Below are 57,671 nucleotides of genomic sequence, written 5' to 3' on the forward strand. Positions count from 1 at the left end.
ATCTCCGCTTATTTTCCTTTTGCTGGTTACTTGTTTAAGGACATCATATCTTATTTAAAAATAAGTGAAGTTTTTAGGAATGACGTTCTTTGGCAAAAATTGATTTGTCTTTGCGTTAGTTGAAGAACTGGTCATTTGATTATAAAAAAGCAGAGGATGCAAAAATAAGTAGTTCAGTTTTGAAGTACAAAAAGTGGAAATGTAAATGTAATTGGGTATCAAATTGCAATTCAATTTGATACCCGTTTTTTGTTGCTATATCAATGTTTAACGCAATTTTACTACTGTATTTGCATATAAAAATGGTTATAAATTTGCACACAAGAAATATTTATTGTAAAGGTTCAAATTGGGGTGTTAAAATGGTTGCGGATTGGACTACAAATTTTGGCTGAATTTAGTATGCGTTTTTTGTGACAATTCTTAGAAGGTATTACAACTTTTGTCGCCCATATAAATCGGCAGATAAAAAGTATTTAACACCAGCACAACGACTAGGGATTACAGATAAACAATTCAATTGGAACGATATTATCTATTTTAAATAATGCATTAAAAAAGAGCTTGGATTACAAGCTCTTTTTAAGGTTTGATTTCTTTATTATATTTATCAAAAAGATAAAGGTCAGCAAATAAACTACTGCTTATTCCTTGAGGTAAATTTTTCACAATTATAAAGTAGGTATCTTCAGGAACTTGAACCGAAAATTTCAATGAGTCGTTCTGTAATTCAGCTCGTATGGAGTGAATTTGTTTATCAGGATTTTCCCCAATTATGATACCATAATTGCCTTTATCCGTATTTACTCCATAATAGTTTGCAAAGTTTTTTTCATCATTCGTTCCATAATTGGTATTACGAATTTGCAGTTTTTTATTCGGACCTTCTTTCAATGTTGCCATCCCTAAATCACCAGTTTGATTTTCAAATAGGGCTACATAAGTATCCGACTTCCCTAAATGTTCTACTTTTATTAAAGTAGGATTTAGTTCCTCCCCGCGATTTTGCCAAATGGTTAGGTGTTGTTGTATATCCTTTGAATTGTTTGAGATTGGATATTTTGCGTTAACATTTTTAGTATGAACGACTTTTGATACACATCCTATAATAATAATTCCAACAATAAGAAATAAAAGAATAAGAATTGATTTACGCATTTAAATGACCCCCCCTCCGAAATTTGCTATTAAATTAATCTCATTGAACAAGAAATCGCTCTTTTTAAAATTATACCGCAAATTTACCAACTTTCATTCTAATTAACAATTTATTCTGAAATTAGCTGTACAAACTGTCTGATTTTTTATATGCAAATTATTATAAAAAAAGCAGTTAATTTTGGATTGTTTTTTAAAGTTTTGTACTCCAAAACTGAACTACTTAATGCAAAAACCTCTGCTTTTTTCTGTGTAATTTTATTATCTAAAAGTATGCGATTAGCTTGATATTGACCTTGTAAATTCAGTTTTTCTACTTCACAAACGAACTACTTAGCATTAGGCTTAGCTCCTTATTTTATTTAACTGATTTTATATTGTTAATCAGTTCTAATTTCCACTCTCCATTCTTAAAAATATATAAATACTTCATATTGAAGGAGATGGAAAGATGGAAATTGATGGTGTATTCTCTGGAGGTGGGATAAAAGGATTAGCATTAATAGGTGCATATGAGGAACTTGAAATGAAGGGTTATACGTTCAATCGAATTGCGGGTACAAGTGCAGGGGCTATTATTGCTGCACTAGTTGCTGCGGGATATTCGAGTGAAGAATTAAAGCGATTAGTTGCGGAAGTGGATCTTTCGCAATTTCTTGATACCCGTAGAACATGGCTGCCATTACCTTTTACAAAATGGTTATTTCTATATTGGAGATTAGGACTATATCGTGGTAAGGCTTTTGAAGATTGGTTATCAGTGAAATTAGCAGAAAAGGGAGTATATACTTTTGCAGATATGCCAAAGGAGAAGTTAAGAGTAGTAGCTTCAGATTTAACAAATGGGAGATTGCTAGTATTGCCAGATAACTTAATTGACCTTGGTGTTCCTATCGACAGCTTTCCGGTTGCAAAAGCAATCAGAATGAGCTGCAGCATCCCATATTTTTTTGAACCAGTCAAGCTCAGGTCAATAGATGGTACTAACATTATCGTAGATGGTGCTGTTTTAAGTAACTTTCCTATGTGGCTTTTTGTGGAGGAAGGAAATAAAAAAACACGGCCAGTCATTGGAATAACCTTGAGCTCAAAACTTAAAGAACATCGAAAACATCCAATAAAAAATGGTTTCCAACTATTTGGTGCGTTATTTGACACGATGAAGGATGCACATGATACAAAGTATATATCAAGACAAATAGAGAAGGATATTATTTTTATCCCGACAGATGATTTTACTTCAATCGAATTTGATTTAACCAAAGAAAAAAAAGACGCCCTAATTAATCTAGGACGTTTTCGAACAAAAGAATTTTTGAAAAAATGGTCATATTAATAAAAATTTAAAATATTGCCCGGTTTTTCTTCTTACCTTTTTTTCCCTCTATTACAGTAAGTTGAACATCTGATTTTTTCCTGATTGGCTTTTTGCGAATCTGTACAGTAGATTTTCCAGATACTATGGCCTGCCGTTTTTTTAGACGTCTTTTGGATTTTCGTGCCGCTTTTATAAAATTTTTCTGTTCCTTTGCATTAAGCTTGTTGCGGGTCCATATCCGGTATAGGAAAAAAACAGCTGCGATTACAAGAATAGCAAAAAATATTTGCTTAAATAGTGAAACTGGATTTGAAAATAATAATGTACCAAAGCCAATGACTGCCAAAAGAAAGATAACACCAACTAGACTATTTCTTAAATGCAATAAAGCCACCTCCATTTGAGCATCATAAGCATTGTTTCCTCAATATCATCCTTTTATACCAATTTTTCTATTCATTTGGAATGTATTTCATAACATAATGATTTCTATTTTTCTTCACATAGACATATTAGAGGAATCAGCTAATATGTCTTGCTCCTCTTTTTCCACTCTTAACAGTTCTTTAAACGACAAAATCGCAACTTCTACTTGGTCATCAGTCGGTTCCTTTGTTGTAAGGAGCTGTAGCCATAATCCAGGGTAACCGAGGTACCTTAAAACAGGAATATCCCGTAATTTATTCGTAAATTGCAAAACCTCAAATGAGATTCCCAATACTACAGGAATAAGCGCAATTCTATCAACAATTCTTAACCAAAGAGGGCTGGTAGGAACAAATAAGTAAATAATCACGCCAATAACAACTGTAAAAAGAATAAAGCTGCTTCCACATCTAAAATGCAATCTCGATTGTGATTGAACATTTTCTACCGTAAGCTCTAGATTATTTTCAAATGTATTAATTACTTTATGCTCTGCACCATGATATTGAAAAACACGCTTAATAAGAGGTGTTAAAGAAACAAAGTAAATGTAGCAAAGAAGCAGAATTAGCTTAAACAATCCCTCTAGCAAAACTTGGGCAACATCATTTGAAATGATTGGTTTAAACATCGCAGCAAGGAAAACAGGTACAAGCGTAAACACAAATTTGCCAAAAATAAAGGAAAGCACACCAAGAGTTGCAATCCCAATGACCATGGTAGTTTTGGAAGGCTTTTCTTCTTTTATTTTTTCATCATCCTGAGGATCAACATCAAATCTCTCACTAGCAAATTGTAAGTGTTGGGATCCAGTTGCACTCGCTTCTATGATGGCAATAATTCCTCTTAGAAAAGGTATTTTCTTTAGCATTTGTAATGCAGGTCTCGTTTTACGAGGTAAATAAAAATATTCTATGGAAGAATCCTTCCTTCGAACTGCTGTAACGGTTTGATGTTTTCCTCCAAACATTACACCTTCAATGACTGCTTGCCCACCATATGATGGGTTTTTTTGATTTTCCATTATTGTCACCAGCCTATTTATCTAAATGAAGAATCGTATAAGTACGATATCTCACTCTTTTTGTACGAAATAAGAAGCATATATAATTCATACATAAGAAGTTATCTTCATTTTACTAAAAAAATCGAAAAACGACTAGCTGTATCAGATATGGTTATTCTACTAATAGAAAGCTTGATACAACTTGTACATTGCTTATCAAAAAATGGAGGTATAAGAATGGACTCGCAGCATGAAAAAACTGAGTTTTATGAAGTTGGTTCTTTTATGAAAATGGTTGTCATTACTGGATTTATTGGAGGGTTATTTTGGAGTGCAATTGGATATTTTACATACTATTTACATTTTATTAAAGTGGAGCCTAACATTATTTTAGAACCTTTTACGGTTGGAACATGGAGAGAAAGCTGGATTGGAATTGTGACATCTATTTTAACCTATGGGATTATATCAATAGGTGTAGCATTTGTTTACTATGCAATCTTAAAGAAATTAAAGTCGATGTGGGTAGGGGCTGCATATGGAATCGCATTATTTTTACTTGTATTTCTCGTATTAAACCCCATTTTTCCAGGTATGAAACCATTTTTCAAACTAGATTTAAATACAATTATCACCAGTGTATGTTTATACATACTTTACGGAGTATTTATTGGGTACTCTATATCTTATGAGCAAAATGAAAGAACTCATTATCATGATAAAAATAAAGAAATGAAAAGTTAATAGAATTTTTACGGATGTTATATATAGTTTCCGTTATATTTTTTATGATAGAATGATTATGATTTACATTCTTACATAAAGGTGTAGAAAATGAATAAAATTCTTGTACTAAATGGACCAAATTTGAATTTACTTGGTAAAAGGGAACCAAATATTTATGGAAACAATACCCTTGATTATTTACATGAGCATCTTAAGAAAATTGCTCCTACTTATGGTGCGGAAATTGAAACCTTCCAGTCTAATCATGAAGGAGATTTGATTGATCGAATTCACCAAGCTGGAGAAGAAAACGATACCGGGATTATTTTGAACCCGGGAGCTTTTACTCACTATAGTTATGCGATTCGTGATGCTATTGCTTCCGTTTATGTGCCTGTTATAGAAGTACATATTTCAAATGTACATGCCCGGGAATCATTTAGAAGAGAATCGGTTATAGCACCTGTTACGGCAGGACAAATCGTCGGTTTGGGTTTTTTTGGCTATGAATTAGCATTAAAAGCATTGACAGAATACATAAAAAGGGGAGAATAAATAATGCAAAAACTAGAAAAATTACGTGAAGAATTTCATGGTAATGGGATTGATGGAATCCTAATTACAAGTAACTATAATCGTAGATATATTTCCAACTTTACAGGAACTGCCGGAGCTGTTTTGATATCTGCGGATAAAGCATTGTTTATTACAGATTTCCGTTACGTAGAGCAGGCTTCAAAACAGGCTGAAGGGTTTACAATAGTCCAGCATAAAGGACTCATTCACGACGAAATTGCTAGTCAAGTCAAACAGCTAGGTATTAAAAAATTGGGATTTGAGAAGGATTATGTAACATATTCCGCTTTCCAAACATATGCACAAACGATAAAAGCAGAATTAGTCCCAGTAGCAAATCTCATTGAAAATTTACGCTTGATTAAGACGGATTCAGAGATTAAGATATTAAAGGAAGCTGCCGACATAGCGGATGCGGCATTCAAGCATATTATAGAATATATTAAACCGGGATTGACAGAGCTTGAAGTTTCGAATGAACTAGAGTTTTTTATGAGAAAATGTGGCGCAATCTCTTCATCTTTCAATACAATCGTAGCATCTGGAATTCGTTCAGCATTACCACATGGAGTTGCAAGTGACAAAGTTATTGAAAAAGGAGACTTTGTTACATTGGATTTTGGAGCACTTCATAAAGGCTATGTGTCGGATATTACTCGGACGTTGGCAGTTGGAGAACCTTCTGAAAAGCTAAAAGAAATTTACAACATTGTATTAGAATCGCAATTACTTTCGGTTGAAAAAATGAAACCAGGTATGACAGGTATTGAAGCAGATGCCATTGCTCGTGATTATATCACAAGTCATGGTTATGGAGAATATTTCGGACATTCCTTAGGTCATGGAATAGGGCTTGAAGTTCACGAAGGACCGTCTTTATCTGTTCGTTCTGATATCATTCTGAAACCAGGAATGGTTGTTACTATTGAGCCAGGTATTTATGTTCCTGGACTAGGCGGAGTAAGAATAGAAGATGATACATTAATCACTGAAGACTCAAACGAAACTATCACACATTCAACTAAAGATTTAATAATTCTTTAGAATGTTACCCAAGTTAATGATCAACACCTAAGAATTATCGTAAAAATGAGGAGGAATAATAGATTATGATTTCTGTAAATGATTTTCGTACAGGTTTAACGATCGAGGTTGATGGAGGAATTTGGCGTGTAATGGATTTCCAACACGTAAAACCTGGTAAGGGTGCGGCTTTTGTCCGTTCAAAGCTGCGCAACTTACGAACTGGTGCTGTTCAAGAGAAAACATTCCGTGCTGGCGAAAAAGTAGAGAAGGCTCAAATTGATAACCGTAGAATGCAATACTTATATGCAAACGGTGATTCTCATGTATTTATGGACAATGAATCATATGAGCAAATTGAACTTCCTACAGCTGCAATTGAATATGAGTTGAAATTTTTAAAGGAAAATATGGAAGTACAGATTATGATGTATCAAACTGAAACACTTGGAGTGGAACTTCCGAACACTGTTGAGTTAACAGTAACGGAAACAGAACCAGGCATTAAAGGAGATACTGCTTCAGGTGGTTCAAAACCAGCAACAGTTGAAACTGGTCTAGTTGTTCAAGTTCCTTTCTTTGTGAATGAAGGAGACAAACTAATAATCAATACGACTGATGGATCTTACGTATCAAGAGCATAAATTATATAAATAGAAAGAAATCGAATATCATGTTCGATTTCTTTTTTTTATGCATATTTTTCAGGAGTCATAATTTTGATCGTTTCGAATACATTTAGTATCGGGAGGCATAGTGAAATTGATACCCGAAATTTCACTCGTACAAAAGGAGGAATTATCAATGGAAAACATTTTAGCCATATTGCCAAAAACAATTTCCGAAAAAATTCAAGCATTACCGACTCCCATCCAAAATTCAATAGAAGAAATTCGTATTCGAATTAGTCGTCCTTTAGAAGTTATCACGAAGAATAAACCTTTTTTCCTTCCATATACAGTAGTGGAAGAGGATGCTTTGCAATTCATTAATAGAATAGCAAATCATTCATTTTATACATTAGATGAAGAACTAAAAAAAGGTTATATTACAATAGCCGGAGGACATCGGGTTGGTCTGGCGGGTAAAGTTATCCTTGAAAATGGGTATGTAAAAGCGATCAGAGATTTTTCATCCTTCAATATAAGAATTGCGAAGGAAAAAATAGGAGTTGCTGACCCCTTTATTCCCTATCTCTATTATAACCGGTGGCAACATACGATGATTATTGGACCTCCGCAAACTGGTAAAACTACCTATTTACGTGATATTGCAAGATTGATTTCCAGCGGTTCTGTGGACAAGCATATACCTGCTATGAAGGTAGGCATTGTGGATGAAAGATCTGAAATCGCAGGCTGTGTAAGAGGTGTTCCACAATTACAATTTGGTCCAAGAGTGGATATATTGGATGCCTGTCCAAAGGCAGAGGGCATGATGATGATGATACGCTCCATGAGTCCAGATGTATTGATTGTGGATGAGATTGGTCGTGAGGAAGATAGTGCGGCGATTATGGAAGCTATAAATGCCGGTATTACATTGGTGATGACTACACACGGCAATTCATTTGAAGAAATTCAAAAGAGACCTATATTAAAAGAGATTTTACAGCTGCAGGTTTTCGAAAGGTTTATAGAATTATCACGGTCAAATGGTCCAGGGACAATAAAAAAAATAAGAGATGGTCATGGAAGAGAAATGACCAATAAAGCAGGTGTTTCAACATGATAAAAATCATAGGTGCACTCTTTATTATCGTATCAACAACATGGACAGGTTATGAGATATCAAGACAATTAAGTGATAGACCGAAGCAATTACGTTGGTTCAAATCAGCATTACAATCTCTTGAAGCGGAGATTATGTATGGCCATACTCCTCTCCATGAAGCTGCAAGAAAACTATCGAGTCAATTCCCGAAACCACTTTCAATTTTTTTTTCTTCCTTTTCGAGTAAACTCCTGTCAGTTGAAACGTCTGTGAAAAATGCATGGGAATCAAGTTTACAGGAAATTTGGAAGATGACATCACTAAAGCAAAATGAATATGAAATATTAATTCAATTTGGAGAAAATTTAGGAAAGCACGATCGCTTGACCGAACAAAAACAAATTAATCTGACAATTACTCATTTGGAAAGAGAAGAAGCTGATGCACATGAAAAGCAACAACGCTATGAAAAAATGGTGAAGAGTATGGGGCTTTTATTTGGAATATTAATTGTCATTTTATTGATGTAGTGGAAATGGAGGAGAAATAGTGGGAATTGATGTTGATATAATCTTTAAAATAGCTGGAGTTGGAATTGTTGTAGCATTTCTGCATACAATTTTGGATCAAGTCGGAAAAAAGGAGTACGCCCAATGGGTAACACTATTTGGCTTCATATATATCTTGTTTATGGTTGCTTCTATCGTCGGTGATTTATTTGGAAAAATAAAATCTGTCTTTCTATTTCAATAAGGTTCTTTTTTAAAACTTTGTAGCTCTTTTAAACGAAAATATTAGGTAACAACCTTATTTGAGTTAATAATGAATATTTTTTTAAGAAAAGATGCTCGAAGCCAAGCCTACTTAAGATTTATAACAAATGACGAAAAGCAACAATCAATGCGAAAACGGTCTCAATAGAAATAATAGAAAACTATTCTAAATCGAGAAGAGGGAGGGATTAAGGATTGAAATCATTCAAATAGTGGGATTATCCCTCATTACAACCTTTTTGGCCTTAATCATTAAGGAACAAAAGCCTAATTTTGCTTTTCTATTAGTTTTGTTTGTCGGCTGTGCTATATTTCTGTTTCTTGTCGATCAATTAAGGGAGATTATTAATATGGTACAAAAAATAGCATCAAATGCAAATGTGAATACAATCTATATCGAAACCATATTAAAAATAATCGGGGTTGCATATATAGCTGAATTTGCTTCCCATATTTCTAAGGATGCAGGGCAAGGGGCGTTGGCTGCGAAAGTAGAATTGGCAGGAAAAATAATAATACTAGCAATGTCTATTCCTATATTAAGTGTACTAATCGAGACTGTTATTCATCTTATTCCAAATGGATAAAAACAGGCATTGTAGTAAAGAGGTGAACGAAATTTGCGGCAATGGATGCAGTTGATAATTGTAATTATCCTACTTTTTATCGGGCAAAACACTGTAATGGCAGCAACAAATGAAAATGATGGTGGAACATTGCAAGATGAACTTGTAGATAAACAGATGAATGATCTAGGAATAGATGATTTAACAGGATATTGGCAAAAGATTGTAGATGAATACGGAGGTTTTTTACCAGACACTCAAAAGGGAAGTCTAATCGATTTTATAAAAGGGGATAAGAATTTTTCCTTGAATCAATGGTTTCGTGGCATCCTTAAGTTTATGTTCCAAGAAATTGTGATGAATGGTAAGCTACTGGGATCTTTGCTTATTTTAACGATATTTAGTTTATTTCTCCAATCACTTCATAGTGCTTTTGAACAGGGAACCATTAGTAAGGTAGCCTATTCGATAGTATTTATGGTACTGATTATCATCGCTCTCAATAGCTTTCATGTTGCGATTAATTATACAAAAGATGCAATAAGTATGATGATCAATTTTATTTTGGCGCTTATACCATTACTCCTTGCTTTAATTTCCACATCAGGAGGTATAGCATCTGCTGCATTTTTCCACCCTGTGATTATTTTCCTCATGAATACAAGCGGCATCTTAGTTCAATATGTTGTTCTACCACTTCTATTATTGTCTACTTTGTTAAGCATTGTAAGCACCCTCTCTGAACAGTATAAAGCAACACAATTAGCACAACTGCTTCGAAATTGTAGCATTGGGTTACTAGGAATATTTATGACGATATTCTTGGGTGTCATTTCTGTACAAGGTACAGCTACAGCAATTACAGATGGTATTACGATTAGAACAGCAAAATTTGTAACTGGAAATTTCATACCCGTGATAGGGAGAATGTTTACAGATGCTGCTGATACCGTGATTAGTGCATCTGCCCTATTAAAAAATACTTTAGGGATTGCAGGTGTTGCAATTGTATTAATAATTGCAGCATTTCCTGCAATGAAAATCCTCGCATTAGCTTTCATGTTTAAATTTACTGCTGCTATTCTTCAGCCAGTAGGGAATGGTCCTGTTATAGCATGTCTCGATATCATTAGTAAAAATATGATCTATGTGTTTGCAGCATTAGCCATCGTGGCGATCATGTTTTTTCTCTGTATCACCATTATTATCACAGCCGGCAATATTACGATGATGATGAGGTGAATACAAACTAGTTGCTGCAGCAATACGGAAAATAAAGTTTGAACCTCTTAATAGTTATATAAAAGTTATTTTAAAGAGAATGGAGGGAACTCCATGAATTTTTTAACAGAATGGATAATGAATATCATAGTTTTTATCTTACTCGCGATGATTGTGGACATGCTGCTACCGAGCTCTGCGATGAAAAAATATACAAAATTAGTCACTGGGTTATTATTAATCGCTATTATTTTGACACCCATCATGAAAATTTTTTCACAGGATTTTGATACGTTAATATCTCAAGTATCAGCTAAATCAATTGTAAACAAAAATAAAGTAGAAAATTTGATAGAAATGAAAAAAACAGAAATACAAGCATCTCAAGATGCATATAAATTAAAACAAGTGGCTGTCCAAATGAAAAAAGAAGTAAATAAGGAGTTGATAGACCGTTTTGGAAAAAGCATAGATGGTGATATCTCCATAACGATGAAAGACCATGAAAAGGCATCTGTAGACAATATTGATAAAATTACCCTTTATTTAACAGATGTAAAGGATGAAAAAGTGGTAGCAGCTATTGAACCTATCAAAATTGATACACAAAAACCAGTTGATAATCAAAATTCCGCAGAAACGAAAAGCATTATTACGTTCTTGACTAATCAATGGAACTTAACGAATCAATCGATAGAGCTACATTTTGAAAGGGGGAGCAAGTAGCTAAATGAGCGATAATAAAGGGCCCTTCGACTGGATAAAAGATAAGCTCTTTTCATCACAAGAAAATCAAGGAAGCGGAAAAAAAAATAATAAGTTTCAATATTTTTTAATTCTGCTACTCTTTGGCATTGCCATCATGCTTATCAGTAGCATATGGAGTAAAAACCAAAACGATAACTCTACACCTGTCATTAGTCAGTCTAGTGAAGAAAAAGATGTTGCCACATTTGGATCTAGTTCAGCAAATAAACAAGCAAAAACAATGAAGGATTATGAGGAGCAGTATGAAAACGAATTAAAAGATGCACTAGAACAAATTGATGGTGTTGGCAAAGTAAAGGTAGTCGTAAATGTCGGTTCCACGGAAAGCAAAGTGTATGAAAAAAACACGACCACACAAAATCAAACTACAACCGAAACAGACCGAAATGGCGGTGAACGAAAGGTAGACGACCTTTCACAGGATGAGAAGCTAGTCATCATCCGAAATGGGGAAAATGAGACTCCGATTGTGACTGAAACAAAGAAACCAAGTATCGTTGGTGTTCTTGTTATAGCAGAAGGGGCAAATAATATGACTATTAAAAGATGGATCAAGGAAGCAGTAGCTAGAACATTTGATGTTCCAGATTATAAGGTTACGGTTTTAGTGAAAAAAAATTAAGGGGGATTTAAAAATGTTGCTTAAAAAACAAACAGTTTGGTTATTGACAATGCTTAGTCTTGTCGTAGTTCTAACAGTCTATTATATTTCACAGGATCCAAAAACAAATAATGATTTGGCGACGTTGGATAAAAATAGTAAAGTCACGAGTGAAAAAGCGACTAATTCAACTGCTAAGAATGATGGAAAAGTCAATATTGCCACACAAGCAGCAGATGATCAAACATTTGAAGCAATGCGCATGTCAAGAGATGATGAAAGAAGTAAATTACAAGAACAATTAACAGATCAATTAGCCACTACTAATATATCTCCTGATCAAAAAAGCAAAATAAAAGACGAAATGGATAAATTAACGGATACTGCACAGCAGGAACAAGTATTAGAAACATTAATCAAATCACATGGATACAAAGATGCATTAGTTCGATCTGATGGCACTAACATTAGTATTACAGTAAAATCCAAAGAGCAAAACACGGCTGCTGCTAACGAAATCATCCGATTAGTAGAGCAACAAATCGGAAACTCACCACAAGTAGCAGTTGAATTTCAGAAATAATAAACAAAAGCGTAAGCGCCGCTAGCAGATATTTTCCAATGCTAGATGTATACAATTTTTATTAAAAATTATTCAAAGTATGAAATCTTATAAATTCCTATAACATAAGGAAAGGGAAATGATTAATCATTTCCCTCTTTCTTTTGTTACATAGTAATTTATATTACACTTATTCTAGATGGTTGAATTTTTACTCAAAGTTATCGTATGATATTATTAGTTAGTCCTAAAATATATTTTTGTACCAATATTATTAAATAGGAAATATTTAATAATATGAATCAAGGTGACGGCTACATAAAAATAAGCATGGAAATACTATATTTAACATGCCGGATAAATTTTAGAAGAGGTGTAATATGTTTAAAATTCAAGAAATACGCGAAATTATTAAACTTGTTGATGGTTCAAGCATTGATGAATTTGAATTTGAAGGTGATGGCGCTACATTAAAGTTAAAAAAACGTTCTGATGTAGCTGTTGTTGAATCGCATGTAATAGCACAACCAATACAGAAGCAAGTAGTTCAAAGTGCACCACAAGTAGAAGTTGTTGCACCATTGGAAAATGCGATTACGAATCGAGTTGAAAGTAAAGTAGAGCAAGCTCCAGTACAAGATGCTAATTTACATAAGATTGTTTCTCCGATGGTAGGAACTTTTTATCAATCACCATCACCAGATAAAGATGTATATGTAAAAGCAGGATCTCAAATAAAAAGTGATTCCATTGTATGTATTGTTGAAGCTATGAAGCTATTTAATGAGATTGAAGCAGAAGTAGATGGCGAAATTGTGGAAATCCTTGTTAAAGACGGACAACTTGTAGAATATGGACAACCACTATTTTTGGTAAAGACGAAGTAAGGAGCGATCATCAGTGATAAAGAAAATCTTAATTGCCAATCGAGGAGAGATCGCTGTTCGAATTATTCGTGCATGCCGTGATTTAGGAATAGAGGCTGTATCCGTTTATTCTGAAGCAGATAAAGATGCTCTTCATGTTCAAATGGCAGATGAAGCATATTGTATTGGACCGAAAGCTTCGAAAGACAGTTATTTGAATTTTACAAATATCATCAGCGTAGCGAAATTAACCGGATGTGATGCTATTCATCCTGGTTATGGATTTCTTGCTGAGAATGCCGATTTTGCTGAACTTTGCAGAGCGTGCAATATTACCTTTATAGGTCCAAGCCCTGAGGCAATTTCCAAAATGGGTACGAAAGATGTTGCAAGGGAAACAATGAAAGCTGCTGGAGTTCCAATTGTCCCAGGTTCTCAAGGGATTATTGAGAGTATCGAGGATGCAATTGAATTAACAAATACTATGGGCTATCCGGTGATTATAAAAGCTACTGCCGGTGGTGGCGGAAAAGGTATTCGTGTTGCTAGAACAGAAGAAGAACTCATTAAGGGAATTAGTATTACCCAACAGGAAGCGGCAACTGCATTTGGAAATCCAGGTGTGTACATTGAAAAGTACATTGAGGATTTCCGTCATGTTGAAATTCAAATTATGGCTGACAAACATGGAAATGTTATTCACTTAGGTGAAAGGGATTGTTCTATCCAAAGACGTTTACAAAAGTTATTGGAAGAAACACCATCACCAGCGCTGACAAGTGATATTCGTGAGGAAATGGGTGAAGCAGCTGTTAAAGCTGCAAAAGCGGTTGATTATTCTGGTGCAGGTACAGTAGAATTTATATATGATCACCGAAATCAGAAGTTTTATTTTATGGAAATGAACACCCGTATTCAAGTCGAACATCCCGTTACGGAACTTGTTACTGGTGTAGATTTAATTAAAGAGATGATTTTTGTAGCATCTGGAAAACCATTATCGCTTCAGCAAGAAGATGTTACTTTTAATGGATGGGCAATTGAGTGCCGCATTAATGCAGAAAATCCTGAGAAAAACTTTATGCCATCAGCAGGAAAGATTCAAATGTATTTACCACCTGGTGGGTTAGGAGTTCGTGTCGATTCTGCTGCATATCCTGGGTATACAATACCACCATATTATGACTCTATGATTGCAAAAGTAATTTCTTATGGAGCAACAAGAGAGGAAGCAATTGCTCGAATGAAGCGAGCATTAGGTGAATTTGCCATTGAAGGTGTTCACACAACTATTCCTTTTCATTTAAAATTATTGGAACATGAAGTTTTCGTTTCTGGAGACTTTAATACGAAGTTTTTAGAGAAATATGATGTAATGAAATAATGCTCTACGGAGGTGTTTGACATGGTAGAAACAAATCCAATGCTAGAGATGGAAACAGCAGGTAATGATCTTGGTAAGGTTGAAATCGCACCTGAGGTTATCGAAGTAATAGCAGGAATTGCGGCATCTGAAGTAGAAGGTGTTGCACAAATGCGTGGAAATTTTGCAAGTGGTGTGGCAGAACGCCTCGGCCGAAAAAATCATGGCAAAGGTGTAAAAGTTGAGTTAGCGGATGATGGAATTAAAGTTGACGTATATTGTACTATGAATTTTGGAGTATCTATTCCTACAGTTGCTGGGAAGATTCAAGACAATATTCGTCAGGCATTATTAAATATGACTGCTTTAGTTGCTGATGAAGTAAATATTCATATTGTAGGAATTCAATTTGAAAATCAAAAGCATGAAAGTGATTTAGATTTAGAGCTTTCATAAATTAAAATAGCCAAGGGTGCATTACCTTTGGCTATTTATTTGATTGTCTAGCTACTGGTGAAATTTGCACTACAATTTCAATAGCGTCTATCGGATTTCTACTTCTTCTCCCTACGATAAGTCAACATCAGGTGAAATTGAGAGTACAAATTTCACTCGGTAAAATAAAACTACAAACTTCACTCATCCGTACGCTTGAGCAGCGGCGCTTTTACTTTTCTTAATTGATTTTATCAAAACATGCGTATGTACTCCTTTTTATGGTATTATCTTTTATGAAAATAAATTAATTGTAATTAAATAATTTTAGGATAAAGATGTTAATCATATATCTTATACATTTTTTTAAAAAAGGAGTAATACATAATGATGAAAAGAAGAACAGCTAGAGAAAAGGCTCTTCAGGCATTATTTCAAATAGATATAAACGAAGCAAGTCCTGCAGAAGCGATGGAAAACATATTACAGGGGGCACCAGTTGACCCGTATCTTGCAGAACTTGTTAATGGAACAGCTAACCATTTAAAAGAAATAGATGAAATGATTTCTAGCCACTTAGAAAACTGGTCTGTTAATCGACTTGCAAAGGTGGAATTAAATATTTTACGGTTAGCGGTATATGAATTAAAGTATGTTCAAGATGTTCCACCTAATGTAGCAATTAATGAGGCATTAGAAATATCGAAGCGTTTTGGAGATGAAAGATCTAGCAAATTTATTAATGGTGTCCTCGCTAAAATAAAAGAAAAAATTATTCAATAAAATTCTTCTGTGATTAACTCGCTATGTGGTAATATACATCATTTTATATGATGAAATAAGGGGATGGATCTTAATGTCAGCGAAAATCATTGATGGCAAACAAATTGCAACCATTATTCGTAAAGAAATAAAGGTAAAGGTAGAGGAGTTAACAAGAAATGGAGTCGTTCCAGGTCTCGCTGTTATTTTAGTTGGAAATAATCCTGCTTCCAGAACTTACGTAACGAATAAGCAAAAAAGCTGTCAGGCACTAGGCATGAAATCACTGCTCATCGAATTAAGCGAAACAATCACAGAGAATGAATTATTAGAAAAAATCGTAGAGCTGAACAATAATCAATCTATACATGGTATTCTTGTTCAATTGCCTTTGCCGAAACAAATCAATGAAAAAAAGGTGATTGAAACCATAAATCCCGAAAAAGATGTTGATGGCTTCCATCCGATTAATATTGGGAAAATGATGACTGGGCAGGATACATTTTTACCATGCACACCTTTTGGGATAATGGAAATGATCAAACATGAAGGGATTAGTGTCGAGGGTAAACATGTTGTGGTAATTGGAAGAAGTAATATTGTTGGGAAGCCTTCTGGCCAATTATTCTTAAATGAAAATGCTACGATCACATATTGTCATTCTAAAACAAAAAACCTTCCCTATTATACAAAACAGGCTGATATACTTGTTGCAGCAATAGGGAAAGCGAAATTTGTAACAGACGATATGGTTAAAACGGGTGCTGTAGTTATTGATGTCGGAATGAATAAAGATGAAAGTGGAAAATTATGTGGTGATGTTGATTTCGAACATGTAAAAAATATAGCTTCCTACATAACCCCAGTGCCTGGCGGTGTTGGACCAATGACGATTACAATGCTTCTTTCCAACACACTAAAATCAGCACAGAATGATTATAAGCATCGCAAACATATAGAAAAAAGTGTATAATGAAAAGAAAAAGCTGTCTTCCAATAAAATGCAGGAAGCAGCTTTTCTTCATACATAATTGAAGGTGTTAAAATGTCTAATACAAAATACTTAAGTGTACATGCTTTAACTAAATACATAAAAAGAAAATTTGATGTAGATCCATATTTAACGGACATTTATGTCAAAGGGGAAATTTCGAATCTTAAACGTCATTCAAGTGGTCATCTTTACTTTACTCTGAAAGATGCAAAAGCAAGAATATTGTCCGTTATGTTTTCATCAGCAGTGAAAGGATTAGTATTCGACCCGGAAAATGGACTGAATGTGTTAATTAGGGGATCGATTTCCGTTTACGAATCAAGTGGTCAATATCAAATATATGTGAAAGAAATGCAACCTGACGGGGTAGGTGGGCTCTTTTTAGCTTACGAGCAGCTTAAAGAACGACTTGAAAAGGAAGGACTGTTTACTCCTGATAGGAAAAGGAAAATCCCTGCTTTTCCTAAAGTTATAGGGGTAATTACATCTCCTACTGGTGCTGCAGTTAGGGATATTATTACGACAATAAAAAGGCGCTATCCAATTGGGGCTATTAACTTGTTTCCAGCACTTGTTCAAGGTGAAAATGCTGCAAAATCAATTGTTAAAGCCATAGAGAAAGCAAATGAACAGAATCTTGCAGATGTATTAATTATTGGTCGTGGTGGTGGCTCAATTGAAGAATTATGTGCTTTTAATGAAGAAATAGTCGCCAGAGCTATTTTTTCTTCAAATATCCCAGTAATATCTGCGGTTGGACATGAAACAGACTTTACAATTGCTGATTTTGTTGCTGATCTTAGGGCGCCGACTCCAACAGGCGCTGCTGAACTTGCAGTTCCTCATATTGAAGAATTAATGGAACGATTATTAAATAGAAAAATGCGTTTAATCCGTGGGATATCTGAAATATATCGTCATGAAAAAAAGCGTCTGGATTATATAAACCGTTCCTATATTTTTAAAAACCCTCACCTTTTGTATCAACAAAAAATGGAACATATTGACCGTTTGACTGAACAGTTAAACAAGGAAAATCAACGGCTGTATGAACGTTCAAAATCAGAGCTTCAATACTTAAAACAAAGATTATACCGTAACCGTCCTTCTGAACAACTAAAGCGGGAACAGGAAGCCTATGAACGGCTATCAAAAGGTCTTCAAAAAAATGTACAAATCATTGTGAATAATAAACAAAAGGATTTTTCACAAATGGTAAGCACATTGCAGGCATTAAGCCCATTAAAAATCATGGACAGAGGCTATAGTGTTACCTATACAGCTGACAAAACCTTACTGAAAAACATTTCACAAGCGAGTATTGGTGATTCCGTTATAGTTAGAGTTTCAGATGGTACGTTGAATTGTACTGTAAAAGAGATAGAGAGGAGTTCGGAACATGAGTGAAAAAATGACATTTGAAGAGGCAATGGAAAAATTAGAAATAATTGTACAGAGGCTAGAAGAAGGGGATGTTCCGTTGGAGGAAGCATTAAACATCTATAAACAAGGCATGGAGCTGTCAAAGATTTGTCATGATAAATTAAAAAATGTAGAAGAACAATTGGCGAAAGTAATTACAGATGATGGGGAAGAGGAGTTTATCATCAAGGAGGATGAGTAAATTGAGTGCAACAGAGCTGAATGTATTTATGAAACAATACATTGTTCAAATTGAAAAGGAACTATCACAGTATATTGCTTTATTAAATGCTCCTCCTATCATTAAAGAAGCTATGGATTATTCTTTACAAGCAGGAGGAAAAAGAATCCGTCCAATATTACTGTTATCTACGTTACACGCTTTACAACAAGATATTAATATTGGTATGTCTTGCGCATGCGCTGTGGAAATGATACACACATATTCACTCATTCACGATGACCTTCCTGCAATGGATAATGATGACTTAAGAAGAGGCAAGCCAACCAATCATAAAGTTTATGGTGACGCGATCGCTATTCTTGCTGGAGATGGTTTGCTTACATATAGCTTTCAACTCATTGCCGAAGATGAACGTCTTACAGCAAATGATAAAATCGAATTGATTAAGCTTCTATCTAAGGCTGCTGGAGCAGAGGGTATGGTTGGTGGACAAGTCGCAGATATGCAAGGGGAGAATTCCACATTGTCCATTGATCAATTAGAAAATATTCATGCGAATAAAACAGGAAAGCTAATGACGTTTTGTATTATGGCAGGAGCTTTAATTGGCGGGGCAACTTCCAAACAAAAGGAATTATTTGCGGGTTATGCTAACCATATTGGAATCGCCTTTCAGATAAGAGACGATGTATTAGATATAGAGGGCAATCAAGATGTCATTGGGAAACCTGTTGGAAGTGATGTAACAAACCATAAAAGCACATATCCTTCCCTATTATCTTTAGAAGGTGCAAAGGAACGGCTACAATATCATATTGAACAAGCTAGAGAAATTTTGAAACAAACGGGTTTACAAACGGAACTTCTTTCCCAAGTGACGGATTTGATTGCGGATAGAAATCACTGAAGCAATAGTTGTTGTAATATGCATGAATTGAGTGTAAAAGAATATTATGTTATACTATATTTACTAAAATTCAATTGTACATAAGCCCTGATGAATCATTTTTTGTGTGGAATGAATGGCCGTTATCACATTAGTGTTAGCGGCTCTTTTCTTAAACATTGCTGTTTTTATAATCGTAAAACGCATACATTTTTACAATCATTATTAGGTGGGTAAGCCTTTTAAGAAAAGATGCCCCGAAACTATATCTTATTAGAAGTTTAATCGAAGTACGAAAAGCAACAATTTATACGAAAACAGACTTACAATAAATAATCTAGCCTTTTCTTGTAGAAAATTATTATTATAATAATGATAGGAATAAATTAACGAAAGTGAGTGATCCATATTGGATCTATTATCAATTAAAGACCCTTCTTTTTTAAAGGATATGAATACTGAACAGTTAAAAGATTTGAGCGAAGATATAAGACGCTTTCTTATTGAAAAAATATCCAGAACTGGGGGACATATCGGTCCGAATTTAGGTGTTGTAGAACTGACACTCGCATTGCACAAATGCTTTGATAGCCCAAAAGACAAAATTTTATGGGATGTTGGTCATCAGTCTTATGTTCATAAAATTTTAACGGGCCGTGCAGACCAGTTTGATACACTAAGACAGTTTAAAGGTCTTTGTGGTTTCCCAAAAATGGTAGAAAGTGAACATGATGTTTGGGAAACTGGTCATAGTTCTACATCTTTATCAGCGGCAATGGGAATGGCAATTGCAAGGGATATAAAAGGGGAAAAATCATTTATCGTCCCTGTTATTGGAGACGGTGCATTAACAGGTGGAATGGCACTAGAGGCACTGAATCATATCGGACATGAACAAAAGGATTTAATCGTTGTATTAAATGACAACGAAATGTCCATTGCCCCGAATGTTGGTGCACTTCATAATGTGTTAGGAAGACTCCGAACAGCTGGAAAGTACCGCTGGGCCAAAGATGAATTGGAAAGTTTTATCAAAAAAATTCCTGCTGTCGGTGGAAAACTAGCAGCTACAGCTGAAAGAATAAAAGACAGTTTAAAATATTTAGTTGTGTCAGGAATATTTTTTGAAGAATTAGGTTTTACCTATTTAGGGCCTGTTGATGGTCATAATTTTGATGCCCTATTTGAAAATCTTCAATATGCGAAAAAAACGAAAGGCCCTATTCTATTGCATGTCATTACGAAAAAAGGAAAAGGGTATAAACCTGCGGAAAATGATACCATCGGGACATGGCACGGAACAGGTCAATATAAAATTGAAACAGGAGATTTAATCAAGCCTGTTAACGCTCCTCCGGCATGGAGTAAGTTAGTGAGTGATACGGTATTAAAATTAGCTAAAAAAGATAAACGTATTGTTGCTATTACTCCTGCGATGCCTGTTGGTTCAAAGCTTGAGAAATTTGCAGAGACTCTGCCAGATCGAATGTATGATGTTGGAATCGCTGAACAACATGCAGCTACTGTAGCAGCGGGCTTAGCAACACAAAAAATGAAACCATTTCTCGCAATTTACTCGACCTTCTTGCAACGTGCATATGACCAGGTTGTTCATGATATTTGCCGTCAAAATTTAAATGTTTTTATTGGGATTGATCGTGCAGGTCTAGTTGGGGCTGATGGTGAAACACATCAAGGTGTATTCGATATTGCCTTTTTACGTCATATACCTAATATGGTTATCATGATGCCAAAAGATGAAAATGAAGGTCAGCACATGGTAAATACTGCGATTAAATATGATGATGGTCCAATTGCCATGAGATTTCCTCGAGGAAATGGGATTGGAGTGCCAATGGATGAAGATCTTAGACAAATTCCGATTGGTTCATGGGAAGTATTAAGAGAAGGAACGGATGCCGCAATTTTAACCTTCGGAACCACTATTCCTATGGCAATGGAAGCAGCAAATTTATTACAAAAACAAGGGCATTCTATAAAAGTAGTGAATGCTAGGTTTATTAAACCTTTAGATGAAAAAATGTTGCAAGGTATTTTGGAAACAAATATGCCTATCTTAACGATCGAAGAGGCAGTATTACAAGGCGGATTTGGAAGCTCTGTGGTTGAATATGCACATGATCACGGATTTTACCATAGTGTTATTGATAGAATGGGGATTCCAGATCAATTTATTGAGCATGGTAATGTAGACGAATTATTGGAGGAGATAGGGTTTACTACCGAAAATGCAGTGAAAAAAATTATCTCCATTTCTCCAAAAAAACAAAAAAGGGCATAACGATGAAGATGAAAAAGCAGCGACTAGACATACTTCTTGTAGAAAGAGGGCTTATCGAAACGAGAGAAAAAGCAAAGCGAGCAATAATGGCTGGCATTGTTTTTTCTAATGAAATCCGTTTTGATAAACCGGGAGAAAAGGTATCTGAAGATATACCATTAATCATAAAAGGAAATGTTATACCATATGTAAGTAGAGGCGGATTAAAGCTTGAAAAAGCCTTAAAAGTTTTCAAGGTTGAAATACGAGAAAAAGTATTATTAGATATAGGTGCATCGACTGGGGGATTTACAGATTGTGCATTGCAAAATGGTGCAAAAATGTCATATGCACTCGATGTCGGATATAATCAACTTGCATGGAAGCTACGTCAGGATGATCGAGTAGTCGTAATGGAAAGAACAAATTTCAGGTATGTGACCCCAGCCGACCTTACAAGGGAAATGCCGAATTTTGCAACTATCGATGTATCCTTTATTTCTCTTTCACTGATTTTACCAGTGTTAAGAACTTTATTAGTTCCGAATAGTGATGTCATTGCACTTATCAAACCACAATTCGAAGCTGGTAAAGAGCAAGTAGGGAAGAAAGGAATTGTTCGTGATAAAAAGGTACATGAACAAGTGATTGACAAAATAGTTAATTTGGCAGTCGAATTAGGTTACAACACAGAAAATATTTCGTATTCACCTATAACAGGAGGAGAAGGAAATATTGAGTTTCTAATTCATTTAAAATGGTGTGGAGAGGAAAATGGACAAAACTTAATACCATTGACGATTAAAGAACTTGTTGAAGAAGCACATATGCAATTATCAAAAGGAGCATCGCATTGATTGCTTCTTTTTCTTTTCCTAACTACTGTCTAGCTCCATCACCAATCGGCTAGCCGATGAGCAAGGCACTTCCACTTTTCTTTTTAGTGTACATTTATTTTAAAATAAGCTAACATGATGATAAAGATATAGTGACATTTAAATGTCATGCATGAGGTGTTTTGGATGAGTAAGGGACAACGTCTAATAAAAATAAGAGAAATTATAACCACATATGATATTGAAACCCAAGATGAATTAGTAGACCGCTTAAAAAATGCGGGATTTAATGTGACGCAAGCGACGATTTCACGTGATATTAAAGAATTACATCTAGTTAAGATTCCTTTAAACGATGGACGATATAAATATAGCTTGCCTGCTGATCAAAGATTCAATCCATTGCAAAAATTAAAAAGAAATTTGACAGATGCTTTTATAAGCATTGATTATGCAGGGAACTTAATTGTATTAAAAACATTACCTGGAAACGCTCATTCCATTGGTGCTTTAATTGATATCCTCGATTGGGAAGAAATTGTAGGAACGCTTTGTGGTGATGACACATGCCTAATAATTTGCCGGGATGAGCAAAAATCAAAGATAATATCAGAAAAAATATTGGACATGCTTTAATAAATGAGGTGAACTAGCCTTGCTGCAAGAATTAACAATTAGAAATTTTGCGATTATTGATGAAATCAACTTATCGTTTGATAAAGGATTAACTGCATTAACAGGAGAAACTGGTGCTGGGAAATCCATTATTATTGATGCCATTCATTTACTTGTTGGTGGAAGAGGATCAGTTGAATTTATTCGTCATGGGGAAAAAAAAGCCGAAATCGAAGGGTTATTTTCAATTCAAAGTAATGAGCATCCATGTGTGGAACGGGCTCGTGAGTTCGGAATAGAGCTGGAAGATGGCATGATTGTTCTTCACCGAGATATTTCTACCAATGGGAAAAATGTTTGCCGCATAAATGGGAAACTCGTGACAATATCTGTTTTACGAGAAATTGGCAGCACATTGGTTGATATTCATGGTCAACATGAACATCAAGAATTAATGAATGATGTTTTACATTTACAGTTACTTGATCAATTCGGAAAGCCGGATATTGAAAAGGCTTCCCAAAACTATAGTGAGATTTTCAAACATTACGAACAAACATTAACACGTTTGCGTAAGCTTAGTGAAAACGAACAACAAATGGCTCATCGCTTAGATCTCATTCAGTTCCAATTACAAGAAATACAAAATGCAAACCTTAAGTTAGATGAAGATGAAGAGTTAATGGAAGAAAAAAGGAAGTTAATGAATTTTGAAAGGTTATTTGACGCATTAAAAACGAGTTTCGATGCCCTTCAAGGAGAACATAGAGGACTAGATTGGATTAGCTTATTAATGAGTCAAATGGAAACGGCAGCTGAGCTTAATAAAGATTATGAACCGATGCTGGACTCTATTTCGAACTGTTTCTATACCCTTGAGGATCTAACGAGGAGTATTAGCGACGAATTGGATCAACTTGAATTTCAACCAGATCGTTTAAATGAAATTGAAACGAGACTAAACGAAATTAATCAATTGAAGCGAAAATATGGACAATCAATACAGGGAATACTAGAGTATAGTGCGAAAATTGAAGAAGAAATTGAAACGATTACGAACCGTGAAAGTCATATTGAACAGTTACAAAAAAAGTTAACAACCTTAAAAAAGGATTTGTTTCTCGAAGGTAAGCAATTAAGTGATCTGCGACAAATTTGGGCTAAGAGACTAAAGGATGCCATCTCAAATGAATTAAAACAGCTTTATATGGATAAAACCATCTTTGAGGTTAGATTCCACCAAAGGGCTGAAAATTATGTAGATATGCAAGATATTCCTTTTAGGAAGGAAGGACTAGATATAGCTGAATTTTATATCTCTACAAATCCTGGAGAGCCATTAAAGCCACTAGCGAAAGTTGCTTCAGGAGGAGAACTATCCAGAATGATGCTTGCATTAAAAACGATCTTCTCTAAACATCAAGGTATAACATCTATTATTTTTGACGAAGTGGATACTGGAGTGAGCGGTCGTGTAGCCCAGGCAATCGCTGAAAAAATACATCAAGTTTCTGCCGATTCTCAAGTTTTTTGTATTTCACATTTACCTCAAGTAGCTGCAATGGCTGATACTCATTTATTTATTATGAAGGAAATGATAGATGGCAGAACGAGAACTACTGTGAAGCACTTATCACATGAAGAAAAAATTAACGAAATTGGCCGCATGATATCTGGAGTGGAAATCACAGATGTTACAAAGGAACATGCTAAAGAATTAATTGAATTAGCCTATACGATTAAAGGTACTTGAAAAGCTATCCATAATGGGTAGCTTTTTTTCATAAGCTTTTGTTATATTTCGAGCGTTTCAAGGCTAAATTAAAACTGTAGCAATTAAAAAGAAAGAAGTTTATTTCTGCTACAGAGCCAAATACAGATAATGTAATATGTGTGTGGACTAGAAGCGAGGAGAGTGAAAAGTTTGAAATGGGAACTTCTTAGAAAAATGTTAGGTGGATTTCTCCTTGTTTCACTTTGTTTTATAGGGTTTTCAAAACCTTTTCAAGAATATCTCCACATTCCAAAAAGTGTCACAATATTCAAAGGTGATGAAATAAATTACGCAAAAGCGGCTGAAGTGTCAACGAAAATTAATAACTCCAGGGACAATGTAAATGTTCAGAATGAGAAACATTCGTTTACTATTATGGGAAAAAAGGCTGGGAAAGATGAATTTTTTCTTGAGTTAGCAGGTCTACCAATCAAAAAAGTAGATGTGAATGTATTAAAAAACTTCCGAGTTATACCTGGGGGACAATCAATTGGTGTTAAATTAAATTCAAAGGGTGTGCTTGTAGTAGGACATCACTTAGTTGATACGAAAAACGGTAAGGTATCACCAGGAGATCAAGCTGGGATAAAAGTCGGAGACATTATAACAAAATTGAATGGACATACGATAGAACAAATGTCCGATGTAGCGCCATTTGTTCAAGAAGCTGGAGAAAGCGGTACAGCTCTTCAAGTAACGATTCAACGGGACTCAGGAAAATTTAATACACAAATTGAACCTCAAAAGGATAAAACGGAAAATATTTATAAGTTAGGATTGTATATTAGGGATTCGGCAGCGGGCATTGGAACAATGACGTTCATTGATCCAAAATCGAAAAAATATGGAGCATTGGGACATGTAATTTCCGACATGGATACAAAAAAACCAATTGTTGTAGAAAACGGACAAATTGTAAAATCAACCGTTACATCTATTGAAAAAGGAAGTAATGGAAATCCTGGTGAAAAACTAGCGCGTTTTTCATCTGATCGTGAAGTAATCGGTGATATACAACAAAACAGTCCATTTGGGATATTCGGTAATTTACACAAAATGATTCAGAATGGTAAATATGATAAACCATTACCAATTGCATTATCTGACCAAGTAAAAGAAGGACCAGCAAAAATATTAACTGTAGTAGATGGAGATAAAGTCGAAGCGTTTGACATTGAAGTGGTTAGCGCCGTCCCGCAAAAATTTCCTGCTACAAAAGGGATGATTATTAAGGTCACAGACCCAAAACTCCTTGAGAAGACAGGGGGAATTGTACAGGGAATGAGTGGCAGCCCGATTATCCAAAATGGAAAATTGATTGGAGCTGTAACGCATGTTTTCGTGAATGACCCAACATCTGGATATGGAGTTCATATTGAGTGGATGTTAAATAAAGCTGGTATAAACATTTATAACAATAAAGAAAAAGCAAGCTGAAAGAGTCATTCTTCAGCTTGCTTTTTCTTTAATTATTGTTTTAACCATAGAGATGCTTAATTAAATATGATATGATGAAAATAAAGATTTTTCGACAAATGTATTTTGTTATAGCGAAATCGGTCGAAAACAAGAGAAAATTAGAGAAAACGAGAGAAAAACTTATTTTTTTTAGAAATTTCAAATAAATAGAAGGATTTTAAATCCAATTGTCGAAAATGTTTATAGTACAAAATGTTAAGGGATAAAAACCGAGGAGGAAACTGCTAGTGAAGAAAATTAAAGTATTTGTTGTAGATGATAACCGTGATCTAGTCTTACTATTGGAAGAGTTTATTTCTTCTCAAGAAGATATGGAATTATCTGGTGCAGCATATAATGGCCAAGAATGCTTAGAATTAATTGAAGAGACTGCTCCAGATGTACTTATATTAGACATAATAATGCCTCATTTGGATGGACTTGGTGTGTTAGAAAAACTGAAAGAATTAAATCTGTCTTCAATGCCTAACGTAATTATGCTGACGGCTTTTGGTCAAGAAGATGTTACGAAAAAAGCAGTTGAACTAGGCGCATCTTATTTTATATTAAAGCCATTTGATATGGAAAACTTAGCAAATCAAATACGCCAAGTGAGTGGTAAAGCAAGTTCTGTCATTAAAAGATCATCATCCTCCATAAGAACCCATAGTGAAACAAAGACAAAGAATTTAGATGCCAGTATTACAAGTATCATTCATGAAATTGGTGTACCAGCACACATTAAAGGTTATTTATATTTAAGAGAAGCAATATCTATGGTCTATAATGACATTGAATTATTAGGTTCCATTACAAAAGTACTATATCCTGATATTGCTAAGAAATACAATACTACTGCCAGTCGTGTGGAAAGAGCTATTCGTCATGCGATAGAAGTTGCTTGGAGTCGTGGTAATATTGATTCCATTTCTTCCTTATTCGGTTATACAGTAAGTATGTCTAAAGCAAAACCAACGAACTCAGAATTTATTGCGATGGTTGCTGATAAACTGCGTTTGGAGCACAAAGCAAGTTAATAAAAAGTCTTTGTTAAATAATATTGTTGCCGCTCATACAGCCTTATGTGTACACGTTCACTAAAGTTATTCGTACCGAATAAAAGTCATTCACGTGTACACATAAGGCTGAAAATCAACAATAATTATTAACAAAGCCAATAAAAAAACAGACTCGAAAAGAGTCTGTTTTTCTTTTTTAAAATTAAGCTTTTTGAACGTTAGCAGCTTGAGGGCCACGTGCACCTTGCTCAATTTCAAATGTTACTTTTTGACCTTCGTCAAGTGATTTATAACCTTCGCCTTGAATCGCTGAGAAGTGAACGAATACATCGTCTCCGCCTTCAACTTCGATGAAACCGAAGCCTTTTTCGCTGTTAAACCATTTAACTGTACCTTGTGTCATTTTGTTTCCTCCTACTGTGTTACACACATGTATTACTATCCTTGCTCAAGTGATATTAGGCGATAAGTTTTAAATACTTTCTACTCCTTACATACCGAACAAAAATAATTCCTCTTAAGAATACCAGTTTTTTTAATATTAAGCAAGTAACTTCATTTTTATTTCCTTATTTCGGAATGTTAGAATAAAATGAAAGATAATAAATAATAATTTCACTTATATTTTGGGAATTCTTAATATTTATCTCGGCAAGCTTTAGATAAAATATTCAATAAGGAATCAAAAATGATAAAGGATGTGACAGCATGACCCTCATTTTTGCTCACCGTGGTGCAGCCGGTACATATCCAGAAAATACGATGGATGCATTTATAGCAGCGGAAAAAAGTGGTGCTGATGGGATTGAACTTGATGTTCAGTTAACTAAAGATGGTGAAATTATCGTTATTCATGACGAAACAGTGGACCGAACAACAAATGGTAAAGGATTCGTGAAAGATTTTTACTTGAAAGATTTACAAAAATTAAATGCCAGCTATCATTCCAAATCTCTCAAAACTTTTTTTAAGGCACCGCATATTCCTACCTTAAGAGAAGTTTTTGACTGGATGAAAGGGAATAATCTCCTATGTAATATTGAATTAAAAACAGCGAAAATTGAATATCCGCTAATAGAAGAAAAGGTTATCCAATTGATCCGTGACTATCATTATGAAGAGAGAGTAATAATTTCTTCTTTTAATCATTATTCTATCATTCATTGCTATCGTTTAGCACCGGAAATAGAAATCGCTCCATTGTACTCAGATGGATTGTTTATGCCTTGGATATATGCATCATCCTTACATGCTACAGCGATTCATCCAAATTATAAAATTGCATCGGATGACATTATTATATCTGCAATGGAATATGGGATCCAAGTTCGTCCCTACACAGTAAATAAAAAAAAGGATATAAAAAGGCTGTTAAATCTTTCTTGCTCTGCGATCATAACTGATTTTCCAAAACAGGCTATACAAATAAGGGAAGATTATCGAAAACATAAATAGAAAAAAATCTGCATGGATTGATATGCAGATTTTTTTTCGTCAATAAATTAAACTCTTTTACTAAAACGTTTCTGTACTTTATTACGTTTACGGTCACGATAAAAGATAAACCCAGTAACAAAGCCCAATCCTCCGATAAAGAAAATAAATCCTACTAAAAATTGAAGCCATAAATAAGGGAAAGGATGTTGTATTATTCCAAACAGCATGTCTCTCATTAATTTTATTCCTATCGCAGCAAAAATACCTGGTATTACTAAGATGAGCAATGCGATCAATCTTATCATCATAAAAACTCCTTACTGTTTTAAACTGGGCTGCTTTCGTATAGATTATTGTTTTTTGTAATTTGTTTTAAATCCTGAATTAGCCCTAGTTTCGGGGCATCTATTCTTAAAAGGCTACCCTATTTAAGTCGAATACGGATGGCTAGAATCTTTTTTCATAAAATTTGTAACGAAGTTTAAGAAATGAGCCTTACCTAAGAAAATGATATAATACACAATAAATTTGTCAAGTGAACACTTTTTCCTTACAATATAGGTATGAAAAATATTGCAATTTCAGGAGGAAAAAAATTGCAAAATGTTTTAGTAGTTGGTGGTGGAAAAGGCGGGAAAGCCATCCTGAAAATATTAAAGGATAGCCATGTCTTCAATGTAGTCGCCGTAACGGATCCAAATGAAAATGCTATTGGAATTAAATACGCAAGAGATTATGGAATCACAGTTGGAAAAGAATGGAGAAACTTTATTGATGATACCATTGATCTTATTGTGGAAGTAACGGGTAATGAACAAGTATATCGAGATATACTGAGCAATTGTAAGAAGGAAACGGTGCTTATTCCTGGAAGTATAGCCTATCTAGTTGCGAAATTATTAGAGGAGAAAGAAGATTTAATTCAGCAGCTTAAAGATGAAACCTATAAACATCAATTGATATTAAATTCTACAGATGAGGCAATGGTAGTTATCGATAAGGAAGGAACCATAATTTTCTTTAATCGCAGTGCTGAACGAATGACAGAAGCGCCGATAACCAAAGCTGTTGGGAGTCATATTCTTGAAGTTATTCCTAATAGCAAATTATTAAGAATAATTCAAACGAGAAGAATCGAAACAAATCAAGAAGCAGAATTAAAGAATGGCAAGAAAATTATTACAACAAGAATTCCGATGATTAATGATAATAATGAGGTTATCGGTGCCATTGCTGTTTTTAAAGATGTATCTGAAGTAGTAGCCCTTGCAGAAGAAATTACAAATTTAAAAGAAATTCAAACAATGCTTGAGGCAATTATTCAATCTAGCGATGACGCTATTTCCGTAGTGGATGAATATGGTCGCGGTATCTTAATTAATCCTGCGTACACACGAATTACAGGTTTATCAGAAGAACAAGTAATTGGACAACCTGCAACTGCAGACATTTCAGAAGGGGAAAGTATGCATTTTAAGGTTCTGCAAACAAGAAGACCTGTTCGTGGCGCGAAAATGCGTGTAGGACCAATGAAAAAAGAAGTGATTGTAAATGTGGCACCTATAATTGTAAATGGGAAACTTAAAGGGAGTGTCGGTGTCATTCATGATGTGACAGAAATTCAGTCACTTACAAAGGAACTTCATTTAGCACGACAAATCATCCGTACCTTAGAGGCTAAATATACTTTTGCTGATATTATTAGTCATTCGGAGGAAATGAATATTTCTGTTGAACAAGCAAAATTAGCAGCAAAAACACCTGCAACCATTCTTCTAAGAGGAGAGTCAGGTACTGGCAAGGAACTGTTTGCACATGCAATACATAATGCAAGTGACAGGCGATACAATAAGTTTATTCGTGTAAATTGTGCTGCAATTTCAGAATCATTACTAGAAAGTGAATTATTTGGCTATGAAGAAGGGGCATTTTCTGGTGCGAAAAGAGGGGGAAAAAAAGGTTTATTCGAAGAGGCAAATAATGGCAGTATTTTTTTGGATGAAATTGGTGAGTTAAGTATTAATACTCAAGCTAAATTGTTACGTGTTTTACAAGAAAATGAGATAATTCGTGTTGGTGGCACAAAGCCGATTCCAATTAATGTTAGGGCGATTGCTGCGACCCATGTAAACTTGGAAAAAGCTATTGCAAGCGGTTCCTTCAGGGAAGACCTATATTATCGTCTAAATCGGATGCCCATACAAATACCGCCATTAAGAAACAGAAAGAAAGAAATTCCGTTTCTATGTGAACGACTAATTCAAAAAATTAATCGTGATTACGGAAGAAACATAGAAGGAGTTACACATAAGGCACTAAGTTTGTTAATGGACTATGATTGGCCAGGAAATGTTCGAGAATTAGAAAACATTTTAGGTCGCGCCATCATTTTTATGGACTACAGTGAAATTAATATTGATGTTACACATTTAGATTTTTTATCCCTTAATAAAGATCAAAAATCATATCCTTCTAATTTACCCGAAAAAGATAAAGATTTAACAAGAATGGTGGAAGATTTTGAAAGCCAAGTTATAAAAGAAACTCTAGCAAATAATAACGGGAACAAAACTGCCACTGCAAAAAAGTTAGGAATATCAGTAAGAAATCTATACTACAAATTAGAAAAATACAATCTTGCAAACGCTGACATGCAATAATTATCATAGTGTGAATAATTTTGCACGGTGTGTAAAAAAGATGTTGGATAATATTTATGGATATTTTTGCGGAGAAATACGTTCAGTTAAAGGTTTTTATGAAAAATGTTGTTAAAAATTTAAAGTTGGTACGATAATTGCATTATAATTAAAATGTTGATGAAAATGAATGAAAAGGGGTTGAAGCAACAAGAATGGATTTAGACGTATTAATCAATAGGGCAACCCAAATTGATGAGGCAACCGTTGCAGTTGCTGTCGCAGAAGATACCGAAGTACTTGAAGCAGTTTCATTAGCAGTTGAAAATAAACTAGCGAAATTTATCTTGTTTGGTAATTCTGATCAAATTCATTTATTATTAAGTGAACACACACCGCATCTTTTGGACAATAATGATATTTTGATTAAACATACTCATTCTTCGGTAGAGGCATGTACTCAGGCTGTCATGGCAGTCAAAAATCATGAAGCTACTGTTTTAATGAAAGGGAATGTTGCGACATCAACGATTTTAAAGGAAGTCTTAAATAAGGATTATGGATTAAGAACTGGTAAGGTATTATCACATATCGCAGTTTTTGAAGTGCCAAGCTATGAGCGCTTTATTCTTTTGACAGATGCTGCTATGAATATTGCACCGAATCTTGAACAGAAGGAACAAATTGTTCAAAACGCGGTACAACTTGCAAATGCGATTGGTATTTCAAATCCGAAAGTTGCTGCGTTGGCTGCTGTGGAAGTGGTCAATCCGAATATGCAAGCAACGATTGATGCACATGCATTATACGAAATGAATCAAAATGGGCGTTTGAGCGGTTGCCAATTAGAAGGACCATTAGCTCTTGATATTGCTGTATCTAAAGAAGCAGCAAAACATAAAGGAATTGAAACAGATGTTGCTGGTTCTGCAGATATACTTCTCGTCCCAAATATTGAAACAGGAAATGCACTATATAAATCATTGATTTATTTTGCAAATGCACAGGTGGGTGCGATGATTGCGGGAGCAACAGCACCAATTGTTTTAACATCAAGATCTGATAGTGCAAAAAGCAAATTATATTCTCTTGCTTTAGCAATTTGTTCAACTAAAAAATGATAAAGGGGAAATTATAATGAAAATTTTTGAATACATGGGAAAATATGATTATGAACAGCTTTTATTTTGTCAAGATGAACAATCTGGATTAAAAGCAATTATTGCTATTCATGATACGACTCTTGGACCGGCATTGGGTGGGACAAGAATGTGGACATATGAGTCTGAAGAGGCAGCAATCGAAGATGCACTTCGTTTGGCTCGCGGTATGACATATAAAAATGCTGCTGCAGGTTTAAATCTCGGTGGAGGAAAAACCGTTATTATAGGTGATCCTAGAAAAGATAAAAGTGAAGAAATGTTCCGTGCTTTTGGACGCTTTATTCAAGGATTAAATGGACGCTATATAACTGCGGAAGATGTTGGTACAACCGTTGCCGATATGGACCTAATTCATGAGGAAACAAATTTTGTAACAGGAATATCACCTGCATTTGGTTCTTCAGGAAATCCTTCACCAGTTACTGCGTACGGTTGCTACGTAGGAATGAAGGCTGCTGCTAAAGAAGCTTTCGGTACAGATTCATTAGAAGGCCTTACTGTAGCGGTACAAGGTGTTGGAAATGTTGCTTTTGAAATGTGCCGTTATTTACATGAAGAAGGTGCTAAATTAATCGTTACTGATATTAATAAAGAAGCAGTAGGGCGTGCAGTGGAACAATTTGGAGCAAAAGCGGTTGACCCTAATGAAATTTATGGTGTTGATTGTGACATCTTTGCACCTTGTGCACTTGGTGCCATTATCAATGATGACACGATTCCTCAATTAAAAGCTAAAGTTATTGCGGGTTCTGCTAATAACCAGTTAAGAGAAACACGTCATGGTGATCAAATCCATGAAATGGGTATCGTATATGCGCCTGATTTTGTTATAAATGCTGGTGGGGTAATCAATGTTGCCGATGAACTTTATGGATATAATCGAGATCGTGCTATGAAGAAGGTTGAAGGTATTTATAATAGCATCGAAAAAGTCATTGAAATTTCAAAACGTGATGGTATCCCAACATATGTTGCTGCAGATAGAATGGCTGAAGAAAGAATTGCCAAAGTATCTAAGTCAAGAAGTCAGTTCTTGTTAAATGGCCGTCACATCTTGAATAACCGCGCATAATTATAGGTTTGCAAAACGCCTCACTTCTAGCTTTTCTTCTGCGGTTTAGGCAAAATGCCTTATACCCTTTATTGCTATAAGTGAGGCGTTTCTTGCTCATATCAAGGATGATGAATCCTTTCTGTACAGCAAATGGAGGTAACAGCTTTGTCATTGACAGATACCAATTTCAGAATACTAGTTATAAATCCAGGGTCAACCTCGACTAAAATAGGTATTTTTGAAAATGAGAACTCAATTCTAGAAAAAACAATCCGTCACAAAACGGATGAGATACAAAAGTTTGAAAATGTAATTGACCAATATGAATTTCGTAAGCAAACCATACTAGAAACATTGGATGGAGAAGGAATTAATATTTCTAAACTTGGTGCAGTATGTGGACGAGGTGGATTGCTTCGTCCAATTGAAGGAGGCACCTATTCCGTAAATGAAGCGATGCTTGAGGATTTACGGATTGGTTTTTCCGGTCAGCACGCCTCTAACCTCGGTGGTATTATTGCTTATGAAATCGCAAAAGGCTTAAATATTCCATCCTTTATCGTGGATCCTGTTGTGGTGGATGAATTATCGCCACTAGCGCGCATTTCAGGATTTTCTCTTATAGAGAGAAAAAGTATTTTTCATGCTTTAAATCAAAAGTCCGTAGCTAGAAAAGTGGCAAACCAATTAGGGAAAAATTATGAACAACTGAATTTAATCGTCGTCCACATGGGAGGCGGGATTACAGTTGGCGCCCATAAAAATGGAAGAGTTATAGATGTAAATAATGGGCTGCACGGTGAAGGGCCATTTAGTCCTGAAAGAGCTGGGACAGTTCCTGCTGGGGATTTAATTGATCTATGCTATTCAGGAGAATTTTATCGAAATGAGTTGACCAAGAAATTAGTTGGTCAAGGTGGTCTCGTTGGATATTTAGGAACGAATGATGCGGTCAAGGTTGAAGAAAAGATTGCAGACGGCGATGAAAATGCTAAGCTTATTTATGATGCGATGGCATATCAAGTAGCAAAAGAAATTGGGTCTGCTAGTGCAGTATTAATGGGTAAAATTGATGCTATCGTATTAACTGGCGGACTGGCATATGGAAAATCATTTGTTCATGAAATTAGCGAACGTGTTAGCTGGATAGCGGATGTAATTATTCACCCTGGTGAAAATGAGCTCCAAGCTTTAGCGGAAGGGGCATTAAGGGTTTTAAGTGGCGAAGAAAACGCAAAAGATTATCCAGGGAAAAACTGATAATAGAGGAGGACCCCATTTTGGCAAAAGAGTATGATTTAGTCATATTAGGTGGTGGAACGGGTGGTTATGTAGCGGCTATCCGTGCTTCACAGCTAGGTTTAAAGACTGCGATTGTGGAAAAAGGAAAATTGGGTGGTACATGTCTTCATCGTGGTTGTATTCCGAGCAAAGCATTGCTTAGAAGCGCTGAAGTTTATAAAACTGCAAAAAAGGGCGAAGAATTTGGAGTAGTAACAACCGATGTATCCATTAACTTTGATCGCGTCCAAGAAAGAAAAAATGGTATAGTTGATACCCTTCATAAGGGCGTACAACATTTAATGAAGCAAGGTAAGATTGATGTCTTTGAAGGAAGCGGAACGATATTAGGACCTTCCATCTTTTCACCTATGCCCGGAACAATCTCAGTAGAATTAAAAACGGGTGAGGAAAATGAAATGCTTATTCCGAAAAATGTCATTATCGCTACAGGCTCTAGACCAAGATCTCTGCCTGGTTTAGATATAGATGGCGAGTGTGTTATTTCATCCGATGAGGCATTAGAACTTAAAGAACTTCCAAAATCTATTATAATTGTTGGTGGAGGAGTTATCGGGATTGAATGGGCTTCCATGCTTTCCGATTTCGGTGTAGATGTAACCGTTATTGAATATGCAGACCGTATAGTGCCGACAGAAGATAAGGATATTTCAAAGGAAATTCAGCGTTTAATGAAGAAAAAAGGTGTAAACATCGTTACAGGTGCGAAGGTTCTTTCCGAAACACTACAAAAAGGCAATGACTCGGTATCGATTAGTGCTGAATTGAATGGTGAAAAGAAAGAATTCACTGCTGAAAAACTTCTTGTATCTGTAGGACGTGCTGCTAATACAGAAAATATTGGATTGCAAAATACCGATATCGTTGTTGAAAAAGGATTCATTCAAGTAAATGAGTTTTACCAAACGAAGGAATCACATATTTATGCGATTGGGGATGTAATTGGGGGATTGCAGCTTGCGCATGTTGCCTCACATGAAGGCATCACTGCAGTTGAGCATATTGCAAATGAAAATCCAGCACCAATTGATTATTCACTAATATCGAAATGTATTTATAGCAATCCAGAAATGGCCAGTGTAGGATTTACTGAAGATGAAGCAAATGAAAAAGGATATAATGTCAAAGTAGGTAAGTTTTCCTTCCGTGCAATTGGAAAAGCTCTTGTTTATGGTGAAGCGGATGGTTTCGTGAAAATCATTGCAGATAAAGATACGAATGATGTATTGGGTGTACATATGATAGGTCCACATGTAACAGATATGATTTCTGAAGCAGGCTTAGCACGTGTTCTTGATGCAACTCCTTGGGAAATCGCACATACCATTCATCCGCATCCAACATTAAGCGAAGCAATTGGTGAGGCTGCCTTGGCAGTAGATGGAAAAGCAATTCATGGTTAAGAAAAGCGGAAGTGCCATGCTCATCCGCTAGCCGATAGGCTTACTTACGTTAAACAATTACTAAACTTTTTAAAATAGGAGGTAGTAAAATGGCTGAAAATCGTCATCAAGCACTTGGATTAAGTGATGAAACTGTTTTAAAAATGTATGAAACTATGCTAATGGCAAGACGAATTGATGAGCGTATGTGGTTATTAAATCGATCTGGAAAAATTCCTTTTGTAATTTCATGTCAAGGACAAGAGGCTGCGCAAGTAGGGGCTGCTTTCGCACTAGACACTGAAAAAGATTATGTACTGCCTTATTATCGTGATCTTGGTGTTGTATTAGCATTTGGTATGACACCAACAGAAGTAATGCTTTCTGGATTTGCTAAAGCAGAAGATCCGAACTCAGGTGGTAGACAAATGCCTGGGCACTTTGGGCAAAAGAAAAACCGTATCGTAACTGGATCATCGCCAGTAACAACTCAAGTACCACATGCTGTAGGAATTGCACTAGCAGGCAAAATGGAGAACAAAGATCTCGTTACCTTTGTAACATTTGGTGAAGGATCTTCCAATCAAGGGGATTTCCATGAAGGCGCCAACTTTGCTGGTGTTCATAAGCTTCCAGTTATTTTTATGTGTGAAAATAACAAGTATGCTATTTCCGTGCCGATTGAAAAGCAATTAGCGTGTGAAAATGTATCTGATCGTGCAATTGGATATGGAATGCCAGGAGTAACGGTTGACGGAAACGATCCTCTTGAAGTTTACAAAGCGGTGAAAGAGGCTGCTGATCGCGGTAGACGCGGTGATGGTCCTACTCTTGTTGAAACAGTATCTTACCGATTAACAGCACACTCATCTGATGATGATGATCGCACATATCGTTCCAAAGAAGAAGTAGATGCAGCAAAAGAAAAAGATTCTATTTTCACATTTGCTAACTATCTAAAAGAGGTTGGCGTAATGAATGAAGAATTAGAAAAAGAAATAAATGATCGTATTATGAAAATCGTAAATGAAGCAACTGATTATGCGGAGAATGCACCGTATGCAGATCCGGAATCAGCTTTGGATTACGTATATGCTGAGGAAAAATAAAAAGTAGAATAGGAGGGAAAAGGAATGCCGGTAATTTCATATATTGACGCTGTAACAATGGCTATTCGTGAGGAAATGGAACGCGATTCTAAAGTATTTGTTTTAGGTGAGGATGTAGGAAAAAAAGGTGGGGTTTTCAAAGCAACACACGGTTTATATGATCAATTTGGAGAAGATCGCGTGCTTGATACCCCGTTGGCTGAATCTGCAATTGCTGGGGTTGGTATCGGTGCCGCTATGTATGGGATGAGACCAATTGCGGAAATGCAGTTTGCTGATTTTATTATGCCTGCAGTGAACCAAATTATTTCAGAAGCAGCAAAAATACGTTATCGTTCTAATAATGATTGGAGTTGTCCAATCGTCATTCGCGCACCTTATGGTGGTGGTGTCCACGGTGCCTTATATCATTCACAATCTGTTGAAGCTGTGTTTGCTAATCAACCAGGATTAAAAATTGTGATGCCATCTACTCCATACGACGTAAAAGGGTTATTAAAAGCTGCTATTCGTGATGAGGATCCGGTTCTGTTCTTTGAACATAAACGTGCATATCGCCTTATCAAAGGAGAAGTACCTGAGGATGATTATGTACTACCGATAGGAAAAGCGGATGTAAAACGAAAAGGTGAGGATATTACCGTTATTACATACGGACTTTGTGTACATTTTGCCCTACAAGCAGCCGAACGATTAGCTCAGGACGGAATTGAAGCACATATCTTAGATTTACGTACTGTTTATCCGCTTGATAAAGAAGCAATTATCGAAGCCGCTTCCAAGACTGGAAAAGTACTTCTACTGACAGAGGATAATAAAGAAGGAAGCATCATGGGTGAGGTTTCAGCAATCATTGCTGAAAATTGCTTGTTTGACCTTGATGCACCTATTATGCGTTTGGCTGGCCCAGATGTACCAGCTATGCCATATGCACCAACAATGGAAAAATTCTTTATGGTTAATCCTGAAAAAGTTGAAAAAGCAATGAGGGAACTTGCTGAATATTAAGAGAGGGAGGTTCATCAAACATGGCGATTGAAAACATAACTATGCCTCAACTAGGAGAAAGTGTTACAGAAGGTACCATTAGTAAATGGCTCGTTTCTCCTGGTGATAAAGTAAATAAATATGACCCACTTGCAGAGGTTATGACAGATAAGGTTAATGCGGAGGTTCCATCTTCCTTTACAGGCGTTATAAAAGAAATAATAGCAGCAGAAGGGGATACATTAGCTGTTGGCGAAATTATTTGTACAATTGAGGTAGAGGGTGGAGAATCATCAGGTACAAAGGGAAATGAGTCTGCTAATGTAGAAACAGCACCTTCTGCGTCAGAAGTTACTACAAACAATACTGGAAAAGTACGTTATTCTCCAGCTGTTTTGAAGTTATCTCAAGAACATAATATTGATCTTTCGCAAGTTAAAGGCACTGGTAAGGAAGGACGTATTACCCGAAAGGATTTATTGAAAATAATCGAATCGGGAACTATTCCTGCACCAATCGAAGAGAAGATTGAACAGCCAGTTGCTGCTAAAACTGCACCAGCTGCTGAACCAGTTAAAACTGCAGCATCAGCTCCTGCACCGAATATTCCTGTTATGCCAGGGGATATTGAAATCCCTGTAACTGGAGTAAGAAAAGCAATAGCAGCGAATATGTTGCGCAGTAAGCATGAGGCACCACATGCATGGACAATGATGGAAGTGGATGTAACAAATCTTGTAGGGTATCGAGACTCTATAAAAAATGACTTTAAAAAGCGTGAAGGCTTTAATATTACTTACTTCGCCTTCTTCGTTAAAGCAGTTGCACAGGCTCTGAAAGAATTCCCGCAAATTAATTCCATGTGGGCAGGAGATAAAATTATTCAAAAGAAAGATATTAATATTTCTATTGCAGTTGCAACTGATGATGCATTATTCGTTCCGGTTATCAAAAATGCGGATGATAAGTCTATCAAGGGCATTGCGCGCGAAATATTTGATTTAGCGAATAAAGTTCGAACTGGAACTTTAAAATCTGATGATATGCAAGGTGGAACGTTTACTGTGAATAACACTGGTTCTTTTGGCTCTGTCCAATCAATGGGAATCATTAATTATCCGCAGGCTGCCATTCTTCAAGTCGAGTCCATCGTGAAACGACCTGTTGTCATGAATAATGGGATGATTGCTGTTCGCGATATGGTAAACCTATGTATGTCATTAGACCACCGCGTTTTGGATGGTTTAGTTTGTGGCCGTTTCTTACAAAGAATAAAAGCCAATCTAGAAAATATAACACAAGAGAATACATCAGTTTATTAATAAAGAAAACCGCTGCCTATCAGCGGTTTTTTTATTTTTTAGAAATGACCTCAATTTTAAAAATTTTTTTGATGTTGATGGAATCTATTTCATTTTTATACTAAAATAATATTAGGTAAATTCTAATTCCATTTTATTTTCAGGTAATTGAAATCGGTTACAACCCTGGAGAAGGAGGCATTACTAAATGTCAACAAATCAAAAAGATTTAGGTTTGCAAACATTTCCCACCTACACTACCAATGATTGGATTGATTTAGTACAAAATTCATTCAAAAACAAAACAATAGATTCATTAAATAAAGAAACATATGAAAACATCAAATTAAAACCTTTATATACAAATGAGGACTTAGAGTTTGCAAAAATCGATCAATATCCCGGCTCACAGTTGCGAATACGTGGATTTGATTCGGTTGGCGATAAGCATAAATCATGGCATATTTCACAAAAAATCAAGAAGGGATACTGGGAGGAGCTTAAAACTTTATTAACGAGTGCAATCGAAAATGGCCAGGAAACACTATCCTTTGATGTTGATTTTTTGAATGACGTGGAGAACGTTGATTTATCGGATTTTAATACTGATGAAACTCCCATATTCTTATTGACGGCATATCATTTTGACATTTTAGCGGATAAAGTAGCTAAACTTAAATCCCCTGCACCTTTTGGAGTGATTGCCACAGATCCGATTTCTCGTCATCTCGATAAAGGAAAATTAGATGTTGAGCAACATCTGTTATTAAAAGAATGGAGTACACAGGTTTTACATGCAAATGAAACATTACCAAATATCAAAACAATTTTAATAGATACCACACCATATCATAATGGTGGAGCAAATGCCGTCCAAGAGCTGGCAATTGCATTATCAGAGGCTGTATTTTATATCGAATATATGAAAAATTATCAATGGCAACCTGAACAAACGGTTAAAAAGCTTGTTTTTCACTTTGCTATTGGCGGAAACTTTTTTATGGAAATTGCAAAAATAAGAGCTTTCCGAGCACTTTGGACAACGATTGCAAGGGCATATGAATTACCGCAATCCACAAATACTGTTACATTAAGTGCTGAGACATCCACCTTTACAAAGTCAGTATTAGACCCTTATGTAAATATGCTTCGAGCTGGAAATGAAGCCTTCGCAGCTATTCTAGGAGGAGTCGAATATTTACATGTTTCACCTTATGACGAAGTTTATCAAGAAAATAGTGATTTTTCAGGGCGAATTGCCAGAAATACGCAGTTAATATTACAAGAGGAAGCCCATCTTAGCAAGTTGGCAGATCCAGCTGGCGGATCTTATTATTTAGAGTCATTGACAAATGAATTAATTGAAAAGGCATGGGAGCTATTCCAAAAAATAGATGCATTAGGGGGAATAGTTGAGGGTTTAAAATCAGGATGGATTCAACAAGAAATTAGTCAAATCCTAAATAGTAGATTTCTAGATATGGAAAGAAGGAAACAATCTGTTATTGGAACGAATGTTTATGCAAATCCAGCGGAACAGGTTTCATTTGTTGATTTTTCACATAAAAAAGAAAAAGGTAATATGATTCCTATTTATCCAATTAGAATGTCACAGCCAATAGAGAAATTGCGAGAACGTGCCTATAATTTGGAGTCAAAAGGAAGCCATTTGAGTGCAGGATTAATTTGTCTCGGTGTATTAAAGGATTATAAACCAAGGGCAGATTTTGTTACAGGTGTTTTAGCTACAGGAGGAATTAAAACGAACTGGAGCAATTCCTGTATTAGCCTAGAGGATGTCAAAAAATATGTAGAGGAAAGCCAGTTCCAATATTATTGCATTTGTGGTACAGATGAATTGTACCAAAATTATGGGCAAAGCATAGGAGAATGGCTAAAAGCAAATTATCCTGCCATTAAAGTAGATATTGCAGGAAAACTATCTGCAGTGGAATTGGAAAGTTACCGCAATAGCGGAATAACCGACACAATCCATCTACATCAAAATATCGTTGAAAAAATCACATCTTTATTGAATTTATGGGAGGTGTAAAACAGCAATGAAGCCAAATTTTCAGGATATCCACCCTTTTGGTGATTTAGAAAATACAACAGCAACAGAAAATAAATATCCTATCAATCAGCAATCTTCAGGTTATATGACAAATGAAAAAATAAAAATAAATCCATTGTATACGAATGCTGATATGGAAGGATTTTCACATCTCCAAGATCTCCCTGGCCTTGAACCTTTTACGAGGGGCCCATACCCAACCATGTACGTTAATCGACCATGGACAGTAAGACAGTATGCCGGTTTTTCAACAGCGGAAGAAAGTAATGCCTTTTATCGCAGAAACTTAGCAATGGGGCAAAAAGGCTTATCTGTTGCTTTTGATCTAGCAACACATCGCGGCTATGATTCCGATCATCCGCGGGTAACAGGTGATGTTGGAAAAGCAGGAGTTGCCATTGATTCGATAGAAGATATGAAAATATTATTTGCTGGTATTCCATTAGAGCAAATGTCTGTATCAATGACGATGAATGGCGCCGTCTTGCCGATAATGGCTTTTTATATTGTTACTGCAGAGGAACAAGGAGTAAGCCCTGAAAAACTTGCTGGAACTATTCAAAATGATATTTTAAAAGAATACATGGTTCGTAATACCTATATTTATCCTCCTGAAATGTCAATGAGAATTATTGCAGATATATTTGAGTTTACTTCTAAAAAAATGCCGAAATTCAATAGCATTTCTATTTCCGGTTATCACATGCAGGAAGCCGGTGCGCCAGCGGATATCGAATTGGCGTACACGCTTGCAGATGGTCTCGAGTATGTGCGAACAGGGCTAAAAGCGGGCATCGACATTGACTCCTTCGCCCCACGCTTAAGCTTCTTTTGGGCAATTGGGATGAACTATTTTATGGAAGTTGCAAAAATGAGGGCAGCGAGACGGATTTGGGCAGAATTGATGAAACAATTTAATCCGAAAAATCCTAAATCATTGGCATTAAGAACTCATTCTCAAACCTCAGGGTGGAGTCTAACAGAACAAGATCCATATAACAATGTCATTCGTACGTTAATTGAGGCACATGCAGCTGCAATGGGGCATACCCAATCGCTTCATACCAATGCCTTGGATGAAGCGATTGCCCTCCCTACTGATTTTTCTGCTCGCATTGCCCGAAATACACAGCTTTATTTGCAAGAGGAGACAGGAATTACAAAGACAATCGATCCATGGGGAGGTTCCTACTATGTCGAATCACTTACAGATGAATTAATGAAAAAGGCGTGGGAACATATCGAGGAAATCGAAAGTTTAGGAGGAATGACGAAAGCAATTGAAACGGGTCTTCCGAAAATGAAAATCGAAGAAGCAGCTGCAAGAAGGCAGGCATTTATCGATTCTAGGCAAGAGACCATTATTGGAGTGAATCGCTTCCGTTTAGAACAAGAGGAACCGATTGATATCCTTAATATTGATAATGCAATTGTTCGACAAAAACAAATTGAAAGGCTGCAGAATGTAAAATCTAACAGAAATGAGGAGGAAGTTCAAAAAACAATTGAAGCTTTGACAGAAGCAGCACAAACAGGAAAAGGCAATTTATTAGAAATAGCAGTCGCAGCAGCAAGAGTACGGGCTACACTTGGTGAAATTTCTGATGCTATTGAAAAGGTATCAGGACGACATAAAGCAGTGATCCGGTCTATATCAGGCGTTTACGGCTCTAATTATTCAAATGACGAGGAAATTGCAGAAGTAATGGACATGACGAAGCAATTCATGGAAAACGAGGGCAGGAGACCACGGATTTTAATTGCGAAGATGGGACAGGATGGTCATGACCGTGGTGCCAAAATCATTGCTACTGCGTTTGCGGATTTAGGATTCGATGTTGATATTGGGCCATTATTTCAAACACCAAAGGAAACAGCTAGGCAGGCTGCCGAAAACGATGTTCATGTAATTGGTGTAAGCTCCCTAGCTGCAGGTCATAAAACACTTTTACCAGAATTGATTAATGAACTAAAAAGCATCGGCAGAGAGGATATCATCGTTGTAATTGGCGGAGTTATTCCAGCACAGGACTATCCTTTCTTAAAAGAAAATGGAGCGGTAGCGATTTTTGGACCAGGAACCGTCATACCGGTTGCTGCACAAAAAGTTATTGAAGAAATTTATCGTCGCCTTGGCTATGAGGAAGTGATGGAATAGATGACAGGACGAAAAAGTCCAGAATGGTCGGAATCGAATCAGTCGTTTTCAACGTCTTATATGCCTGGAGTTGAATCGTCACATGATGGTTTTCATGCATCTAGTAAAAAGAAATTTCGAAAAATAAAAAGTATTGATATTCCGATTGAGGAATTAGCACAAAAATTAATTAGTGGGGACCGTATCATGCTTTCCAAGGCCATCACTTTAATTGAGAGCAACGCAAAGCAGCATTATCAAATGGTACAAGATCTATTGAATCTTTTACTCCAAAATCCATTCCCATCTATACGAATTGGCATTACTGGAGTGCCAGGTGCCGGGAAAAGCACATTTATTGAGGAATTTGGCTATTCTCTCTGTGAAAAAGGGCATAAGGTAGCCGTGCTTGCCATAGATCCAAGTTCGACTGTTAGTGGCGGTAGTATTCTCGGTGATAAAACGAGGATGGAGAGATTAGCGAGACATCCCAATGCTTTTATTAGACCATCTCCGTCTACAGGTACACTTGGTGGTGTTCACCGAAAAACGAGGGAAAGTATTACAGCATGTGAAGCTGCAGGATACGATATTATCATTGTGGAAACAGTTGGAGTTGGACAAAGTGAAGTAATGGTTAGAAGCATGGTGGATTTCTTTTTGCTTTTATCTATAACAGGTGCGGGTGACGAACTTCAAGGCATGAAAAAAGGTATAATGGAACTAGCAGACGCTATTGTCGTAAATAAGGCAGATGGTGATAATAAAAAATTAGCTGAGAAAACGAAACGCGAATATAACCAAATTCTTCATTTTTTAATGCCTGCAACGAGAGGCTGGGAAACAAAAGCATATACTTGTTCTGCTTTAAATGGTGATGGGATTCAAGAATTATGGGAAATTATTCAACTTTTTATAAGGAAGACGAAAAATAACGGGATTTTTACAGAAAGGCGCCAATTACAAATTAAAGAATGGTTGTTTGCTATGATTCGTGAGCGGTTGGAGAATTCCTTTTTCCAACATTCAGAGATAAAGCAATCTCTTCCGCTGATTCAGGATGCAGTAATGAATGAATCAATAACGGTTTCTAATGCAGTCGATCATCTCTTTCAAAAATATCAAGGAAACAATAAAAAATAAATGTATATTATAGAAAAGGGAAATAAAAAAGGATAGCGTATTATTCCGCTATCCAAAAAACATCTAGGGAGTTTAGGGGTATGGATCTAGATGTATTAATATATTACCCCTATTAGAAATTCTTAAACATTCTTTCTTGAAAATTTAAACTAGATAATTTGATAATCAGATGAAAAACCTGTTATTATTAAGATGAGTTATGATAGGAAAGGAAGCGAATCAAAGAGTATGGACTTTAATATATTTATGAATGATGTCGTTCGTCAAGCACGTGATGAGGCTGTAAGTGCTGGGTATAATGAATTGAAAACAGCGGACGAAGTAGAAGCAGCTTTACAACAAAAAGGTACAACACTTGTCTTAGTAAATTCTGTTTGTGGATGTGCTGGCGGGATTGCACGCCCAGCGGCTGCACATGCTGTACATTATGATAAACGCCCTGATCAATTAGTAACAGTATTTGCTGGTCAAGATAAAGAGGCTACAGAGAAGGCACGCAGCTACTTTGTTGGATATCCTCCATCCTCACCATCTTTTGCACTTTTAAAAGACGGTAAGCTTTGCACAATGGTGGAAAGACACGAAATCGAAGGACATGATCCAATGTCTGTTGTAAATAAATTACAAGAAACATTTGATAAATACTGTGAGGAAGTATAGAACATAAAAAAACCTGGAATTGATTTTGTTTTTAATAATGAAAAGCCCAATGTATTCGTAAAAGATACATTGGGCTTTTCTATTATTTAAGGCTCTTTTCTTAAACTTTGTTGCTTTTTTAATACGGAATACTTAGGTAACATCTTATTTTGGTTAATATAAATAAGCTTTATAAGAATAGATGCCCCGAATCTGGTCTACATTAGTAATTAAAACAATTTACGAAAAACAACAATCTATACGAAAACAGCCTTATTTAAAGAAGATATGCTAGACCAGCTAAGAGCGTTGAGGCAATCATGGCAATTAGCATCAAATAGACTACAATTTTTTGAGTCTTTTTTGACATTTTTATCACTCCTTGATTATCCTTTACCTGTGGCTCTTTTCTTAATTTTTGTTGTTTTTATAGGCAAAAATCTCATAAATATCCTTATTAAGGTAAAGAATGAATTACCTTTTTAAGAAAAGATGCTCCGAAACAAGTCTGCATCAGCATTTATAGCTATTGCCGTTAAACAACAATCTATATGAAAACAGCCTTACCTAATGTTTATTTTAGTAGTGAATGGAGCAGGTGACAAGCACTATTCTGAACGAAATAAGGCAATTTGAGTAAAATCATATAATAAGCAGGATTTTCGACAATGTCTGTATAAGTATAATAATAGATTGTAGCAGCAAGGGGGAGAAATACATAAATGAAAAACGTCGATCATATTGGTATAGCTGTAAGATCCATAGAGGAGGTATTACCTTTTTACACGGAAACGCTTTCACTTAAGTGTTTGGGTATAGAAGAAGTTGCATCAGAAAATGTTCGAGTAGCTTTTATTGATGTAGGAAATATAAAAATAGAATTGCTTGAGCCTTTAACCGAAACTAGTGCAATTGCGAAATTCCTTGAAACAAAGGGACAGGGGTTACACCATGTAGCATTTGGAGTAAATAATATTGAGGAACGGATAACGGATTTAAAGGAAAATGGTATCCGCATGATTCAAGACGTTCCAAAGCTTGGTGCACATGGAGCGAAAGTCGCATTCCTACATCCAAAATCTGGACATGGCGTATTATATGAGCTTTGCGATAAAGATAATTAATGGGGAATTTACGGATTTATTACACAGCAGGGGGAAGATTAAATGACAGATATTTATGAGAAAATCAATGAGCTTTATGATCGTAAAAGAGGAATTGAACTCGGTGGTGGCGATGATAAGATTGAAAAACAACATCAGAAAGGCAAATTAACTGCTAGAGAAAGAATTGAGTTATTAGTAGATCCTGGTTCCTTCGTAGAACTTCACGCATTTATTGAGCATCGCGGACATGATTTTGGTCTGGGTGATGTAAAAGGCCCGGGAGATGGTGTTGTAACGGGTTATGCAAAAGTTAATGGACGTCCAATTTATTTGTTTTCACAGGATTTTACTGTTTTCGGCGGAGCTTTAGGGGAAATGCATGCCAAAAAAATTGCGAATGTTATGGATTTAGCAGCCCAAAATGGTGCACCGTTTATTGGTCTTAATGATTCTGGCGGTGCACGAATTCAAGAGGGGGTTGTTTCGTTAGATGGCTATGGCCATATCTTTTATAGAAATGCTATTTATTCTGGAGTTATCCCGCAAATCTCTGTGATTATGGGACCTTGTGCAGGTGGAGCTGTCTATTCTCCTGCAATTACAGATTTTGTATTTATGGTCGATGAAACAAGTCAAATGTTTATTACCGGTCCAAAGGTAATTGAAACGGTAACAGGTGAAAAGATATCTTCAGAAGATCTTGGCGGATCAAAAGTACATAACACCATTAGCGGAAATGCCCATTTTCGTGCCGGGTCAGAAGAAGAAGTTTTGCAAATGGTACGAATGTTATTAAGTTACCTACCGCAAAATAGTAAAGAAAAGGCAAATAAGAATTCATGGGATGGGGATGATTATCGTCCAGATTTAACGGATACCATACCTTTTGATGCCGTTCGTCCCTATGATGTACGATTAGTAATTGAGCAAGTAGTGGACACGGACTCCTTCTTTGAAGTGCAAAGGGAATTTGCTAAAAACATCGTAGTAGGATTTGCACGAATCCGTGGTGAAGTGGTTGGCCTAGTTTGTAATCAACCGAAATTCATGGCCGGTGGCTTGGATATTGATTCATCAGATAAAGCATCGCGTTTTATTCGCTTCTGTGATTCATTCAATATTCCGATAATTACTTTTGAAGATGTAACTGGATTTTTCCCAGGGATTAAGCAGGAGCATGGTGGGATTATCCGCCATGGTGCGAAAATTCTATATGCATACTCAGAGGCAACAGTTCCCAAAATCACTGTTATTCTACGAAAAGCATATGGCGGTGCATATGTTGCGCTAAACAGTAAATCAATAGGAGCAGATATTGTTTATTCATGGCCAAATGCAGAAATAGCAGTAATGGGACCAGAGGGTGCAGCAAATATTATATTTGCGAAAGAAATTGCAAGCAGTGACAATCCGGAAGAAACAAGAAAACAGAAGATAGCTGAGTACCGTGAAAAATTTGCCAATCCATATATAGCTGCTTCACAAGGGATGGTGGATGATGTCATTGATCCTCGGGAAACGCGAATGAAAATTGTTCAAGCATTAGAAATGCTACGGAACAAACAAGAAGATAGGCCATATAAAAAGCACGGGAATATTCCTTTATAATTTGGATAAAAGCGAGGTGAAATGATTATATTAATCACCGGGAAACTTTAATTGTCCATGTGAAGAAATAGCGATATACTAATGGAGTAATTAACTTAAGCTTCTATATTTATATCGAAATTTTATTACATAGCTGGAGGTATATTCAATGATTAATCAAGAGCGCTTATTAAACGAATTTTTGGAATTAGTTCAAGTCGATTCCGAAACTAAGAATGAAACAGAAATTGCAAAGGTTCTAAAAAAGAAATTTGAAGACCTTGGTGTGGAGGTTTTCGAAGACGATACTACATCTCAGACAGGACATGGTGCAGGTAATTTAATTTGTACGTTAAAAGGTTCAAAATCAACTGCTGATGTGATTTATTTCACTTCCCATATGGATACGGTTGTACCTGGTAATGGTGTAAAACCGTCCATTAAAGATGGTTATGTGGTAACAGACGGTACGACTATTTTAGGTGCTGATGATAAAGCAGGTCTTGCTGCAATGTTTGAATCAATCCGTGTTCTAAAAGAACAAAATATTGAACATGGTACTATCCAATTTATTATTACGGTTGGCGAGGAATCTGGTTTAGTAGGGGCAAAAGCGCTAGACTCATCTTTATTGAAAGCAAAATATGGCTTCGCTTTAGATAGCGATGGCAAAGTTGGTAATGTTGTAGTAGCTGCACCAACTCAAGCAAAAATTAAAGCAGTATTATACGGAAAAACAGCTCATGCAGGAGTTGCACCTGAAAAGGGAATATCTGCAATTTCCATCGCTGCAAAAGCAGTATCCAGAATGCCTTTAGGCAGGATTGATGAGGAAACGACTGCGAATATCGGACGTTTCGAAGGTGGACAAGCAACGAATATTGTATGTGACCGTGTTGATATACTTGCAGAAGCACGTTCATTAGTTCCTGAGAAAATGGAAGCACAAGTTGCAAAAATGAAAGAGGCATTTGAAGCTGCTGCTAAGGAAATGGGCGGGAAGGCAGATGTTGAAGTTCACATAATGTATCCAGGTTTTAAATTTGCAGATGGAGACCAAGTGGTGGAAGTGGCAAAGAAAGCTGCTGCAAAAATTGGCCGTGAATGTAAACTGGAACAAAGCGGTGGTGGTAGTGATGCCAATGTAATCGCGGGATTTGGAATTCCAACAGTAAATCTTGCCGTTGGTTACGAAGAAATTCATACAACGAATGAAAGAATGCCAATCGAGGAACTAGTCAAACTTTCAGAAATGGTCGTTGCGATTGTTCAGGAAGTTGCCGGAGAATAATGAAAGTGAGCAGACCATCTCATTGGTCTGCTCTTTTAGGAGGAGTTTTTTGTGTCATCTAGCAGTAAATCAGTCGTTTTTCAGGTTGGGAATGAAGAATACGGAATACCTGTGGAATATGTTGTTTCAATTGAAAAAAATGAAGGTATTACACCGATTCCCCATCTACCCTCATTCGTAAAGGGTATTGTTAAATCAAGAGGGGAATTAATTCCGGTTATTGATTTTGAAATGGTACTGTATCAACAACCTTTAGAAAAAAATGATGAAGTTCGAATGATTGTCTTAAGTACAGATGAATTATCGATTGGATTACTAGTGAAAGAAGCAAAAGAAATTCTTGATATTGCGAATGAGTCTTTAAAGCAAATTGGCTTACTTGCTTATAAAAAAACAGCTTATTTTTCCAGTGTTGCAAACTTACAAGATAAATTAATCACTATAATTGATCCTAATGTACTTGTCTCTACATTAGAAGGAATAAAAGAAATTAAAGACTACATGAAGGAATATGCACAAGAGGTGCAATAAATTTTTCATTGTATTTAATTACATTTTAATAATGAATTATTTTTTATGTCTAGCTGTAGCGCCTATTGGTTAGCAGATTTCTACGTCTTCTTCCTTCGATAAGGGGCATCGACTCGTCCCTCGCTGTGTTGCCTAAATCTTGCGACGAAGACTACGAAATCTGTCGGCGCTTCGGCTTTTCTTATAGGAAGTGTATTACGTGAATCAATTTTATCCTAAAAATGGAAGAGTCATTCTCCATGTTGATATGAATAGTTTCTTTGCTGCCGTTGAAATGGCCCATGATCCTTCACTTAAGGGGAAACCGCTAGCTATTGCGGGGAATCCTGAAGAGAGAAGGGGCATTGTGGTTACATGTAGCTATGAGGCTAGAAAATTTGGTGTGAAAACAACTATGACTGTTTGGGAAGCTAAAAAGCTTTGTCCACCATTAATTATCTTGAGGCCAAATTTTCACCGTTATCGTGAAGCATCATCAGCCATGTTTGCTATTTTAAGGCAATATTCATATCTTGTTGAGCCTGTTTCTATTGATGAAGGATATGTGGATATCACAGAAAGCAGTGAATTCGGTACTCCAATCGAGATTGCGGAAAAAATCCAAAAGCAATTAATTCAAGAACTTGATCTTCCGTGTAGTGTTGGGATTGCTCCAAATAAGTTCCTCGCTAAAATGGCCTCTGACATGAAAAAGCCAATGGGTATCACTATTTTACGAAAAAGAGATGTTCCTGATAAGCTGTGGCCGCTACCATTGATAGAAATGCATGGGATAGGAAAAAAAACAGCTGAAAAATTATTGGCATTTGGAATCGAGAAAATACGGGATTTGGCAAAGGCGAATGATATTCACTTGCGTCATCTACTAGGAATAAGAGGATTGCAATTAAAGGAAAGGGCAAATGGTGAGGATAAAAGAAAGGTAGATCCTGAAGCCGCTAATGATTCTAAAAGTGTAGGTAGCTCGTTGACTTTGCCGAAAGATATTGCAAACCAGCATGATCTGTTGGCTTATTTAAAAAAGTTAGCGGAAGAGACCTCAAATAGATTAAAAGTGAAAGAGTATTTTGCGACAAATGTTTCGATAACTATTCGCTATAAAAATCGGCAAACGATTACCCGTAGTCGAAAACTGCAAAATCCAATTAATAAATCTGAGGATATTTTATCAGCTGCAAAGCATTTGTTTTTAAAGCATTGGAACGGGAACCCTGTTAGGCTTTTAGGAGTTACCGGACAGGATCTAGTGGAACGTCTCCAGGCAGTCGAGCAATTAGATTTATTTTCTTATGAAAAAGTAGCGAAGAAAGAACCCCTTTACAATGTGATGGAAAAACTACGTTCAAAGTTTGGAGAACATGTTGTAACAAAAGGGGTTTCTCTTAAGGGAAAGAAACAGCCTATCCAAAAGAATGACGAACATCAATTTTAACTTTTTTTCTTTAATTTACCTTTAAGGGAGGACCATAATCCTTCCTTTTTTTTGCTTGTATCCTTCAGAGGAATTTTATTTTTATAAATAAAAATATCATCTTTATCAATCGCGTAATCAAGTGTCAAAACTAAGCCAATATTCGTTCCACTTGTATGATTGGTAACAATGGAAAATGAAGTTCCGTTTTTCTTAGCTATTTGGATATATTTAGAAATGAATGAGTAACTAAGATCACCATTCACCAATAGACTTGCATCCGGATGATCTTTAATGAAATGTTCCACCTCGGAATAAATATTTGTTTCCATCACCTGACTTTTGGTTAATGCAACAATTATTCTCTCTCTTAAAGTACCTAAAAATTTTTTCCTTTCTTCTGGCTTTATCTGTTTTTCTCCGTATAGGCCCTTTTCTAAATAATCATCGAGGCTAGGGTTTCTCAAGAGAATGTACCTCCTATAGATATTGTTCCTTACTCTATATACAAAATAAGCATTAAAGGATGTTTATGTTCCAATTTTGCTAAAAAAGACCCCATGATACTTTTTTGCATGGGGTCACATCATTATTAGCTATTAGCAATCATCAATATCTAAATTAGTTACTGGCCACCAGAAATAGCCGTCTTTTTCAAGGAGCGTATCGGATGCATTTGGGCCCATGGTGCCAGATGCGTAGTTAGGGAAATCCGCTTGTTTTTTGTGCTCCCAACTATCAGATATTTTATCCACAAAGTTCCATGATAGAGCAACCTCATCCCAATGAGCAAAGTTTGTCGCATCTCCACGCAAACAATCATCCAAAAGTTTTTCATATGCTTCCGGTGTGTTAATTCCATGTGTACTAGTATTGGAAAAATTTAATTTAACCGGAGTTGTTTCCATATGTTGACCAGATTTTTTTGCATTAAGGTGCAATGTAATCCCTTCTTCTGGTTGAATATGGATTACTAGTAAATTAGGTGCTAATTGCTGTTCCGTATTGTAATACAGGTTCATCGGGATATCTTTAAATTGAATGATAATTTTAGTTGATTTTGTTTCCATTCTTTTTCCTGTTCGAATATAAAATGGAACACCAGCCCATCTAAAATTGTCTATCATTATTTTTCCAGCCACAAATGTTTCGGTATTGGAAGAAGGATCTACATTTAATTCATCACGATAGCCTGGCACATGTTGACCCTCGTTTTGACCTGCACTGTATTGGCCGCGAATAAAATATTCACTTACATCATCCCCTTCAATAGGACGGAGAGCACGGAATACACGGACTTTTTCACTGCGTATTTCATCTGTCGATAATTTGATTGGTGGCTCCATTGCAAGAAGTGCAACCATTTGCAGCATATGATTTTGAACCATATCACGCAATGCACCGCTCTTTTCGTAATATCTTGCCCGCTCTTCCACACCAAGAATTTCACTGGATGTTATTTGAATATTGGAGATGTATCGATTATTCCATAACGGTTCAAACAATGCGTTCGCAAAGCGAATTACTTCAATATTTTGCACCATTGCTTTCCCGAGGTAATGATCTATACGATAGATTTCTTCCTCATTAAAAGCTTTTCTTATTTGGGAGTTTAATACCTTAGCTGATTCTAAATCATGTCCAAATGGCTTTTCTATCACTAATCGTTTGAATCCTTTTGTATCATTTAAACCATCTGTTTTTAAATGTTCTGCAATCGTTCCAAAGAATTCCGGAGCCATCGCTAAATAAAATATTCTATTTCCATTTAATGAATATTGTTCGTCAAGTTGAACGGCCAATTTTCTTAATTCTATGTATGATTCACTATTAGTCACATCATGTGCTTGATAATAAAAATGAGAGATAAACTCATCGATATTCTCACTTTTTCCGATAGACGTTAGAACCGAGTCTTTTACATTTTCTTGTAATTCTTCATGTGTCCATGGACGCCTAGCTGTGCCGATGACAGCAAAATTATCACCTAGTCTTCCTTTTTGATACAAATGGTAAAGGGATGGGAAAAGTTTGCGTTTCGCTAAATCGCCTGTTGCTCCAAAAATCATGATCAATGACGATGGAATTTCAGTGGATCTCATAATAGTATTACCTCTCCTTTTTATCTTCCTACTAATATAGTGCCTTAAATTCTTACTAATACATCAAAGTTAATAAAAGTCCCTACATTTTCATAATTCTATCGTTTGAGCCCATGAATAGCAATATATTTGCAATTTCGTTCGCAAAATAGAAGATTATTGAGTCATTATGGTATTATTTATGGAAAGAAGTAATGGGAGGGCTTATTCATGGAATTATTGTTTTTAGGAACTGGTGCAGGAATTCCCGCTAAGTTAAGAAATGTTACTTCCATTGCATTGAAATTACTGGAGGAACGAAAAGCAGTCTGGTTATTTGATTGCGGGGAAGCAACCCAGCACCAAATTTTACATACAACCTTAAAACCGAGAAGAATCGAAAAAATCTTTATTACGCATCTACATGGAGATCATATTTTTGGTTTGCCGGGGTTACTCGGCAGCCGTTCCTTTCAAAACGGAAATACAGAACTAACTGTGTACGGTCCAGAGGGAATTAGGGAATTTATAGAAGTCTCTTTAAAAATTAGTGATACACATCTGAAGTATCCTTTAAGAATTGTAGAGATTCACGAAGGAATAATTTTCGAAGATGATCAATTTATCGTTGAAGCGGCAACATTAGATCATGCAGTACTTTCATTTGGGTATCGAATAACGGAAAAGGATATGCCGGGAACTTTAGATGCAAAGAAGCTGCAAGAAGATGGAATACCACCTGGACCAATTTATGCAAAATTAAAAAATGGTGAATCGGTTCAGCTTTCAAATGGCAATATCGTTAGTGGAGAAGACTATCTCGGCCCACCATTAAAGGGGCGAATAGTCACTATTTTAGGAGATACAAGAACATGTGAGAACGCAATGAAATTAGCTGTAAATGCCGATGTTCTTGTCCATGAATCCACCTTTTCTGCGGATAGTGAGGAAATGGCTTTTGAGTATTTTCATTCCACTACATCACAAGCTGCGCTAACGGCAAAACAGGCTAATGCAAAGATGCTATGTTTAACCCATATTAGCTCTAGATATGGGATGGAAGATTCCATCCAGCTTACTGAAGAGGCGAAAAAGATTTTTCCAAATACCTGTATTGCTCATGATTTTTTTGAAGTTCCAGTTCCCATTCAAAAGTAAAATGGCCTTGTCACAAACAAAGGCCATTTCTTTTCTTCTTTATGTCAAACATTCCAACCACGTTCGTATTGTACTGGAGATGTGATATCCACTCCAAGTTCTTTTGCCGCTGTTCTTGGCCAATACGGATCTCTTAATAATTCCCGAGCAATAAAAATTAAATCTGCCCGCTCATTTTGTAAAATTTCTTCCGCATGAAGAGGTGATGTTATAAGTCCGACTGCCCCAGTATCGATATTAGCATCATGTTTAATGGCTTCAGCATATTTTACTTGATAGCCTGGAAAAATATTAATTCTAGCAGGAACAACGGCACCAGAACTTACATCTATTAAATCTACGTCTTGCTCCTTCATCCATCTGCAAATCTGTACATAATCTTCAATCACAAGTCCTTCTGGATCGTAATCATTCGCTGATACCCGGACCATTAATGGACCATCCCACACCGATTTCACTGCTTCGATTACTTCTTTTAAGAAACGATAGCGATTTTCTGCAGATCCACCATATTCATCCTTACGATGATTGGATAATGGAGAAAGAAACTCGTTAATTAAATACCCATGTGCTCCATGAATCTCAATGACATCAAATCCCGCTTGCTTTGCACGTAGAGCAGCTTGTTTAAATGCCTCAACTGTTTCTTTTATATCCTCCAAGCTCATTTCCTTTGGAGTCTTCATTTTTTCATTGAAGGCAATTGGGGAAGGGGCAATAATTTCTTGGTCTAGAACTGCTTTTCTACCCGCATGTGCAATTTGGATTCCTGTCACTGACCCGTGTTCCTTCATCATTCCCACTAATTTTGCAAGGCCCTCTATATGCTCATCACACCAAATTCCTAAGTCCTGCGGCGAGATTCTTCCTTGTGGAGTGACAGCGGTAGCTTCAAGGATAATTAAGCCTACTTGCCCAACGGCACGGCTTGTATAGTGTGTATAGTGCCAATCGGTCACTTTTCCGTCTTCTTGAGAACATGAATACATGCACATTGGAGACATAACAATTCGATTTTTTAGTGTGACATTTTTAAGTTTATATGGTTCAAATAATTTCACAGTCAATAAAATATACCTCCTATTTTTGAATTATGTAAAGGCACTTTTCTTGAATTTTGTTGCTTTTGTAAAAGAAAGCCTTGTAAACATCATTATTTAGGGTAAGAATGACTAACCTTTTTAAGAAAAGATGCCCCGAATATTAGGCTACGTTAGAATTTATAACAATTTACGAAAAGCAACAATATATGCGAAAACAGCCTATGTATATTATATCAACGCCACATTTTGGATAAAAGAAACTTGCTTACAAATTTGTAGCTGCCATGTTACATAGAAATGCATGTTCTATCTTAATATAATGACATCCTTTTGTTTAAAGACTACAATATAAGTATCATATTCATTTCAAAAAACTTCATTCATTATATAAGGATCTTATCCTAAACTTTGTTGATTTTGTAAAAGGAAACCTCACAAATAATTTGGTTACGTATAATTAGCATTTTTTAGAAAAGATGCCCAAAACGTTAGTATTTATAGCAATTTACTAAAAGTAATAATCTGTACGAAAACAGCTTTATATAATCAGAATTAGGGTTGGAGGGAACAAAGTGGTTACATGGAATGGTGATGTAGCAAAAATAACAGTGCCTACTCCTTTTGCGGTGGGAGATGTGAATGTATATCTAATAAGAGGGGAAGCTTTAACATTAATTGATGCAGGGGTGAAAACAAAGGAAGCATGGGACATTTTTACCTTTCAACTTTCTCAATTAGGCTATACACCAGAAGATATTGAGCAAGTAGTATTAACCCATCATCATCCAGATCATGTCGGATTTTTGGATTGGCTCCCCGATGGTATTCAAATATATGGGCATCCTTATTGTGTACCGTGGCTAAATGAAGATGAGAATTTCTTTGCTGCACATGATCACTTTTATTATCAATTGTTCCAAGAATTCGGTATTGAAGGAGATTTTCCGGTTCTTTTGAAGCAATGGAAAGCGCCATTAAAGTTCGGAGCGTATCGACCTATTACGGATACCATTCAGGAAAATGACCATATTCCAGGGCTAGTAGAATGGATGGTGATGGAAACCCCCGGACATGCTCAAAGTCACCTGTCTTTTTATCGAGGAAAAGATGGTATTTTGATAGCCGGAGATCATGTGTTGGCGACTATTTCATCAAATCCATTATTAGAACCGCCATTAGTTGCTGGGGAAGAACGACCTAAGCCGCAATTACAGTATAATTCTTCTTTAAAAAAATTATTGAATTACAATATTACGATGACTTATACAGGACACGGAGCGGATATAGCAAAAGTTCACCCATTAATCGAACGCCGATTACAAAGACAGCAGGATCGTTCCATGCAAGTGAAAGAGATGCTAAAGGGCATGTCTTTATCAACTTATGAAATTTGTAAGGGGTTATTTCCTGCTGTCTATCAAAAGGAACTTGGATTGACATTATCTGAAACAACTGCACAACTTGACTTCTTATTATCTATTGGCGAAATTCGAAAAGCAATGGATGAAAAGGGAGTTTCCTATTTTTCTGTTGGTTAATGGTAATGCCGGGTTATGGGTTAGGTCCATAGGAGTCTTCGTATCGAATAAAACCGGTTTAAGTGTATCAAAAATGCTATAAATTGATAATTACTTATGATGTCTAATGATAAAGGACACTAATCAAGGAAACCCGTAGTGAAATGTCTTTTAGAACGCAATAAAAGGCCAACTTGACTGAAAACTCGAAGGGAAATGTCCTTTAGGGCGCAGCAAAAGGCCAACT

At 36.0% G+C, this 57,671-nt stretch carries 56 protein-coding genes; 47 read left to right on the forward strand and 9 right to left on the reverse strand.

All coding sequences use genetic code 11. The features are described 5' to 3' along the window. Positions 1-582: 582 nt before the first annotated feature. Positions 583-1,158 (reverse strand): hypothetical protein, encoded by a 576-nt coding sequence (locus AC3WJF_RS05315; RefSeq protein WP_492450088.1) that lies wholly within the window; start codon positions 1,156-1,158, stop codon positions 583-585. A gap of 451 nt (positions 1,159-1,609) precedes the next feature. Here AC3WJF_RS05315 and AC3WJF_RS05320 point away from each other — a divergent pair, with 451 nt between their 5' ends. After that, positions 1,610-2,494, forward strand: coding sequence for a patatin-like phospholipase family protein (locus AC3WJF_RS05320; RefSeq protein ID WP_492450089.1), 885 nt, complete (start codon positions 1,610-1,612; stop codon positions 2,492-2,494). 7 nt (positions 2,495-2,501) lie between these two features. Here the strand turns inward: AC3WJF_RS05320 and AC3WJF_RS05325 are convergent, their stop codons facing one another. Together AC3WJF_RS05325 and AC3WJF_RS05330 are read right to left on the reverse strand one after the other, a co-directional pair. Further along, positions 2,502-2,861: an SA1362 family protein gene (locus AC3WJF_RS05325; protein WP_492450090.1), complete on the reverse strand. Its 360-nt coding sequence runs from the start codon at positions 2,859-2,861 to the stop codon at positions 2,502-2,504. Between the two features lie 114 nt (positions 2,862-2,975). Continuing rightward, positions 2,976-3,926, reverse strand: a complete 951-nt coding sequence (locus tag AC3WJF_RS05330) for a DUF1385 domain-containing protein (RefSeq protein WP_492450091.1) — start codon at positions 3,924-3,926, stop codon at positions 2,976-2,978. Between the two features lie 219 nt (positions 3,927-4,145). On the opposite strand from AC3WJF_RS05330, the gene AC3WJF_RS05335 reads away from it, so the two are divergent. From AC3WJF_RS05335 to spo0A, 26 genes are all read left to right on the forward strand, one after another. Continuing rightward, positions 4,146-4,652, forward strand: a complete 507-nt coding sequence (locus AC3WJF_RS05335; RefSeq protein ID WP_492450092.1) for a YqhR family membrane protein — start codon at positions 4,146-4,148, stop codon at positions 4,650-4,652. A gap of 90 nt (positions 4,653-4,742) precedes the next feature. Then, positions 4,743-5,189 carry a type II 3-dehydroquinate dehydratase gene (aroQ, locus tag AC3WJF_RS05340; RefSeq protein WP_492450093.1) on the forward strand — a complete coding sequence of 149 codons (447 nt, stop codon included), beginning with the start codon at positions 4,743-4,745 and terminating at the stop codon, positions 5,187-5,189. A gap of 3 nt (positions 5,190-5,192) precedes the next feature. Beyond that, a complete protein-coding gene (locus AC3WJF_RS05345) occupies positions 5,193-6,254 on the forward strand; it encodes a M24 family metallopeptidase (protein WP_492450094.1) in 1,062 nt (353 codons plus the stop codon). A gap of 65 nt (positions 6,255-6,319) precedes the next feature. Continuing rightward, positions 6,320-6,877 carry an elongation factor P gene (gene efp, locus AC3WJF_RS05350; protein WP_492450095.1) on the forward strand — a complete coding sequence of 186 codons (558 nt, stop codon included), beginning with the start codon at positions 6,320-6,322 and terminating at the stop codon, positions 6,875-6,877. A gap of 160 nt (positions 6,878-7,037) precedes the next feature. Next, positions 7,038-7,964, forward strand: coding sequence for a stage III sporulation protein AA (gene spoIIIAA, locus AC3WJF_RS05355; RefSeq protein ID WP_492450096.1), 927 nt, complete (start codon positions 7,038-7,040; stop codon positions 7,962-7,964). Then, positions 7,961-8,476, forward strand: a complete 516-nt coding sequence (spoIIIAB, locus tag AC3WJF_RS05360; RefSeq protein WP_492450097.1) for a stage III sporulation protein SpoIIIAB — start codon at positions 7,961-7,963, stop codon at positions 8,474-8,476. The genes spoIIIAA and spoIIIAB overlap by 4 nt, the downstream gene beginning before the upstream one ends. A 19-nt stretch (positions 8,477-8,495) precedes the next feature. After that, the gene (gene spoIIIAC / locus AC3WJF_RS05365) at positions 8,496-8,699 is read left to right on the forward strand and encodes a stage III sporulation protein AC (RefSeq protein WP_055739312.1); all 204 of its coding nucleotides are present in this window, start codon (positions 8,496-8,498) and stop codon (positions 8,697-8,699) included. 223 nt (positions 8,700-8,922) lie between these two features. Next, positions 8,923-9,306, forward strand: a complete 384-nt coding sequence (gene spoIIIAD / locus AC3WJF_RS05370; protein ID WP_492450300.1) for a stage III sporulation protein AD — start codon at positions 8,923-8,925, stop codon at positions 9,304-9,306. 33 nt (positions 9,307-9,339) lie between these two features. Beyond that, entirely contained in the window at positions 9,340-10,527 is a 1,188-nt protein-coding gene (spoIIIAE, locus tag AC3WJF_RS05375) for a stage III sporulation protein AE (protein WP_492450098.1), read from the forward strand. A 93-nt stretch (positions 10,528-10,620) separates the two neighbouring features. Beyond that, positions 10,621-11,232 carry a stage III sporulation protein AF gene (spoIIIAF, locus tag AC3WJF_RS05380; RefSeq protein ID WP_492450099.1) on the forward strand — a complete coding sequence of 204 codons (612 nt, stop codon included), beginning with the start codon at positions 10,621-10,623 and terminating at the stop codon, positions 11,230-11,232. 4 nt (positions 11,233-11,236) lie between these two features. Beyond that, positions 11,237-11,896 carry a stage III sporulation protein AG gene (gene spoIIIAG / locus AC3WJF_RS05385; RefSeq protein ID WP_492450100.1) on the forward strand — a complete coding sequence of 220 codons (660 nt, stop codon included), beginning with the start codon at positions 11,237-11,239 and terminating at the stop codon, positions 11,894-11,896. A gap of 13 nt (positions 11,897-11,909) precedes the next feature. Further along, complete coding sequence (locus AC3WJF_RS05390; protein WP_492450101.1) at positions 11,910-12,458, forward strand: SpoIIIAH-like family protein; 549 nt, start codon at positions 11,910-11,912, stop codon at positions 12,456-12,458. 359 nt (positions 12,459-12,817) lie between these two features. Then, a complete protein-coding gene (accB, locus tag AC3WJF_RS05395; protein WP_492450102.1) occupies positions 12,818-13,324 on the forward strand; it encodes an acetyl-CoA carboxylase biotin carboxyl carrier protein in 507 nt (168 codons plus the stop codon). A gap of 13 nt (positions 13,325-13,337) precedes the next feature. Beyond that, the gene (accC, locus tag AC3WJF_RS05400) at positions 13,338-14,687 is read left to right on the forward strand and encodes an acetyl-CoA carboxylase biotin carboxylase subunit (protein WP_492450103.1); all 1,350 of its coding nucleotides are present in this window, start codon (positions 13,338-13,340) and stop codon (positions 14,685-14,687) included. 21 nt (positions 14,688-14,708) lie between these two features. Next, entirely contained in the window at positions 14,709-15,122 is a 414-nt protein-coding gene (locus tag AC3WJF_RS05405) for an Asp23/Gls24 family envelope stress response protein (RefSeq protein ID WP_492450104.1), read from the forward strand. 369 nt (positions 15,123-15,491) lie between these two features. Continuing rightward, on the forward strand, positions 15,492-15,884 hold the full coding sequence (gene nusB, locus AC3WJF_RS05410) for a transcription antitermination factor NusB (protein ID WP_492450302.1): 393 nt from the start codon (positions 15,492-15,494) through the stop codon (positions 15,882-15,884). A gap of 73 nt (positions 15,885-15,957) precedes the next feature. Continuing rightward, complete coding sequence (folD, locus tag AC3WJF_RS05415) at positions 15,958-16,836, forward strand: bifunctional methylenetetrahydrofolate dehydrogenase/methenyltetrahydrofolate cyclohydrolase FolD (protein ID WP_492450105.1); 879 nt, start codon at positions 15,958-15,960, stop codon at positions 16,834-16,836. A 72-nt stretch (positions 16,837-16,908) separates the two neighbouring features. After that, positions 16,909-18,264: an exodeoxyribonuclease VII large subunit gene (gene xseA / locus AC3WJF_RS05420; protein ID WP_492450106.1), complete on the forward strand. Its 1,356-nt coding sequence runs from the start codon at positions 16,909-16,911 to the stop codon at positions 18,262-18,264. Continuing rightward, positions 18,257-18,481 (forward strand): exodeoxyribonuclease VII small subunit, encoded by a 225-nt coding sequence (gene xseB, locus AC3WJF_RS05425; protein WP_492450107.1) that lies wholly within the window; start codon positions 18,257-18,259, stop codon positions 18,479-18,481. The genes xseA and xseB overlap by 8 nt, the downstream gene beginning before the upstream one ends. Next, positions 18,474-19,370, forward strand: coding sequence for a polyprenyl synthetase family protein (locus AC3WJF_RS05430; protein WP_492450108.1), 897 nt, complete (start codon positions 18,474-18,476; stop codon positions 19,368-19,370). The genes xseB and AC3WJF_RS05430 overlap by 8 nt, the downstream gene beginning before the upstream one ends. 388 nt (positions 19,371-19,758) lie before the next feature. After that, a complete protein-coding gene (gene dxs / locus AC3WJF_RS05435; protein ID WP_492450109.1) occupies positions 19,759-21,651 on the forward strand; it encodes a 1-deoxy-D-xylulose-5-phosphate synthase in 1,893 nt (630 codons plus the stop codon). A 2-nt stretch (positions 21,652-21,653) separates the two neighbouring features. Further along, a complete protein-coding gene (locus AC3WJF_RS05440) occupies positions 21,654-22,487 on the forward strand; it encodes a TlyA family RNA methyltransferase (protein ID WP_492450110.1) in 834 nt (277 codons plus the stop codon). A 165-nt stretch (positions 22,488-22,652) separates the two neighbouring features. Next, positions 22,653-23,102, forward strand: a complete 450-nt coding sequence (ahrC, locus tag AC3WJF_RS05445; protein ID WP_492450111.1) for a transcriptional regulator AhrC/ArgR — start codon at positions 22,653-22,655, stop codon at positions 23,100-23,102. A gap of 19 nt (positions 23,103-23,121) precedes the next feature. Beyond that, positions 23,122-24,834 carry a DNA repair protein RecN gene (gene recN / locus AC3WJF_RS05450; protein ID WP_492450112.1) on the forward strand — a complete coding sequence of 571 codons (1,713 nt, stop codon included), beginning with the start codon at positions 23,122-23,124 and terminating at the stop codon, positions 24,832-24,834. A 162-nt stretch (positions 24,835-24,996) separates the two neighbouring features. Beyond that, positions 24,997-26,292 carry a SpoIVB peptidase gene (spoIVB, locus tag AC3WJF_RS05455; protein WP_492450113.1) on the forward strand — a complete coding sequence of 432 codons (1,296 nt, stop codon included), beginning with the start codon at positions 24,997-24,999 and terminating at the stop codon, positions 26,290-26,292. A 269-nt stretch (positions 26,293-26,561) separates the two neighbouring features. After that, on the forward strand, positions 26,562-27,350 hold the full coding sequence (gene spo0A, locus AC3WJF_RS05460) for a sporulation transcription factor Spo0A (protein ID WP_492450114.1): 789 nt from the start codon (positions 26,562-26,564) through the stop codon (positions 27,348-27,350). Positions 27,351-27,534: 184 nt separating this feature from the next. Here the strand turns inward: spo0A and AC3WJF_RS05465 are convergent, their stop codons facing one another. Then, the gene (locus tag AC3WJF_RS05465) at positions 27,535-27,735 is read right to left on the reverse strand and encodes a cold-shock protein (RefSeq protein ID WP_492450115.1); all 201 of its coding nucleotides are present in this window, start codon (positions 27,733-27,735) and stop codon (positions 27,535-27,537) included. Between the two features lie 305 nt (positions 27,736-28,040). On the opposite strand from AC3WJF_RS05465, the gene AC3WJF_RS05470 reads away from it, so the two are divergent. Then, positions 28,041-28,787: a glycerophosphodiester phosphodiesterase gene (locus tag AC3WJF_RS05470; RefSeq protein WP_492450116.1), complete on the forward strand. Its 747-nt coding sequence runs from the start codon at positions 28,041-28,043 to the stop codon at positions 28,785-28,787. A 47-nt stretch (positions 28,788-28,834) separates the two neighbouring features. On the opposite strand, the gene AC3WJF_RS05475 is transcribed toward AC3WJF_RS05470, so the two are convergent. After that, the gene (locus AC3WJF_RS05475; RefSeq protein ID WP_492450304.1) at positions 28,835-29,074 is read right to left on the reverse strand and encodes a DUF2627 domain-containing protein; all 240 of its coding nucleotides are present in this window, start codon (positions 29,072-29,074) and stop codon (positions 28,835-28,837) included. Between the two features lie 291 nt (positions 29,075-29,365). Between AC3WJF_RS05475 and AC3WJF_RS05480 the strand changes: the two genes are divergently transcribed. The 12 genes from AC3WJF_RS05480 to AC3WJF_RS05535 all read left to right on the forward strand — a co-directional run bounded on the left by AC3WJF_RS05480 (position 29,366) and on the right by AC3WJF_RS05535 (position 45,720). After that, entirely contained in the window at positions 29,366-31,429 is a 2,064-nt protein-coding gene (locus AC3WJF_RS05480; protein WP_492450117.1) for a sigma-54 interaction domain-containing protein, read from the forward strand. A gap of 194 nt (positions 31,430-31,623) precedes the next feature. Beyond that, complete coding sequence (gene yqiS / locus AC3WJF_RS05485; RefSeq protein WP_492450118.1) at positions 31,624-32,529, forward strand: phosphate butyryltransferase; 906 nt, start codon at positions 31,624-31,626, stop codon at positions 32,527-32,529. Positions 32,530-32,545: 16 nt separating this feature from the next. Beyond that, on the forward strand, positions 32,546-33,643 hold the full coding sequence (bcd, locus tag AC3WJF_RS05490; RefSeq protein WP_492450119.1) for a branched-chain amino acid dehydrogenase: 1,098 nt from the start codon (positions 32,546-32,548) through the stop codon (positions 33,641-33,643). 132 nt (positions 33,644-33,775) lie between these two features. Further along, on the forward strand, positions 33,776-34,885 hold the full coding sequence (buk, locus tag AC3WJF_RS05495; RefSeq protein ID WP_492450120.1) for a butyrate kinase: 1,110 nt from the start codon (positions 33,776-33,778) through the stop codon (positions 34,883-34,885). A 20-nt stretch (positions 34,886-34,905) separates the two neighbouring features. After that, on the forward strand, positions 34,906-36,330 hold the full coding sequence (lpdA, locus tag AC3WJF_RS05500; RefSeq protein WP_492450121.1) for a dihydrolipoyl dehydrogenase: 1,425 nt from the start codon (positions 34,906-34,908) through the stop codon (positions 36,328-36,330). 89 nt (positions 36,331-36,419) lie between these two features. Continuing rightward, complete coding sequence (locus AC3WJF_RS05505; RefSeq protein ID WP_492450122.1) at positions 36,420-37,418, forward strand: thiamine pyrophosphate-dependent dehydrogenase E1 component subunit alpha; 999 nt, start codon at positions 36,420-36,422, stop codon at positions 37,416-37,418. Positions 37,419-37,442: 24 nt separating this feature from the next. Continuing rightward, positions 37,443-38,426 (forward strand): alpha-ketoacid dehydrogenase subunit beta, encoded by a 984-nt coding sequence (locus tag AC3WJF_RS05510; protein ID WP_492450123.1) that lies wholly within the window; start codon positions 37,443-37,445, stop codon positions 38,424-38,426. 20 nt (positions 38,427-38,446) lie between these two features. Continuing rightward, the gene (locus AC3WJF_RS05515; protein WP_492450124.1) at positions 38,447-39,727 is read left to right on the forward strand and encodes a dihydrolipoamide acetyltransferase family protein; all 1,281 of its coding nucleotides are present in this window, start codon (positions 38,447-38,449) and stop codon (positions 39,725-39,727) included. Between the two features lie 187 nt (positions 39,728-39,914). Further along, on the forward strand, positions 39,915-41,759 hold the full coding sequence (locus tag AC3WJF_RS05520; RefSeq protein WP_492450125.1) for a methylmalonyl-CoA mutase family protein: 1,845 nt from the start codon (positions 39,915-39,917) through the stop codon (positions 41,757-41,759). Between the two features lie 7 nt (positions 41,760-41,766). Further along, positions 41,767-43,938 carry a methylmalonyl-CoA mutase gene (scpA, locus tag AC3WJF_RS05525; protein ID WP_492450126.1) on the forward strand — a complete coding sequence of 724 codons (2,172 nt, stop codon included), beginning with the start codon at positions 41,767-41,769 and terminating at the stop codon, positions 43,936-43,938. Then, positions 43,939-45,060, forward strand: a complete 1,122-nt coding sequence (gene meaB / locus AC3WJF_RS05530; RefSeq protein WP_492450127.1) for a methylmalonyl Co-A mutase-associated GTPase MeaB — start codon at positions 43,939-43,941, stop codon at positions 45,058-45,060. A gap of 192 nt (positions 45,061-45,252) precedes the next feature. Continuing rightward, positions 45,253-45,720: a BrxA/BrxB family bacilliredoxin gene (locus AC3WJF_RS05535; RefSeq protein ID WP_492450128.1), complete on the forward strand. Its 468-nt coding sequence runs from the start codon at positions 45,253-45,255 to the stop codon at positions 45,718-45,720. 256 nt (positions 45,721-45,976) lie between these two features. Here the strand turns inward: AC3WJF_RS05535 and prli42 are convergent, their stop codons facing one another. Next, positions 45,977-46,069, reverse strand: a complete 93-nt coding sequence (gene prli42 / locus AC3WJF_RS05540; protein WP_492450129.1) for a stressosome-associated protein Prli42 — start codon at positions 46,067-46,069, stop codon at positions 45,977-45,979. Positions 46,070-46,421: 352 nt separating this feature from the next. On the opposite strand from prli42, the gene mce reads away from it, so the two are divergent. The 5 genes from mce (at position 46,422) to AC3WJF_RS05565 (ending at position 51,646) form a co-directional block, all read left to right on the forward strand. Next, on the forward strand, positions 46,422-46,823 hold the full coding sequence (gene mce, locus AC3WJF_RS05545; protein ID WP_492450130.1) for a methylmalonyl-CoA epimerase: 402 nt from the start codon (positions 46,422-46,424) through the stop codon (positions 46,821-46,823). Positions 46,824-46,865: 42 nt separating this feature from the next. Further along, a complete protein-coding gene (locus tag AC3WJF_RS05550; RefSeq protein ID WP_492450131.1) occupies positions 46,866-48,413 on the forward strand; it encodes an acyl-CoA carboxylase subunit beta in 1,548 nt (515 codons plus the stop codon). 148 nt (positions 48,414-48,561) lie between these two features. After that, complete coding sequence (locus tag AC3WJF_RS05555; RefSeq protein WP_492450132.1) at positions 48,562-49,683, forward strand: tripeptidase T; 1,122 nt, start codon at positions 48,562-48,564, stop codon at positions 49,681-49,683. A gap of 51 nt (positions 49,684-49,734) precedes the next feature. Then, positions 49,735-50,214: a chemotaxis protein CheW gene (locus AC3WJF_RS05560; RefSeq protein ID WP_492450133.1), complete on the forward strand. Its 480-nt coding sequence runs from the start codon at positions 49,735-49,737 to the stop codon at positions 50,212-50,214. A 199-nt stretch (positions 50,215-50,413) separates the two neighbouring features. Next, on the forward strand, positions 50,414-51,646 hold the full coding sequence (locus AC3WJF_RS05565) for a DNA polymerase IV (protein WP_492450134.1): 1,233 nt from the start codon (positions 50,414-50,416) through the stop codon (positions 51,644-51,646). On the opposite strand, the gene AC3WJF_RS05570 is transcribed toward AC3WJF_RS05565, so the two are convergent. Continuing rightward, complete coding sequence (locus AC3WJF_RS05570; RefSeq protein WP_492450135.1) at positions 51,643-52,092, reverse strand: YueI family protein; 450 nt, start codon at positions 52,090-52,092, stop codon at positions 51,643-51,645. The genes AC3WJF_RS05565 and AC3WJF_RS05570 overlap by 4 nt on opposite strands. 132 nt (positions 52,093-52,224) lie before the next feature. After that, the gene (gene zwf, locus AC3WJF_RS05575) at positions 52,225-53,727 is read right to left on the reverse strand and encodes a glucose-6-phosphate dehydrogenase (RefSeq protein ID WP_492450136.1); all 1,503 of its coding nucleotides are present in this window, start codon (positions 53,725-53,727) and stop codon (positions 52,225-52,227) included. 210 nt (positions 53,728-53,937) lie between these two features. Here zwf and rnz point away from each other — a divergent pair, with 210 nt between their 5' ends. Further along, the gene (rnz, locus tag AC3WJF_RS05580) at positions 53,938-54,864 is read left to right on the forward strand and encodes a ribonuclease Z (protein WP_492450137.1); all 927 of its coding nucleotides are present in this window, start codon (positions 53,938-53,940) and stop codon (positions 54,862-54,864) included. A gap of 44 nt (positions 54,865-54,908) precedes the next feature. Here the strand turns inward: rnz and namA are convergent, their stop codons facing one another. Beyond that, a complete protein-coding gene (gene namA, locus AC3WJF_RS05585; protein ID WP_492450138.1) occupies positions 54,909-55,931 on the reverse strand; it encodes an NADPH dehydrogenase NamA in 1,023 nt (340 codons plus the stop codon). A 548-nt stretch (positions 55,932-56,479) separates the two neighbouring features. Here namA and AC3WJF_RS05590 point away from each other — a divergent pair. Beyond that, positions 56,480-57,445: an MBL fold metallo-hydrolase gene (locus AC3WJF_RS05590; protein WP_492450139.1), complete on the forward strand. Its 966-nt coding sequence runs from the start codon at positions 56,480-56,482 to the stop codon at positions 57,443-57,445. The last annotated feature ends 226 nt before the right edge of the window (positions 57,446-57,671 follow it).

This window comes from Heyndrickxia sp. FW510-T9 (assembly GCF_058781025.1).

What these genes read in the sequence shown, in the direction of transcription:
- AC3WJF_RS05520 (WP_492450125.1), top strand. Translation starts at nt 39,915, where the DNA reads ATGTCAACAAATCAAAAAGATTTAGGTTTGCAAACATTTCCCACCTAC.
- ahrC (WP_492450111.1), top strand. Translation starts at nt 22,653, where the DNA reads ATGAGTAAGGGACAACGTCTAATAAAAATAAGAGAAATTATAACCACA.
- AC3WJF_RS05505 (WP_492450122.1), top strand. Translation starts at nt 36,420, where the DNA reads ATGGCTGAAAATCGTCATCAAGCACTTGGATTAAGTGATGAAACTGTT.
- AC3WJF_RS05550 (WP_492450131.1), top strand. Translation starts at nt 46,866, where the DNA reads ATGACAGATATTTATGAGAAAATCAATGAGCTTTATGATCGTAAAAGA.
- spoIIIAG (WP_492450100.1), top strand. Translation starts at nt 11,237, where the DNA reads ATGAGCGATAATAAAGGGCCCTTCGACTGGATAAAAGATAAGCTCTTT.
- xseA (WP_492450106.1), top strand. Translation starts at nt 16,909, where the DNA reads ATGTCTAATACAAAATACTTAAGTGTACATGCTTTAACTAAATACATA.
- AC3WJF_RS05430 (WP_492450108.1), top strand. Translation starts at nt 18,474, where the DNA reads ATGAGTAAATTGAGTGCAACAGAGCTGAATGTATTTATGAAACAATAC.
- AC3WJF_RS05465 (WP_492450115.1), bottom strand. Translation starts at nt 27,735, where the DNA reads ATGACACAAGGTACAGTTAAATGGTTTAACAGCGAAAAAGGCTTCGGT.
- AC3WJF_RS05345 (WP_492450094.1), top strand. Translation starts at nt 5,193, where the DNA reads ATGCAAAAACTAGAAAAATTACGTGAAGAATTTCATGGTAATGGGATT.
- yqiS (WP_492450118.1), top strand. Translation starts at nt 31,624, where the DNA reads ATGGATTTAGACGTATTAATCAATAGGGCAACCCAAATTGATGAGGCA.
- scpA (WP_492450126.1), top strand. Translation starts at nt 41,767, where the DNA reads ATGAAGCCAAATTTTCAGGATATCCACCCTTTTGGTGATTTAGAAAAT.
- AC3WJF_RS05555 (WP_492450132.1), top strand. Translation starts at nt 48,562, where the DNA reads ATGATTAATCAAGAGCGCTTATTAAACGAATTTTTGGAATTAGTTCAA.
- nusB (WP_492450302.1), top strand. Translation starts at nt 15,492, where the DNA reads ATGAAAAGAAGAACAGCTAGAGAAAAGGCTCTTCAGGCATTATTTCAA.
- accB (WP_492450102.1), top strand. Translation starts at nt 12,818, where the DNA reads ATGTTTAAAATTCAAGAAATACGCGAAATTATTAAACTTGTTGATGGT.
- AC3WJF_RS05475 (WP_492450304.1), bottom strand. Translation starts at nt 29,074, where the DNA reads ATGATAAGATTGATCGCATTGCTCATCTTAGTAATACCAGGTATTTTT.
- spoIIIAF (WP_492450099.1), top strand. Translation starts at nt 10,621, where the DNA reads ATGAATTTTTTAACAGAATGGATAATGAATATCATAGTTTTTATCTTA.
- AC3WJF_RS05440 (WP_492450110.1), top strand. Translation starts at nt 21,654, where the DNA reads ATGAAGATGAAAAAGCAGCGACTAGACATACTTCTTGTAGAAAGAGGG.
- meaB (WP_492450127.1), top strand. Translation starts at nt 43,939, where the DNA reads ATGACAGGACGAAAAAGTCCAGAATGGTCGGAATCGAATCAGTCGTTT.
- bcd (WP_492450119.1), top strand. Translation starts at nt 32,546, where the DNA reads ATGAAAATTTTTGAATACATGGGAAAATATGATTATGAACAGCTTTTA.
- buk (WP_492450120.1), top strand. Translation starts at nt 33,776, where the DNA reads ATGGAGGTAACAGCTTTGTCATTGACAGATACCAATTTCAGAATACTA.
- AC3WJF_RS05515 (WP_492450124.1), top strand. Translation starts at nt 38,447, where the DNA reads ATGGCGATTGAAAACATAACTATGCCTCAACTAGGAGAAAGTGTTACA.
- rnz (WP_492450137.1), top strand. Translation starts at nt 53,938, where the DNA reads ATGGAATTATTGTTTTTAGGAACTGGTGCAGGAATTCCCGCTAAGTTA.
- AC3WJF_RS05405 (WP_492450104.1), top strand. Translation starts at nt 14,709, where the DNA reads ATGGTAGAAACAAATCCAATGCTAGAGATGGAAACAGCAGGTAATGAT.
- mce (WP_492450130.1), top strand. Translation starts at nt 46,422, where the DNA reads ATGAAAAACGTCGATCATATTGGTATAGCTGTAAGATCCATAGAGGAG.
- efp (WP_492450095.1), top strand. Translation starts at nt 6,320, where the DNA reads ATGATTTCTGTAAATGATTTTCGTACAGGTTTAACGATCGAGGTTGAT.
- AC3WJF_RS05315 (WP_492450088.1), bottom strand. Translation starts at nt 1,158, where the DNA reads ATGCGTAAATCAATTCTTATTCTTTTATTTCTTATTGTTGGAATTATT.
- AC3WJF_RS05330 (WP_492450091.1), bottom strand. Translation starts at nt 3,926, where the DNA reads ATGGAAAATCAAAAAAACCCATCATATGGTGGGCAAGCAGTCATTGAA.
- folD (WP_492450105.1), top strand. Translation starts at nt 15,958, where the DNA reads ATGTCAGCGAAAATCATTGATGGCAAACAAATTGCAACCATTATTCGT.
- AC3WJF_RS05335 (WP_492450092.1), top strand. Translation starts at nt 4,146, where the DNA reads ATGGACTCGCAGCATGAAAAAACTGAGTTTTATGAAGTTGGTTCTTTT.
- AC3WJF_RS05470 (WP_492450116.1), top strand. Translation starts at nt 28,041, where the DNA reads ATGACCCTCATTTTTGCTCACCGTGGTGCAGCCGGTACATATCCAGAA.
- xseB (WP_492450107.1), top strand. Translation starts at nt 18,257, where the DNA reads ATGAGTGAAAAAATGACATTTGAAGAGGCAATGGAAAAATTAGAAATA.
- prli42 (WP_492450129.1), bottom strand. Translation starts at nt 46,069, where the DNA reads ATGTCAAAAAAGACTCAAAAAATTGTAGTCTATTTGATGCTAATTGCC.
- AC3WJF_RS05390 (WP_492450101.1), top strand. Translation starts at nt 11,910, where the DNA reads ATGTTGCTTAAAAAACAAACAGTTTGGTTATTGACAATGCTTAGTCTT.
- zwf (WP_492450136.1), bottom strand. Translation starts at nt 53,727, where the DNA reads ATGAGATCCACTGAAATTCCATCGTCATTGATCATGATTTTTGGAGCA.
- AC3WJF_RS05535 (WP_492450128.1), top strand. Translation starts at nt 45,253, where the DNA reads ATGAGTTATGATAGGAAAGGAAGCGAATCAAAGAGTATGGACTTTAAT.
- AC3WJF_RS05320 (WP_492450089.1), top strand. Translation starts at nt 1,610, where the DNA reads ATGGAAATTGATGGTGTATTCTCTGGAGGTGGGATAAAAGGATTAGCA.
- spoIIIAA (WP_492450096.1), top strand. Translation starts at nt 7,038, where the DNA reads ATGGAAAACATTTTAGCCATATTGCCAAAAACAATTTCCGAAAAAATT.
- AC3WJF_RS05510 (WP_492450123.1), top strand. Translation starts at nt 37,443, where the DNA reads ATGCCGGTAATTTCATATATTGACGCTGTAACAATGGCTATTCGTGAG.
- spoIIIAB (WP_492450097.1), top strand. Translation starts at nt 7,961, where the DNA reads ATGATAAAAATCATAGGTGCACTCTTTATTATCGTATCAACAACATGG.
- aroQ (WP_492450093.1), top strand. Translation starts at nt 4,743, where the DNA reads ATGAATAAAATTCTTGTACTAAATGGACCAAATTTGAATTTACTTGGT.